This is a genomic window from Tenacibaculum agarivorans, assembly GCF_001936575.1.
GTDB lineage: Bacteria > Bacteroidota > Bacteroidia > Flavobacteriales > Flavobacteriaceae > Polaribacter > Polaribacter agarivorans.
In genome coordinates this window covers 57672-115342 of record NZ_MSMP01000015.1, presented here as the reverse complement: position 1 = coordinate 115342, position 57671 = coordinate 57672, and the positions used below count along the sequence as shown (strand labels likewise).

The window sequence follows — 57671 nt, the reverse complement described above, 5'->3', positions numbered from 1 at the left end:
TGTAATTGGGTATTCTATCTTGTGGGTTAAAATTTCTGATGTTAATTTCAATAACAATTTTCTTATACAATTAATTTTTTATGGATTGCCTATAGTTTTAGCGTTAAGTATAACTGCTTTTTTAGAGCTAAAAAAATTTGAATACTAACTTTCAATAATTTTTGAAAATATGAAAACTTTAAATAATCATACATTATTATACGATACCGATTGTCCGTTATGTAACTTTTATACGAGTGTTTTTGTAAACACTAAAATGTTAGATGAAAAAGGAAGGAAGTCTTTCAGTAAAATTACAGCAAAAGAGAGCAAATTCATAGATACCAAAAGAGCTGTGAATGAAATTGCTTTGGTAGATCGAGAAAAAGAAGAAGTTACTTACGGTATAGACAGTTTATTAAAAGTCATAGGAAATTCTTATCCAGTTGTGGAAAAAATTGGAAACGTTAAACTAGTTAAATACGGACTGTCAAAATTATATTCTTTAATTTCTTATAATAGAAAAGTCATTATTCCTTCAGAAAAAAAGGGAACAGGAGAATTAGAATGTGTTCCAGACTTTAATGTAAAATACAGATTATTATTTATTGTTTTAGGGACCTTAATAACCTCAATTACATTATTTCATTTTTCTGATTTAATTGATGTTTTACCTGAAGCAAATTTTACAAGAGAAATAGGCTTAGCACTAGGTTTAATTGCATCTCAAATTGCTTTTGTTTTCAAAAAAGATTTTAAAACTATCCTAAATTATGTTGGTAATATCATTACAGTTTCACTAATTGGTTGTATAGGTTTATACCAGCTGATCATTTTAAATAGCTTGATAAATTTACCCCAATGGCTCATTGTATTTGCTTTTTCAGGGATAGTAGGATTGATGTTTTTTGAACATAAAAGAAGGATACATCTTTTAACCTTACCAAGTTATTTGAGTTGGACATGGATTGGATATAGAATTGTCATTCTATTATTCATATTAAAAGGATAAAGCTATGGATTTAGCAACCTACATTACTTATATCATTATTTCAGGAGTTACCATTATTTATGTGGGGAATGAATGTTATCAAAATGGAAAAATCTACATCGAAAATTTTTTTCCGAACGATTTAAAATTTGCCAATGGAATTAATAATGTCTTAAGAACAGCCTATTATATTTTGAATTTGGGTATTGTAATTTTTACACTGAATTCCATCAATAACATAGAAAATTTACAGCAATTAATAGAAGAAATTACAAGCAGGTTGAGTTTCATAGTGTTACTCATTGCTTTTTTACACGGAATTAATTTAATCACAATTTATATATCACACACACATTTTAAAAATAAATAATTATGAGTATTACATTAGTATTAATAGCCTATGCTATTTATTTACCTGTGAGTACAGGTTTAACCACCTTTGTTTCACAACATTTGTTCAAGCATAGTAAAATTTTTATGCTAGATATTTTTAATCAGCAACAAGAAATTGCTATGGCAACTAATAAGTTATTTAAAATAGGTTTCTATTTAGTAAACATTGGTTTTGCATTAAAAATTATCAAAATATATGCTCTAACAGATTATAAAGATTTAATAGAAACGTTAAGTGCTAAAATAGGTGGCTTTTCAATTTATTTAGGTGTAGTTATGATTGCCTTCATTATCATCTTTTTAAAAGGAAGAAAGGCTAGTAAAAAGGAAAACTTACAAATGCAAAATCAAAGTTAGTCATGAAAATCGTTATCGCTGGAGGGACAGGATATTTGGGGAAGTTGCTTACAGAATACTACAGAAAAAAGAAGGAAAATCAAATTTACATTTTAACAAGAAATCATCGATTGAATTTTGAAAATGTAAATTATATACAATGGGATGGAAAAACAAAAGGGTATTGGAGTAATTGTTTAGAAAATACAGATGTTATAATCAACCTAACTGGTAAATCAGTGAATTGTAGATATACAACTAATAATAAAACTGAAATCTATAGAAGCAGGTTAGAAAGCACTGCTGTATTGTGCGAAGTAATCCAATCTTTAAAGTTTCCACCAAAAGTTTTTATTCAGTCTTCTTCAGCGACGATTTACAGGCATTCAGAAGGAGAATTAATGACAGAAGCCAAAGGAGAAATAGGAGTAGACTTTTCAATGGATGTTTGTAAGAAATGGGAACAAATTTTTAATGCTTTTGAATTGCCAAAAACCAAAAGAATAATCACAAGAACATCCATAGTTATAGGCAATAATGGGGGAGCTTTTCCAATTATGAAAAGAATGACTAAACTTGGATTAGGTGGGAAGCAAGGTAACGGAAATCAATATATAAGTTGGGTATCAGAAGAAGACTATGTAAACGCTATTGATTTTTTGATACATCAAGAATCTGGAGTGTATAACGTATGTGTTCCCAATCCAATAAGAAATAAAGATTTTCAAAAAGAATTACAACGAAAATTAAAAATACCATTTGGCTTGAGTTCACCAAAATGGATCTTAAAAATAGGAGCAAAATTGATTGGAACAGAAACAGAACTACTCTTAAAAAGTAGAAAAGTATACCCAGAAAAACTAATACACCTAGGATTTCGTTTTAAGAATAGAACATTTAGTGAATTTAATGTATTTGTCAATTAAATTCTTAAGAGAGATATAATGAGAATATTAATAAGCAATCCAAAGTAGAACTTTGAAATCTTTTTCGCAGTATAATAGATAATTTCGTTAGTAATCTCTAAGCCTTGGAGAGGTTATAGAAATTAGATATGGTTTTTAGCTTATGCTAAAAATACATTGAAAAAGTACCCTTTCTTTTAGCTTGGTTTATCCTGAACAAAGTTGAAGGGTTTTCTTTGGGTAAGCAAAGAAAATGAACAGTGAAACATAAAAACAAAGAATTATGCCAACAATCATGTTATTTACCAAAATAGAGGCACCAAAACAATTAGTGTTTGATTTATCAAGAAGCATTGAGCTACATAAAATTTCAACTCAAAAAACAAATGAGAAAGTAGTAGCTGGAAGAGCATCTGGATTAATTGAATTAGGAGAAACTGTTACATGGAGAGCCAAACACTTGGGGGTTTATCAAAATTTTACTTCTAAAATAACAGGCTGTATACCGTCAAAATATTTTGCAGACAAAATGATAAACGGAGCATTCAAAAGATTCAGACATGAACATTTTTTTTCACATCAAAATGATACTACATTATTAGTTGATGTTATGGAATATATTTCTCCTTTAGGAATACTTGGGAAGTTTGTAGATTTTCTGTTTTTAGAGAAGTATATGACTCAATTTTTAAAGGACAGGAATCATACGATTAAATTGTATGCAGAATCGGGAAAATGGAAAGAAATTATGTAATTATAAATGTTATAGTATGAGTTTTTTAAAAGCAGAATGGAGAAAGCTCCTCATGATTAATTATGAAATTGATCCTAAAATATTAGAGCCTTATGTTCCTAAAGGAACCAAACTCGATTTTTTCAATAATAAGTGCTATGTAAGTGTAGTTGGATTTATGTTTTTAAACACAAAATTGCTAGGTGTAAAAGTTCCTTTCCATGTTAATTTTGAAGAAATAAATCTTAGATTTTATGTGAAAAGAGAAGAAAATGAAGTGATAAAAAGAGGTGTAGTCTTTATTAAAGAAATTGTACCCAAACCAGCGATTACTTTTGTAGCAAATACCATATATAATGAACATTATGAAACTTTACCAATGGAACATCATTGGAATATTACAGATGAGTTTTTAGAAGTATCATATGAATGGAAAAAGTATAAAGAAAGGAATCAAATTGCTGCTAAGGCTAAAAATAGATTAGAAGAAATTCCTAAGGGTTCAGAAATTGAATTTATAGCTGAACACTATTGGGGATATTCTCAAAAGAACAAGCATGAAACTACAGCATATGAAGTGAAACATCCATCATGGAAATATTACCCAGTATATCAATCTGAAGTGAAAGTTAATTTTATAGCTAATTATGGTGAAGACTTTGGGTTTTTAACCATTCAAAAACCATCATCAGTATTTTTATTAGAAGGTTCAGAGGTATCAGTTGAAAATAAAACGATACTTAAATAACGGTATTTCTATATAAAATTATCTAAGTGTTCTTCCCAAGAATAAGGTTTAAATTTTATAGTATAATTTGAAATATCTTTATTCAATTGATTCTTATATATTTTTCTAATTCCTATAAAACTACCAAAGTCTTTTAAAAACCATTTGAACAACATAGTTACATGAACTTCTTTTTTATGATCAAAATAATCGGTTTCATTTTCTAAAAAGGATTGTGTGGCTAAGTCAAGTTGTTGGTTAATTTTTTCATGATGATAAAAAGCAATAGGAGGACAGCTTTTTGCACCACAATTTAAAGCAAAATGAATCCGATAATCAATAGTATTTACAGCCAATTGTTTGATCAATTTAGAAGTGAAAAAATTAGCTATAAATCCAAGTGAATATTTATAGCGATACTTTCTTAAAATTCCATGTTCTATATCATCTAAACTAAAATTTTCTCCTGCAATTTCAATTCGTTTTTCAGTATATATATGAGGTTTCTTTAGATGTAAATCCTTTCTTAAAATGAGAAAGTAGGCATTGTAAATATTAATCCAAAAAGCTTTCTTTTCAGCATCACTTTTCAAATTATCTACTAGTTTATTTGAGGTGCCTGAAGAAAGTTCTAATAAGAGAGCAGAAGTATCTTCACTTTGCTTTACAGCTAATAAAAGCCGTTCAGAAATAGCTACTAAAGATGAAACCATAATACATATATTTATGTATTTAGACTCTATTTTAAAGTATGTTTACAAATTTATAAAATAAGTTATTCACCAATACTACCCAATTCTACACCCTCTGAATAAGCAACTTGAATTTTATGATCACTAAATGCCTTTTTAACGGTTTCATGAGTATCAAAAGTAACTTGCCAAAAATGTTCAGGATGTACATAGGGGCGAATAGTTAGCTCTATGCTATGAGAATCAAAAGTCTCAATACCAATTTCAGTTTTAGGCTCTGGTAAAATATGTTGAACTTTGATTAAAGCATCTTCAATAATTTTCTTAACTCGAGGAAAGCTTTCAGCATAGGGCATGGTAACATTAATTTCCAATCTAACCATTCCCTTTCTAGAATAATTGGTAACTACTCCGTCAGTAATTTTAGAATTAGGAATAATTAGAGTTTTATGCCCTGGAGAAACAATTGTTGTACTAAATATTTCAATTTCTTCTACCTTTCCGAATTTTTCTTCAACTTGAATCCAATCTCCAGATTTATAGGGTTTTAATGTTAGAATTAAAATTCCAGATGCAAAATTCCCTAAACTTCCTTGTAATGCCATTCCAATAGCAAATCCAATAGCAGCTAATAACGCTACTAAACTTGATAGATTAACACCTAAAATAGAAGCAACTACAAGTAATAGCGCACCTTTTAAGATGAATCCGGTCATTGATATTAAAAATGGACGAATCGTATTATCAAAGCCAGCTTTTTCTAAAACTTTGCCTAAAAATGTCATTAGTCTATTCACTAATTTCATTCCTAACCATAAAATAAGTCCACCTAATAATAACTTAGGGACGTAAAGAATTGCTTTTTCTTGGATAAGTTGTAGAATAGTATTGAAATCGATATTGTCCATCGTTTGTGTTTTTCTAACAAATAATAATTATTTCCTTTAATCCATAAACTAAGTTGTAATTTGATAGACTAAAAGGAAGTTGATAGGAGGAAAATAATTAATTAACTTTAACCAATTCTACATCAAAAACAATAGAAGTATTTGGTGGTACAGTACCATTTGAAGAACCAAATTCTCTATAACCAAGTTTAGAAGGTAAAAGAAGTGTAGCTTTTCCACCTTCTTGTAATAAAAGTAATCCTTCTCTAAATCCTGTTATTACTTGTTGTAAATTAAAAGTAACATCGTTAGCTTGATCAAAAACTCTTCCATCTAAAAAATAAGCCTTGTAACTTACGGTAACATTAGATGTATTTGTAGGAGCGTCTCCAGTACCTCCATTCTCAATTATATAATATAGACCAGTACTACTTTTTTCTGCGGTAAGATTGTTTGCAGTTAAATATGACTGTATTTGTTCATCATTAATTAAATCATAATCTTTAGAATCATCAACAGTTGGTAGATCATTTTCATTACCTAAACAAGACATAAATAATATAGGTAAAATAAGTAGAAATAATTTTTTCATAAGGGTTATTAAATTTATAAAATTAAATGTACAAAAATAATCGCTCAATGCCTTTTGTAGTATAGATAATTTTAAGGTTAATTATGATATAATTAACACGCAAAATTGAATTAAACTACTATCTTTGTAGTGGCTATGAGTAACAAAGTCACTCCTATTTTATTGGTAAGAAATTTAAGTGATCATTATTATGTAATGATTTATTTATATACGAAGCTATGTTGATTTAAACTTTGGGGATCGTTTAAATCATTTGATTACTTAGCAATTTATAGCACCTTTTATTTTGGGGTTAAGTTAGGTGTTATATTCTTTAATTCAATTTTTACCGCAACCAACTAAATCTAACTACTTCTTGGTTGCGGTTCTTTTTATATTTAAGTCGTTTCTTTCGTAATTTTTATAAAGTTTTCGAGACTTAATTATCAAAACTTACTTATATGTCAATACTACGCAAACTTGATAGAAATACAATTGAAACTGGAGGGTTCCATGGAATAGTTCAGAAAAGATTGATTGTGAATTCAAAATATGGCCCAAGATTTGGGGTAAAACAAGGAACTTGGGAAGGAGTTGGAAATCTAGTTTATTTAGCTGACAGCTGGTTTGCAGAAGGTGTGGGAACAGGTTTACATACTCATCAATTTATTGATGTATTGACTTTTGTAGTAGAAGGTAGATTAGATCATGAAGGCTCTTTAGAACACGGAATAAGTTTGGAATCATTAGATTTTCAAGTTCAAAAATCAGGTAAGGAAGGTTTTAAACATAATGAAATAAATAAAGGGACTGAAACCACTCGAATGTTACAATTATGGGTAATTCCTGAACGTATTGAAAATAATGCAAGTTTTAGAGTTCATAAAGCTGAGAAAGGAAAAATTACAAATGTATATGGTATTCAGGATGGAAATAGAACACAAATAGAAGTAGGGCATTTATCAGAAGAAGAAACATATATTCCTAAGGTAACCAGTCTTATTTATGTGGTTAAAGGAAAAATAGCCATTGAAAATGAAATTATAAAAGAGGGAACTTTAATAGAAATTAAGAATCAAACTATACGTTCAAAAGAAGATAGTATTTTTATAATAGCTTATATAAAGTAATAAAAAAACCTCGCAATTTGCGAGGTTTCTGATTTCTATACTTCAGCTTCCATATAATCCTCAATTGGATTACATGAGCAAATTAAGTTTCTATCTCCGTAGGCATCATCAACTCTTCTCACAGATGGCCAAAATTTATTATCAGCTATATATGCTAAAGGAAAAGCAGCTTCTTTACGACTGTAAGGTAATTCCCAAACGTCAGAAGTTAACATTTCCAACGTATGTGGAGCATTTTTCAATACATTATTAGGTTCATCTTTGGTCGCTTTTTCTATTTCTTTTCGAATAGAAATTAAGGCATCACAAAAACGATCTAACTCAGCTATACTTTCACTTTCAGTTGGTTCAACCATAATAGTACCAGCTACAGGGAAAGATACAGTTGGGGCATGAAAACCGTAGTCCATTAAACGTTTAGCTATATCTACAACTTCAATTCCTTTTTGTTTAAATTCTCTACAATCCAATATCATTTCGTGAGCAGCACGTCCCATTTCTCCAGTATATAAAGTACTAAAATGTCCTTGTAGCCTTTCCTTCATATAATTGGCATTTAAAATGGCAACTTTAGTAGAATCAGTTAATCCTTCTGCACCTAACATAGTAATATAACCGTAAGATATTAAGCATGCTAAAGCAGAACCCCAAGGGGCTGCAGAAATAGCAGTTATAGGTTGCTCACCTCCTGTAGTAACTATTGGATTTGTAGGTAAAAATGGAACTAATTGAGGAGCAACACAAATAGGTCCAACTCCAGGTCCACCACCACCGTGAGGAATAGCAAATGTTTTATGTAAATTTAAGTGACAAACATCAGCTCCAATGGTTGCAGGATTTGTTAATCCTACCTGTGCATTCATATTAGCACCATCCATATAAACTTGTCCACCGTTATCGTGAATAATTTGAGTAATTTCTTTAATGGCTTTTTCAAAAACTCCATGAGTAGAAGGGTAGGTAACCATTAAAGCAGCTAAATTAGCTTTGTGTAAGTTAGCTTTTTCTCTTAAATCTTCAATATCAATATTTCCTTTTTCGTCTGTCTTTGTTACTACCACTTTCATACCAGCCATTACTGCAGATGCTGGGTTAGTTCCGTGTGCAGATGAAGGAATTAAACAGATATTCCTGTGCGAATCTCCATTAGCTAGGTGGTAGGCTCTAATAACCATTAAACCAGCAAACTCTCCTTGAGCACCTGAGTTAGGTTGTAATGAAGTAGCTGCAAAACCGGTAACGATATTCAGTTGGTGTTCTAGATTTTTTAATACTATTTGATAACCTTCGGCTTGATCTAATGGAACAAAGGGGTGAATATTCCCCCATTGCGGATTACTCAAAGGAAGCATTTCAGAAGCTGCATTTAACTTCATTGTACACGATCCTAAAGAAATCATAGAGTGATTTAAAGCTAGATCTTTTCTTTCTAGTTTTTTAATGTAACGCATCATGTCTGTTTCTGACTGATACGAGTTAAACACCTCATGTTCTAAGAAAGATGTGTTTCTTTTAAGGTTACTAGGAATACTATCTTCTGAAGTAAACTCAGTAATAGTAATATCTGTAATATTAAATGCTTGCTCGAAACAATCAACAATAGCGTTAATTTCTTTTAAATCTACAGTTTCATTTAAAGAAATGGATACGTGATTTTCATCTACATAATTAAAGTTGATTTGGTTAGCTTCAGCAGTTTTTATTAATTGATCTGCTTCAACTTCAATTAATAAAGTATCAAAATACGTGGTGTTTTTTTGTTTAAAACCTAAACGATTCAATGCTGCTGCTAATGTTTGCGCAGATTGCTGTACTTTGTTAGCTATAAATTGGATACCATCTTTTCCATGATATACAGCATACATACCAGCCATAACAGCTAATAATACTTGGGCTGTACATATGTTAGAGGTAGCTCTTTCCCTTTTAATATGTTGCTCACGTGTTTGTAAAGCCATACGTAAGGCTTGTTTACCATCAGTATCCTTAGTAACCCCAATAATTCTTCCAGGAATACTACGTTTATAAGCTTCTTTAGTTGCAAAAAAACCAGCATGAGGTCCACCGTAACCTAAAGGAATACCAAATCGTTGAGTAGTACCTACTACAACATCAACACCAAACTCACCAGGAGCTTTTAATAGAGCAAGAGATAAGATATCAGCAGCAACAGCCACTTTAATATTTACATCATTCGCTTTTTGAACAAAATCAGAATAATCGATTACTTGTCCATGTTTCCCTGGATATTGTAAAATAGCTCCAAAATAATCATCAGAAAATGTAAACTTTTCATGATCACCAATCACTAATTCTATTCCAATAGGTACAGCTCTTGTTTGTAAGACCGATAACGTTTGCGGTAATATTTCTGAAGAAACAAAGAATTTGTTAGCTCCAGCCTTTTTCTTTGCTCTTTCACGAACGTCAAATAGTAAAGCCATTGCCTCAGCAGCAGCAGTACCTTCATCTAATAAAGAAGCATTTGCTAATTCCATTCCAGTTAAATCACAAACCATAGTTTGATAATTTAATAAAGCTTCCAATCTTCCTTGGGCAATTTCAGCTTGGTATGGAGTATAGGCTGTATACCATCCTGGATTTTCAAGTATATTTCTTTGAATAACACTAGGCAGAATTGCTTCATGATATCCTAATCCAATATAACTTTTGTAAATTTTGTTTTTTGATCCTAACGCATTAATGTGTTGTAAGTATTCATATTCACTTAAAGCTTTAGGTAAATCTAATTCATTTTGTAAACGAATATCGTCAGGAATAGTTTCATAAATTAATTGGTCTAAACTATCAACACCGATAGCTTTCAACATAGACTCTTTTTCATTTTCTCTAGGACCAATATGTCGTAACTGAAACGAATTTGTGTTCATTGTATTGTGTTGTGTTATTTTAGTTTGCAAAAATAACTAAATCTTAAAGATTTTTTAAATGGACACGCACAAGTTGTTAACTATTAAGAATGATTATGAACAATTCAACTACCTTTGTTTTGTGAAGTTATTGAAAACAATTTTTGATTTTTACATCAACGCGAGTATTCATGTTGCATTGTCAGTGTATGCATTGGTGAGAATTACTGAACTATACTTTGGCTTACCCTATAATGAAGTTTTAGACTATTTTATTTTTTATGGAACTATAACTGGATATAATTTTGTCAAGTATGCAGGTATAGCTAAACTACATCATCGTAGTTTGACAAAGAACCTACGTGTAATTCAAATATTCTCTTTGTGTTGTTTTTTATTAATGGGTTTTTATATGTTTAAACTTAGCTTAGAAATTATTCTATATTTTACTCCACTAGCTTTATTAACTACGTTTTATGCAGTACCTATTTTTTCTGGACTAACTAAAAATATAAGAAATACAGCTTCTCTAAAAATTTTCATTATAGCATTGGTCTGGGCTGGTGTTACAGCATTTATGCCTGTAATTTTAAAGAGAGGATTTGACTTAAAAGTAGGGCTATACATTATCCAACGCGTGTTATTTGTAATAGCATTAACATTACCTTTTGATATTAGGGATTTGAGATACGATAAAAAATATTTACAAACCATACCTCAACTTATTGGTGTAGAAAGAACAAAAAAACTAGGTTTTATCATCTTGTTAATAACCTTAGTTATTGAGTTTTTTATAACTATTAATCAAAGTTCTAAGCTCATATACTTGATTGTATTTATGGTACTTTTATTTTTAATTCAACGTTCAACTACTAAACAAACCAAATATTATGCTTCTTTTTGGGTAGAAGCTATACCCTTTTTTTGGTGGTTGTTGTTAGTCATAAGTATTTGAAAATAAATACTAACCTAATTGTAATTGTGTGCCACTTTTTATATCAGCTATCTTAGAAAGATCTTTTACACTAATAGTACCGATTTTTATACCCGGACTAGAAGTTCTAGGTTTGGTTCCGTCTCCATAAGTGGTGTTTCCATACATAAACAAAATCCCAAATTTGTTAGTCTCAGTAGTAGAACGCCAATAGACAACATCTCCAACTTCAAAAACTTCTTTTTGTGTTCCATCAAATTGAATATCTAACTGATTTTGATAAAAGAAAACTTCACCAGGAATATTGTTAGCTATTCCCTGTAAATAATTTGCGTCTTTAATATTTTCTATAATAGTACAAGTAGTATCCCAATTAATATCTATAATTTCATTTTGAAAGGAAAGAAAGTTCTTCATGATTTAGTTTGAAATAGGACGAAATTATTAAATTAAAAATTAACGGTTTTATAATTTTTTAGACATATTAAAACCTATATGATAAACTATTACAGTATAAGAATTGATATAACTTATCCTCCCATGATTAAATGCTATGGATTACCTATTGAAAGTCCTTAAGATACTTTGTACTTTTACCACACAGATACTAAATTTATGAAGATCATAATATCACCAGCAAAATCTTTGGATTTTGAAACAAAGGCAAATACAGAACAATATACAACTCCAAATTTTTTAGAACAATCTGAAAAATTGAATAAAAAACTGAAGACTTTATCAAGAAAGAAACTATCTGAATTGATGAGAATTTCTGATGATTTAAGTGCTTTAAACTATGATAGAAATCAGAATTGGTCTAGACCATTTGATTTAGATAATGCGAAACAAGCAGTGTATAGTTTTACAGGGGAAGTATACAGAGGTATTGATATTACCACTTTAGATGAAGGAAAGTTACCTAGTTTGCAAGATAAACTACGTATATTATCAGGTTTATATGGTTTATTAAAACCTTTGGATTTAATACAGCCATATCGTTTAGAAATGGGAACTCGATTAAAGGTCGGGCGTACTGAAAATTTATATAAATTTTGGGGAGATACTTTAGCGAACTCTTTAAATGAAGAACTTCAAGATGATGAGTTACTAGTTAACTTAGCAAGTGCTGAATATTTTAAAGCATTACCAAAGAAAACGTTGAAAGTGGAAATGATTACTCCAGTATTTAAAGATTTTAAAAACGGTCAATACAAGACCATTATGACTTTTGCAAAAAAGGCTAGGGGACTTATGGTACGTTATATTATAGATAATGATGTAGAAACTATTGAACAACTTAAAGCTTTTAACACCGATGGTTATGGCTTTTCAGAAGAAATGTCTGAAGGTAATGAATTAGTATTCACTAGATAAATTTTAAGCATTACAAAATGATGTCTAAAAAAGACATCATTTTGTGGTCAATAATTATTACTAAGAGGTTTTAAAAATAAATAAAACCGCCTCTTCCATCACAAGCAGCTAAATATCCATCTTGAAAGCATCTAGTACCTCTTTTAGCTGTTTTACATAAATTTTTACAGGTATTCAATAGAATCATTCCTCCATTAATTGATTTTTGCTCTTCTTTGTTTAAGGGATTACCTAAGTTCAGGATTGAATTTTTCATACTATTTAGATTTTTATTGATTAATCTAAAACTAAAGAATATATAGTTTGAAAATAATATCCAATATATAATCGATAGCCTACAACCTATATTCGCGATTTTTTCTTAAGAAATTCAAACCATAAATGGCTAAAAAAATGTTAAATTTAAGTTGGTTTAATTATCATTAAATCAGTTTTTTATAGTGTTTTTGAGGTGTTAAGTAATAATCTCAAAAATAAACAAGAGTACTATCCTTTTTGATAGTTATTGTGAAGTGTATTTACCCCGACTACTTTTGCCATTGTAAAACATGAATATTATTTAAAATTATGAAAATAATGAAGTACCTATTAATTCTATTTTTCATGCTTTCTTGTACTGTTGAATCCAAGAAAAATGATGAAATAAAACAAGATAAAAAGAAGTCATTAAAAGTAATAGATAACCCTACTAATAAAGTAGTTCTCAGTTCTGAGATTGTATGGGAAAAGCTGAATCCTGCCAGAGGAGATAAAAGTCCACAAGCAGGGACGGTTTGGGGAGATAGAAAGGGAACAGTTCCTACAGGTTTTTTGGCAAAATTTGTTGATGGTTTTTCTTCACCACCGCACATACATAATGTTACATATAGAGCTGTAGTTATTAAAGGAATGATTCATAATGATGATGAAAATGCTGAAAATATGTGGATGAAGCCAGGGAGTTTTTGGACACAACCTAAAGAAAAGGCTCATATTACTTCAGCTAAAGGGGAAGAAAATATTGCTTATGTAGAAATAGATCATGGACCTTACTTAGTTAAACCTACAAGTGAAGCTGTAGAAAGTGATGAACAACCAATAAATGTAGATGTTTCTAATTTAGTTTGGTTGGATACAAATGAAACTAATTGGATTACATCTGATAAAAATGCCGAAATAAGTTTTCTATGGGAAAACAAAAAAGATAAGGGTATGAGAGGGCTTTTTGTTAAGTTAGCTAATAAGTTTAAAGGAGTAATAGAAAGTACAGGTAATGCTTTTCATTCTGTAGTAATAAGTGGAAAATTAAATTATATCTTGCCTCAAAATTCAGAAGTAAAAATACTTGATCCAGGTAGTTATTTTACTTCACAAGGTGATGCAAACCATGTTATCGAAACTAGTAAAGAAGCAGTTATTTATATTAGGACTAATGGTAATGTTATAGTTAACTGATAATAGATCATATAAAATAAAGCTGAAAGAGGCCGTCTGAAAAGTCGTCATTCCGAATGAAATGAAGGAATCTTTTAAATTTAAGTTACTGTTAACAAGATTACTTCAAAATTAAAATTTTTCGTAAAGACGTTTGAAAATACTTTTTAGACAGTCTCTTTTTTATACTATTCCAATTAGCTTCTAATTAACAATCGGCTAAACCAACAGTAATTGCTAATCCTCCTTCTGAAGTTTCTTTATAGTTTTTATTCATGTCTTTAGCTGTTTCCCACATAGTTTCAATTACTTTATCTAGTGGAACTAAGGCTTCGTCAGGGTTTGTTTCTAAGGCCAATTCAGCTGCATTTATCGCTTTTATAGCGCCCATTGCATTTCGTTCTATGCATGGAATTTGAACTAAACCTCCAATTGGATCACAAGTTAATCCTAAGTGATGTTCCATGGCAATTTCAGAAGCTTCTAAACATTGTGCAGGAGTACCTCCAAGCAACTCTGTTAATGCGGCAGCTGCCATTGCAGAAGAGACACCAATTTCAGCCTGACAACCACCCATTGCTGCAGAAATAGTAGCATTTTTTTTAAAAATACTTCCAATTTCACCAGCTACTAATAAGAATTTTCTTACATGTTCAATAGTAGCATTATGATTTTCAATAACCATGTAGTACATTAAAACAGCTGGAATAACACCAGCACTTCCGTTAGTAGGTGCAGTAACTACTCTACCTAAAGAAGCATTAACTTCGTTAACAGATAGTGCTAAACAACTCACCCATTTTAAAATTTCTCTAAATTTAACTTCGGTTCCTCTAATAGCCGTAATCCATTCTTCTTTATTCGTGTATTGCGATCCTTTAATAAGTTTTTCATGAGTCGCAAATGCCCTTCGTTTTACATTTAGTCCACCGGGAAGTATACCTTCAGTATGACAACCAATATACATACATTCAAGCATCGTATCCCAAATATTATCAAGTTGTTTATAAACTTCTTTTTCAGTTTTCAAAGTAGTTTCATTGGCTAAAACAATTTCTGAAATTAATTTATTTTCTTTTTTGCAATATGTATCTAAGTCTACCGCTTTATTAATTGGAAAAGGAAAATTCTTTTCTTCTTTGCTTGACGTATTTTTTTCTTGATCTTCCTGAACTACAAATCCCCCTCCAATAGAATAATAAGTCTCAAATGATATTTCCTTTCCTTTATCATCATATGCTTTAAATGTTAAACCATTAGAATGAAAAGGAAGAAACTCTCTATGAAATTCAATGTTTGTTTCTACGAAATCGATTTCTTTTTCAGAATTAAAAAAAAGAATATTGGTTTCTTTTATGTTTTGAATGATTGAATTTATAGAATCTACAGGTATAAATTCTGGATCTTCACCACTCAATCCTAAAAGAATAGCTAAATCTGTAGCGTGTCCTTTTCCTGTTAAGGACAATGAACCGTATAAATCAATTTTAATTTGAGAAACTGTAGGAAAAAGAGATTGTTCTTTAAGTTTTGTAATCCAAAGTTGAGCAGCTCTCCAGGGGCCTAATGTATGCGAGCTGGAGGGGCCGACCCCTACTTTTAGCATATCGAAAACACTGATAAATGTAGACATTAAGTAAAGTTGTTTGTTTGAATAAACAAAAATAAAAAACCTGTATTGGATTTCAATACAGGTAGATTAAATACTTTCACAAGAAAGTAATTATTTTTTATCCGTAAATAGATTCTTTACCGAATTTCTTAGCTAAAAGATAGTATACTACAGCACGGTATTTAGTTCTTTCAGATTTACCTATTTGCTCAATAACTTCAGCGATACCTTCATCTAATGCAGGACCATCTGCTAAACCTAATTTTTTGATTAAGAAGTTTTTCTTAACCGTTTCTAATTCTTTCGGATCCGTTCCTGATACAGTTTCAGCATCTCTTTTGTAGATTGAAGGGCCTAAACCTTTAGTAACGGCAGCTAATAAATCAGCATCAAAACTTAAACCTTTATCGGTCATGAATTTTTTGTACTGCTCTACTTTTTCGTCAAATTTGCTCATAATTTTTATTATTAGTTAATTTAGAATTTCAACATCCATTCAAATATAGAAAAATAATTAGGTAAATCAAATTGAATTAAAGATTGGAGACAACACTTCATTTTAATATTTCAGAACATCTTATTTGTTAATTATTTTGTTGAAAACTAAAACAACTTGTTGTTAAAAAAAACACTTCTTGTAGTAGATTTATATAGGAATTCTAAATTTAGAATGTATGTCTTTATCAAAATTTGAATCAATGTTGAAAACAAATGCAGTATATTTTTTTGATACTGCTGAGTTTGAAACAATTGTAGAACATTATTTAAATGTAGGAAAACATTCATTAGCAAAAAAAGCACTTCAGTTAGGGCTAGAACAACACCCAGAAGCCATAGCTTTAAAATTGCTCAGAGTTGAAATTTTTGTTTTTGATGGACATATTGAAGATGCAGTTAAGTTACTTACAGAAATAGAAGCTATAGAACCTCACAATGATGAGGTTTTTATACAAAAAGCAACTATTTTATCAAAACATAAAAAGCATAGAGAAGCCATTGGTATTCTACAAAAAGCACTAGAATTTGTTGAAGATCCAGTTGACATTTGGGCAATGATTGGAATGGAATATCTATATTTAGATGACTATGAAAATGCTAGATTAAATTTTGCCAAATGTATTGATGTAGATTTTGAAGACTATTCATCCTTATATAACATAGTATACTGTTTTGAAATGGAAGAAAGTTATGAAGAATCTATAACGTTTTTAAATACATATATTGATAAAAATCCCTACAGTGAAGTCGCTTGGCATCAATTAGGAAAACAATACTACGAACTAAATAATTTTGAACAAGCTTTAAAAGCATTTGAATATGCTGTGTTAATAGACGAAACTTTTATAGGTGGATATTTAGAAAAAGCAAAAACTTTAGAAAACTTAGGAAGGTATGATGAAGCAATTCAAAATTATTTATTAACCTTAGAATTAGATGATCCTACAGCATACGCTTATATAAGAATAGGTGAATGTTATGAAAAAATTGAAGCTAGAGGTACCGCAGTTGAGTATTATAAAAAAGCAGTTTATGAAGATCCTTTGTTAGATAGAGGTTGGCTTTTATTAACCAATGCTTATCATCAAGATGGAGATTATCATAAAGCTATTTATTATATCAATAAAGCCCTGCAAATAGACGATACAAATCCCATGTATTGGAGAAAGTATGCAGAAATAAATATAAAATTAAGTTTCTATGAAGAAGCAGTAAAAGCATTCAATAATTGTATAGATTTAGGAGATTTAGATATTGAAATTTATATTGCTTTAGCTGATGTATTATTGTTTTTAGGAGAGTTTAAAGATGGTTTAAAAGTCCTGTTGAAAGGAAGAAAAATGTATAAGGATTTTGCTGAAATTGAATACAGATTATGTGGGATGTTCATGATAAATAATAAGAATACATATGCATTAAATCATTTAGAAAATGGTTTAAACATTGACTTTGAATTCCATGATATACTAAAAGAACTATTCCCGTCAGTATATAAAACTGATGAAGTGCAAGCACTTATTTCTAACTATAAAGTAAAATTAAGTTAATTGCTTTATGTTTAATTGAGTAGTTTTTTTCTCCATAACCTCATAATTACTAATGTACTTACTATTGTAATAATTGTTAAGGTTAGTGCAGTTGTGATGTTACCATATATGAAATTACCAGTTGCAAATAGAAAACCATAAACCCCAATTACTCCACAAAAGAAAGCTATAATTTTATAGCCAATATTTTTAAACTTATTCTCATTTCCAAAGATTTTAGCATTAAAGTTTTCTAAAGTTTGGCTGTCAGAAGGTTGAGTTGTTAATGTGACGATAATCCATCCTAATGTAGTTATAACAACACCAATAATTAATTGCCAATATCCTTTAATTTCAAACAAAGGGTTTTCCATCTTTCCATTGATAAAAAATACAATAGCAATTAAAAAGGAAATGAGCATGGCTGCAATTTCACTGTAAGGATTAATACGATGCCAAAACCAGCGTAAAATAAATAGTAGACCAGTACCAGCTCCTATTTGAAGTAGAAGATCGAAAACATCTTTAGCAGATTGAAGATAAAAAGAAAATATTGCAGCAAAAAGCATTAATACAATTGTTGCTATTCTACCTACAAGTACTTTTTGTTTTTCTGTAGCTTCTTGGTTAATAAACCTACTGTAGAAATCATTAACAATGTATGAGCTTCCCCAATTTAACTGAGTAGAAATTGTACTCATAAATGCAGCAATTAAAGACGTAAGAACGATACCGAGTAGACCAGCAGGTAAATAGGTCATCATAGCGGCATAAGCAACATCATGTCCTTGCATTTCTTGAGATAAATTTGGAAAAGCAGTATTAATATTAGATACATCCGGAAAAATAACAATAGAAGCTAAACCAACTAAAATCCACGGCCAAGGTCTTATAGCATAATGAGCAAAATTAAAGAAAAGTGTTGCCCAAGTCGCATTTTTCTCATCTTTAGCAGCAAGCATTCTTTGTGCAATATACCCACCACCTCCAGGTTCAGCGCCAGGATACCAAGTGCTCCACCATTGAACAGCAAAAGGAATGATAAAAAGGGTAATAAGTGTTTCTTTATTTGAAAAATCAGGTAATAAATCTAATTTGGTTGTTACATCTGAGTGTTGTAATAAAGCATCTAATCCACCAATTTCTGGTAAATTAACAATATATATCGTTGCCCAAACAGAACCTACCATAGCAATAATAAACTGAACAAAATCTGTCAATAAAACACCTTTTAATCCTCCTAAAGAGGAATAAATAACAATGATTATTGAAGAATATAAAAGAGTTTCAGTCTGAGAAAGACCTAATAAGATATTTGCAATTTTAGCTCCTGCTAAACACACACCAGCCATAGTAACTACATTAAAGAAAAGACCAAGGTAAATAGCTCTAAAACCTCTTAATATACCAGCAATTTTTCCAGAATAACGTAATTCATAAAATTCCAAATCAGTGGTTATACCCGATTTACGCCATAATTTTGCATAAAAGAAAACAGTTAGCATACCTGTCAATAATAAAGCCCACCAAACCCAGTTTCCAGAAACACCATTTGTTCTAACTAATTCTGTAACTAAACCAGGAGTATCGGCAGCAAAAGTAGTTGCTACCATAGATATACCTAATAACCACCAAGGCATATTTCTACCAGATAGAAAAAATTCAGCACTATTTTTTTTAGCAGATTTAGAAGCTCTTATACCAATGTATAGTGAAACTAAAAAGAAAATTAAAATGATAGAATAATCAAGAAAAGTTAGTTGCATTAGATCAAGTTTATGCTAATGTAAATAATTATTTTAAAATGCCGGTTTTTTGGCCGAAAATCGAAAACGATTTCGCATTTTTATGGTTGAAAATAGTAAAATAGTAAGTAACTTTGATATCAATATATATGGGACAAAAAGTAAAAAAAATAGCCGTTATGACTTCTGGAGGAGACTCTCCAGGAATGAATGCAGCCATAAGATCTGTTGTAAGAGCTTGTGCGTATTATAGAACAGAATGTATAGGTATATACAGAGGATATCAGGGGATGATAGAAGGTGATTTTATACCAATGTCTGCAAGAAGCGTTAACAATATCATTAACAAAGGAGGAACCATATTAAAGTCGGCACGTTCCAAAGAATTTATGACTAAAGAAGGTCGACAAAAAGCCTACGAAAACTTAAAAGAACAAGAAGTAGATGGATTAGTAGTAATAGGAGGAGATGGATCATTTACTGGAGGAGTAGTTTTTAATAGCGAATATGATTTTCCTGTTATTGGTATACCAGGAACTATTGATAATGATATCTATGGTACATCGCATACTCTAGGGTATGATACAGCATTGAATACTGCCATGGATGCTATAGATAAAATTAGAGATACTGCTTCTTCTCACAACCGTTTATTCTTTGTGGAAGTAATGGGTAGAGATGCTGGTTTTATCGCCTTAAATGCTGGAGTAGGGGCAGGTGCTGAAGAAATTCTAATACCTGAAGAAGATTTAGGATTAGAGAGAATGTTAGAATCTTTAAAAAAGAGTAGGAGATCAGGTAAGTCATCAAGTATTGTTGTAGTGGCTGAAGGAGATAAATCAGGAAAGAATGTGTATGAACTTGCTGATTATGTTGAAGAGAACTTGCCAGAATATGAAGTTAGAGTATCAGTACTAGGACATATGCAACGCGGTGGAGCTCCAACTTGTTTTGATAGAGTATTAGCGTCTAGGTTAGGAGTTAGAGCTGTTGAGTTATTGATTGATGGAAAATCAAACTTAATGGTTGGGTTAAAAGATAATGAAGTTGTTTCTACTGATTTAGAAAAAGCAATAAAAGGACAAAATCCTATAAACAGAGAATTATTAAGGGTGTCAGATATTATGACGACATAAATCTAATTATATAAACAAACAATTGAAAATGATCAAAATAGGAATTAACGGTTTTGGTAGAATTGGAAGATTAGCATTTCGAGCTGCCATACAAAGAGATAATGTTCAAGTTGTAGCTATAAATGACTTGTTAGACGTTGACTATCTAGCTTATTTGTTAAGATATGATTCTGTTCATGGACGTTTTAATGGTACTGTAGAAGTTGAGAATGGAAATCTTGTAGTAAACGGAAAATCTATACGAATTACTGCTGATAGAAACCCAGAAAACTTAAAGTGGGATGAAGTAGGTGCTGATTATGTTATAGAGTCTACTGGTTTTTTCTTAACTAAAGAAAAAGCAGGATTACATATTAAAGGAGGAGCTAAAAAAGTAATTATTTCTGCACCATCTAAAGATGCTAATATGTACGTAATGGGAGTAAACCATAGTACATTAACTGCTGATGAGACTATTATTTCTAATGCGTCATGTACAACTAATTGTTTAGCTCCATTAGCAAAAGTAATTCATGAAAACTTTGGTTTAGAAGAAGGACTAATGACTACAATTCATGCTGCTACTTCTGGTCAAGATGCAGTTGATGGACCTAATAGTAAGTGGAGAAGAGGTCGTTCTGTATTAAGAAACATGATACCAACTTCTACAGGTGCTGCTGTAGCAGTGACTAAAGTAATACCATCTTTAGAAGGTAAATTAACAGGAATGGCGGTAAGAGTTCCTACTGCAGATGTTTCTTTAGTTGATTTAACATTCAGAACTGAAAAAGCTACTTCTTTAAAAGAAATATTAGCAAAGTTAGAAGAGGCTTCTAAAGGTGAATTAAAGAATATAATAGGGTATACTGAAGATCAAGTTGTTTCTCAAGATTTCGTATCGGATGTTAGAACATCAATTATTGATGCTGATGCAAGTATTGAGTTAAACGGAAACTTTTTTAAAGTAATCTCTTGGTACGATAATGAATTTGGTTATGCAACCAAAATTGTAGATTTACTGGAGCATGCTGCTTCTTTGTAAATGAGTTTGTTAATTTTAAATGTAAATAGAAACCACACCGTAAAAAGTGTGGTTTTTATTTTTTTTATATTTAGGTTGTATCAAATTACTTAATAGCAATCATACTAATTTCAACATTTACAAACTTTGGTAGGTTAGCCACTTCAACAGTCTCTCTTGCTGGGGCATTACTTTCATCAAAGTAAGTTCCATAAACTTCATTAATTTCGGAAAAATTGTTCATGTCAGAAATAAAAATAGAAGTTTTCACTACGTTTTCAAACGTCATTTCAGCTTCATGTAAAACAGCTTTCATGTTTTCAAGTACTTGTTTTGTTTCAGCTTTAATATTATCAAGAACTAATTCACCAGTTTCAGGGTTTATGGCTATTTGACCTGAAGTGTATAAAGTATTACCAGTTAAAACTGCTTGGTTGTAAGGACCAATTGGTGCTGGAGCGTTTTTAGTATTAATAATTTTTTTCATTTTATGATGTTTTTAGTTCTTATTTCTATTTATAAAAGTAAAATTTCTAATTCTTAGATATGTAAATCAAAAGAATAATAAATAATAAGTTTTCCAATTAGAATAATCTTCTATCTGGTGGACGTCTTTTATCCCATTGTAAGTCACTTAGCATTGATGATTTAACACCGATAAAGAAATAATAAGATGTAAAATCTCCAAAAGGAGTCCAGTTAAAATTGAATCTCCAGCTATCAAGATCCCTTGAGAAGTTAAGAGAAGTGAAAGAGAAAGCTCCATTTTTAATATCATATCCCGATCTAAACCCAACTTTCCATTTAGGAGTAAGTTCCACATTACCACTAAAACCAACTGTATGTGTCTGTATTCCTACGGTACTAAAACCATTATTGGAATAGTTAGCAGAGTAAATTAGACTCAAATTCCAAGGAATTTTAGAGTTATAGAGCTCTGCAGTTTGTTCTTTAGGCTCTTTACTTGCATTAGGTGTCTGGTTAGAGAAACGATTAGAGCTTGGATTTATATTAGTTCCAAAAACATCTGGAGGGTTATTAGGATCGTTGTTTTGATTGTTTTGATTTTTCTTATCGTCTGTTTTTTCAAAATCCTTACTAGATAAGCTATAATTAGCACTTAAAGTAGCTTGAGAAACTCTAAAAATAGAAGGATTGAATTTATTTATTCGAACACCTTCAGGGGTTACCTGATAAGGATCTAAACTACCATTTAAATTGATAGCCATTTTATTTTTAAAAAGACTTGTACCTGTAGAAAAACTAACATTACTCCAACGTAAACTATCTGCAGCAATATTATAGCTAGTAGAAAAATTTAAGTTATTTAATAACGTTATTTTTTTATCTTCATCACTATCATCGTCTTCTCTAGGTTTAACTTTCGCTTCAAAAACATTAGAAAGAGAAATTCCAATACTATTTTGTAGTCCTGAAGTAGGTCCCCCATATATTCCTGTATCAAAAGGAGTATATGTACTTATACTAGTTGCACTTGTTCTAACAAATTGTCGAAATGGTCTAGCAAAATCAGGTCTGTAATTCCAAGAAATAGAAGGTCTTATAGTATGTCTTATGGCTCTTATACGGCCTTTTTTAAAGTTAAAGTTACCATAAATATTAGTTCCTAAACTTAAACCAACATTATACTGATTAAATCGTGTAAAACCAGAGATAGTATCAGTAACTGCAGTTTCACTCGAAGGATTATATTTCCTTTTTATTTTTTCAAAGTACCAAGTATCACTATACGTTAAATTAGGCGATAACGTAAAATACTTTAGTAATTTTATATTAGTATTAGCTCTAACATTATGTCGAATACCAGATTGAGCACCATCAAACATTCTTGAAGTTAAAAAGTCTTCTTCATTGGTTCGTATTCTATTCTGTGCTTCCATATTATAAGTTACTCCAATTTTCTGTAAAGGATTTTTCTTGACTCCTCCTCTACCTTCAAAAGGGTAAATTTGAGTCATATTCAATTGGAAGTTTGGTAAGTTCATATTAATAATTTCATTACCTGAATTTTGACTATGAGTAAGGGTAACACTTGCGTTGAAAGGAGTTCCAACAAAGTTTTTGGAATAAGAAATAGAAGAACTAAAATCATTTCTTTGTAACTGTGTTTGATCTATTTCATTGAAAGAATTCCTAAAAAATTGACTAGTACTACTGATGTTTACATTCGCAGTTAAGTTAGAATTAGGACTAGATTTTCGATCTTGTCTATGACTCCAATTAATATTAAAGTTATTAGTTTTATTAAAATTACTGAAACCTCTTAATCCTGTAATATTATTTTGGAATCGAACTTGTAAACTTCCTGCAAACTTATATCTAACATTATAATTTGTTCTCGAATTGATAGCCCAGCTACCATTTGAGAAAATATCTCCTGTGACTTCTAAGTCAAAATAATCACTAACAGCAAAATAATATCCACCATTTTGTAAGAAAAAACCTTGTTGATTAGTTTCTCCCCAAGTTGGTATAATAAAACCAGAAGCTCTTTCTTGAGTTAATGGAAAGTAAGCAAAAGGTAAATATAATGGTGTAGGTACATCAGAAATAACTAAATTACTACCACCAACTATAATCTTTTTACCAGGGACTAGCTTAGCTTTATTTGTTGCAATATGATAATCTGGTTTCTTCTTTTTAGAAGTAGTAAAACGTAATCTACTCATGTATACTGTAGAGTCATTAACACGCTTTGTTTTTTCTCCGTAAGTAATCATTTCACCCTGTACAGTTTTTACACCATAAACTAAGGCCTTTTTAGTTTTAAAATTAAAAAGTATAGAATCTTGTTCTGATTCTTGACTTCCTTGTTTAAAAACAGGACGTTGAACATATCCAGTAGAATCTTTTATTCCAGTAGCGTATACTGTGTTGTTTTTATAACTGATGATTATTTTACCAGCTTTTAAATCTATATCTCCATATACTACTCTTGCCTCATTATATAAGGTTACGGTTTTATTTTTAGCATTTTGTATGGTATAGTCCTTTGCATCATGTGTAATGATAAAATCAATTACTTCTTTAGGTTTTTGTACTGAATCAGACGGTATAGAATCAGTTTGTATTGTAGGAATACTATCTTTAGCATTTAATCTTGCAATACTATCTCTTTTGAGTAAAAGTTTTGTGTTCTTAACTAAAGTCTTTACAGAGTCTCTTTTTATAATGGGCTGCGAAGGAACATTGCTCTTTTCAATTTCTTGAGCATTACCAACGAGAAAACAAAATAATGAGAAAATTAAAAGTATGTAGAATGAATTTGCTTTCAATTCGATAAATGCTATTTTTGTGTTTAGTAAAATTATGGCTCAATATTTGAAGCACCAAATAATGGAAGCCAAAATTAGTTAAATTTTATTGATGCAATTCTTAAAATTCCGTAAATATAATATTAAAACCACAACTTTAATTTTTTTAGCATTTTCAGTGTTTAGTTTTTCAATGCTAAATGCACAAAAGAAATATACTGTTGTATTGGATGCAGGGCACGGAGGAAAAGATCCAGGAAACTTAGGTAATGGATACAAAGAATCTAAAATTGCTTTACAAGTAGTCTTATTAATAGGTAAAGCATTAAAAGAAAATAATAAAGATATAAAGGTTATCTACACTAGGGATAAAGATATATTTGTGGAGTTGCACAACAGAGCTAAAATAGCTAATGATAGTAAAGCCGATTTATTTGTATCTATTCACTGTGACTCTTACAGAAGTGCTAAAGCATTCGGAGCAGGTACATTTGTGTTAGGGTTGAGTGGGAATAAACAGAATCTTGAAATTGCGAAGCGTGAAAATGCAGTTATTTTAATGGAGGATAATTATAAGCAGAATTACGATTACAATCCCAATTCTCCTGAATCAGTAATTAGTTTATCAATGCTACAAGAAGAAAATCTAGACGCAAGTTTAGCATTTGCTGGACTGGTACAAAATAATTTTTCAGCAGTAAAACGATATGATAGAAGTGTAAAACAAAATAACTTTTTAGTATTAAGGGAAACGGTAATGCCCAGCGTACTTATAGAATTAGGTTTTTTAACTAACAAGGCAGAAGGAAAATTTCTACACTCCAAAGCAGGGCAATTAAAAATGGCAAAAGCCATTTCTAAAGCAATAGAAAAATATATAAGCCGCTTGAAGTTAAATACAGTTGAAGGACAAAATAAAGGTGTAAGTAAAGAAAAGAGTACAAACACATCTGCAGGAATAGGAACTACTACTAAGAGAGACAAAGTAAACACAAAAACGTCGGTAAAGAAAAGTCCTAAAAAAATAACTTCAGAAATAGAAAAAGACACAGAAAAGGTGAAAATTGTAGTTTCAGCTAAAAAAAATAAGCCTAAAACGGTTGCTAAAGAACCTGTGAAGCAAGCAGTACAAACAAATGAAGTAAAAAAAGTAACAACCAATTTAGATAAGAGTAAAAAAGAAGAGAAAAAGATTGTAGCTGAAACTCCAAAAAAAGTTACAAAAAAAGAAGATCCCAAAAAGGATGTTTCTATAACTCAAAATAAGAATACTACATCAACAGAAAAAGAGAAAACTGAGCCTTCAGTAATTGAGTTTAAAGTTCAAATAGCTGCATCTAAAGAATACCTGACTGATGGTAATTTTAATTTCAGAGGATTAGAGGACGTACAAATCATTGTAATAGATGAATACTTTAAGTATTTTTATGGTAATACTGAAGATTATGGTGTAGCTAAAGAGAATCTTAAAGTAGCTAAAGAAGCAGGTCACGAGGGATGTTTTATTGTTGCTTTTGAAAATGGACAAAAGATTCCATTGTATAAAGCTCTTAAAAGAAAATGATAATTTAGAAAAAATCTAATCTATTCTACGAAAAATTATTAGTAATTTCGTTTCTGGTAATCTTTGCTTATGTCAAAAGAACTAAAAACAGGAATAACAGCGCTATTAATAATAGCCTTAGGTATTTGGGGATATAATTTTCTAAAAAGACAAGATATTTTTAGTGCCAGTACCCGTCATTTTTTTGTAGAATATAACAATATCAATGGATTAAATGAGGCAAGTGTTGTAACTATCAATGGACTTAAAGTTGGTAAAATAGATCAAATTACTTTTAATCCTGAGCCTCAAAAAAGAGGAACTTTGTTGGTGCGATTGTCAATAGAAAATGATTTTCAGTTTTCTAAAAAAAGTGTTGCTAAAATCTATTCAGCAGGACTTATGGGAGGGCAGAATCTAGCTATAATACCCAATTACGAAGGTGATAATGCCGTTTCTGGAGATTATTTACAAGGAGAAATAGAATCAGATTTATTCTCTTCAGTAGGTGAAAAATTAAACCCTATTCAGGCAAAACTAGAAAGTGTATTAGTGCACGTAGATTCTTTGGTTATAGGATTAAATCAAGTTTTGGATGATAAGGCCAGAAAGAGTATCAATAAAAGTATCATTGGAGTTGAAGGTATTATTAATAGTCTAAATAAGACAATGGCATCTGCAAATAAGTTGCTTGATGATAACAAACTTAAAATCGATGTCACTTTAGATAACACTAAAAAAATTACAGAAAATTTTTCTAAAGTTTCAGAGGATTTAGCAAAAGCAAAACTAGGAGAAACAGTTAAGAAGTTGGAAACAACGATAGATAATGTTAATGTATTAGTAGCTGGGATGAAAAATGGAAAGGGAACATTAGGTAAGTTAGTTTCAGATGAAAAACTGTATACCAATTTAGCTAATGCCACCAAAGAAATGGAAGAGTTACTAAGAGAAATGAAATTAAACCCCAAACGTTTTGTACATTTTTCATTATTTGGAAAAAAACCAAAGCCATACAACGAAGAGAATAATCAAAAGAATTTGAGTAATCAATAATGAGTTGGATAGAAGTAATTTCCTTTGATAAAGCAAAAGGTAAATTAAAGAGTTTGTATGAAAAAGTAACTGGTCCTAATAATAATGTAGATAATATTATGATGATACATAGTTTGCGTCCTCATACTATGGTTGGACACATGGCTATATACAAAAATGTATTACATAACAGTGCAAATAAACTACCGAAGTGGTATTTAGAAACACTAGGAGTTTATGTAAGTATGCTTAACAAATGTGATTACTGCATTGAACATCATTTTGAAGGATTAAAACGACTGCTAAATGATGATGAAAAATCTAAAGAAATAAGAAAAGAACTAGAAAATGATAGCTTTAAATCAATAGAAAAAGAGGGATATCAACAAGGTTTATTGTATGCAAAAAAACTGACGCTGTATCCAAATCAATTAGTAAAAAATGATATTGTTGATTTAAAAGAAAAAGGAATTACAGAAGGAGAGATACTAGAAATTAATCAAGTAGTTAGTTATTTTAACTACGCGAATAGAACCGTTTTAGGATTAGGAGTAACAACGAAAGGTGATATTTTAGGATTATCGCCAAGTAGTTCGGAAGATAATAATTGGAAACATCAATAAATATTATAGAATAACAAATGGAAAAATACGTACCAAACATCTTTTTTGCATTTCTTTTAATTGCAGGTATAGGATATTTCGTAATGAATGTTAGAAAGCTGATAAGAAATATCAAGTTAGGAAAAGATGTAGATAGAACAGATAGAAAGCCTGAACGTTGGAAAAATATGGCAAAAATAGCACTAGGACAATATAAAATGGTGCGTCGTCCATTATCAGGTATTCTGCATATAGTAGTTTATATAGGTTTTATACTTATTAATATAGAGTTACTCGAAATCGTTATCGATGGATTATTTGGAACGCATAGAGTTTTTGCTAATCCATTAGGTGGATTTTATAACTTTCTAATAGGAAACTTTGAAGTCCTTGCATTTTTAGTATTAGTTGCAGTTATAGTATTTTGGTTTAGAAGAAATATAGAGAAGGTAAAGCGCTTCTGGAATTCAGAAATGGAAGGTTGGCCGAAAAATGATGGTAATATTATTTTATATTTTGAGATCGTTTTAATGACACTATTTTTAGTTATGAACGGTGCTGATTATCAATTACAGCTATTAGAAACACCACATTATTATAACGAAGCAGGTACCATGGGATCTTTTCCAATCAGTAGTTGGCTTGTTGTACCATTTATAGAAAACTTATCACAAAGTGCATTAATAACATTAGAAAGAACAGCATGGTGGTTACATATTATAGGAATCGTAACATTCTTAAACTATTTATATTACTCTAAGCATTTACATATATTACTTGCTTTTCCAAATACCTTCTTTGCGAATTTAAAACCAAAAGGACAGTTCAATAATTTGGAATCAGTAACTAATGAGGTAAAAATGATGATGGATCCAGATGCAGATCCTTATGCAATGCCAGAAGATGGAGCTGAGGAAGAGGTGCCTGAGAAATTTGGAGCTTCTGATGTTACAGATTTAAACTGGGTGCAGTTAATGAACTCATATACCTGTACTGAATGTGGGCGTTGTACTTCTTCTTGCCCAGCAAACTTAACAGGGAAAAAATTATCACCTCGTAAGATTATGATGGACACTCGTGATCGTTTAGAGGAAGTAGGAAAAAATATTGATGCTAATAATGGAGAATTTAAACCTGACGGGAAACAATTATTAGACGACTATATTACCAGAGAAGAACTTTGGGCTTGTACAAGTTGTAATGCTTGTGTACAAGAATGTCCTGTAAATATTGATCCTTTATCTATTATTATGGATATGAGAAGATATCTAGTAATGGAAGAATCTGCAGCTCCTCAAGAATTGAATATGATGATGACGAATATTGAAAATAATGGAGCACCATGGCAGTATAGTCAAATGGATAGATTAAACTGGAAAGATGAGTAAACTCAGTATCTGTAAATACTGAACAAAAAATATAGTATTAATTTACAATTACGAGTATTGATCAAAGATCACAAATCGTAATTCAAAATTCTAAATTAATTATGAACGTACCAACAATGGCAGATATGATGGCTCAAGGAAAACAACCAGAAGTGTTGTTTTGGGTCGGAGCAGCAGGGAGTTATGACGATAGAGCAAAAAAGATCACAAAATCGTTTGTAAAAATATTACATCAAGCTAATGTAGACTTCGCAGTTTTAGGTACTGAAGAAAGTTCTACTGGAGATGCTGCAAAAAGATCAGGAAATGAATTTTTATTTCAAATGCAAGCAATGACTAACATTGAAATATTAAATGCTTATGAAGTAAAAACTATTGTTACTTGCGATCCACATTCGTTCAATACATTAAAAAACGAATATCCTAGTCTTGGTGGAAAGTATGAAGTATATCATCATACACAATACATCAATAAATTAATAGCAGACGGTAGATTAACAATTGAAGGAGAAAACTTAAAGGGTAAAAGATTAACATATCATGATCCATGTTATTTAGGTCGTGCAAATGACGTATATGAAACACCACGTGATTTAATTCGTAGGTTAGGTGTGAAATCTACAGAAATGAAGCGTCATAAATCAACGGCTTTATGTTGTGGAGCTGGTGGAGCACAAATGTTCAAAGAACCTGAAAAAGGGGATATGGATATCAATATTCTTAGGACTAAAGATGCCTTAGAGACTAATCCTGAAATTATAGCTACAGGTTGTCCATATTGTAATACAATGATGACGGATGGTGTAAAATTTCATCTAAAAGAAGATCAAATTGTAGTTAAAGACATTGCTGAGCTTATTGCTGAAGCAAATAACTTATAAAAAAGTATTAAATATATAACTCTCGACTCCGCTAGAGCAGACAAACTAATGTCACCTCGAGCGGAGTCGAGAAGTTTTAATTAAAATTTATAATGATAAAAAACTTTGTAAAAGCAGCCCGTTTACGAACCTTACCATTATCAATTTCTGGAATCATAGTTGGAGCATATTTAGGATCATATGATGCTTTTTCTCTTATGATTGATGAATATTCAAATACGACACTTAATATAGTTAGGAAACCACTATACCAATCGTTAATATTCTGGTTAGCAATATTGACTACCATCGGTTTTCAAGTGCTGTCTAACTTTGCTAACGATTATGGAGATGGTGTAAAAGGAACAGATGAAGATAGAGAAGGAGAAGCTAGAATGGTAGCGTCAGGAGCTATTACTCCCAAACAAATGAAAAAAGCTATGGTAATTACGGCAATACTAACCATTGTAGTTGCGATATTATTAATTTATATAGCTTTTGGAAAAGATAACTTTTTGTATTCACTATTATTTTTTGGTTTAGGAATTACTTCAATTGTTGCGGCTATAAAATACACGGTTGGTAAATCCGCATATGGATACAGTGGTTATGGAGATATCTTTGTATTTCTGTTTTTTGGTTTATTAGCAGTTGTAGGAACCTATTTTTTATATACAAAACAGATTAACTATTCTATTTTCTTACCCGCCTTTTCTGTAGGATTATTAAGTACCGCAGTGTTGAATTTAAACAATATGCGTGATCGAGTAAATGATGCAAAATCTGGTAAAAACACTATTGTGGTAAAAATAGGTGAAGAGTTTGCAAAGTATTATCATTATTATCTTATTATATCATCATTTTTATTCGCATTATTGTACGTTACTATCCATTACAGAAATCCATTGCAATTTTTATTTATCATAGCTTATATACCGTTAGCTATTCATTTAATTTTTGTATATAAAAATAAAGAAGAGAAGTTGTTAGATGGAGAACTGAAAAAAGTAGCATTAAGTACATTTCTATTTGCGATCCTTTTTGGATTAGGGAATGTCATTTTGTAAATTTACTACTCAATAAAGAATACACAATTATTAGTAATTAGATAAGAAGTATTTATTCCCAAAAATAGTGGTAAACTATACAGGCAGTAGATAAGTAGTATCTAATTATTGAGCACTGATAATAAAAAAACAACTAAAAATAATGAAACTTACTTTTTACGGACATGCTAGTTACGGAATAGAAATAGAAACCACCACTATTTTAATAGATCCTTTTATTACTGGAAACCCTAAGGCTTCAAACATAGATATCACCACATTAAAAGCAGATTATATATTACTAACCCATGCGCACCAAGATCATGTGTTAGATGTAGAAGCCATTGCTGAAAGAACTGGTGCAACTATTATTTCTAATTATGAAATTGTAATGTACTACGGAGCTAAAAACTTAAAAGGTCATCCAGTAAATCACGGAGGAACTTTTAAAACTAATGAGTTTTCAGCTAAGTACGTAAATGCTATTCATACTTCATCTTTTGCTGATGGAACGTATGGAGGTCAACCTGGTGGTTTTGTAATTACTGCTGGAGAAAAATCTATATATATAGCAGGAGATACCGCAGTAACGATGGATATGAAATTAATTCCTATGACAACAAAGCTTACGGCTTCAGTTTTACCTATAGGAGATAATTTTACAATGGGTGTTCAAGATGCAATAATTGCTAGTAATTTAGTAGAATGCCCTAAAGTAATTGGTTGTCATTTCAACACATTTCCACCGATTGAAATAAATACAGAAGAAGCGAAGCAACAATTTGCAGATGCAGATAAAGAATTGGTACTATTAGAAATAGGTGAAAGTATAGTATTATAACATGAAGACAGTAAAAATAATTTTAGGGATAATTATCGGATTAACGGTAATATTCTTTGCTACAGGACTAATTTTTAAAGAGACGGCTTACACAACACAAGTAACTGTTAATAAACCCTTAGAAGAAGTATTTTCTATGTTTAACGACAGTTCAAAAATTAAAAACTGGATTCCAGAGTTAAAATCTATAGAACCTTTGGATGTAAAACCAGAGAAAACAGGAAGTACCTATAAAATGGTTGTACAGAATAAAAATGGTGAAGAAATCACATTAAAAGAAAAAGTATTAGCCTATGTTCCTAATGAAAAAATTACCTTGTTTTTTAATGCAGATAATATGCTGAAAACTGATGATTATACCTTTAGTTTTGAAAATGGAGTAACTACAATCCAAAATAACTCTAGTTGTAAAAGCAATTCGTATATTTTAAGTTGTTTGTTTCCGTATTTTAAAGGAACCTTTAAAAAACAAGATCAAGGATATTTAGATAATTTCAAATCTTTTATAGAAAAAAGTTAAGCATATTGATAACAGCTACATTTCATAAATATACGTTACAATTTAAACGTCCAAGTGGTACCTCAAGAGGGATTCTAAAAACCAAAGGAACTTTTTTTATTATTCTATCTGATGGAGTCAAAGAAGGAATAGGAGAATGTGGAGTATTTAAAGGTTTAAGTGCTGATGATCGGCCAGATTATGAGGAAAAACTACAATGGACTTGCAAACATATTAATTTAGGTTTAGAAAAACTATTAGAAGAATTAATAGAGTTTCCATCTATACAAATAGGTCTAGAACAAGCTTTCTTATCGTTAAAAAGCGCTGATAGATTTGAATTATTTCCTTCTCAATTTTTAACCCATCAAGACCCTATAGATATCAATGGACTAATATGGATGGGGGATAAACAATTTATGAAATCTCAAATACAAGATAAAATAGAGAATGGTTTTACTTGTATTAAAATGAAAATTGGAGCTATAGATTTTGAAGAGGAATTACAATTACTAAAACACATTCGTAAAGAATTTTCACCAGCAGATATTGAATTAAGAGTAGATGCAAATGGCGCTTTTGCTCCTGAAAATGCTTTAGAAAAATTGAAACGACTTTCAGATTTCAATTTACATTCTATTGAACAACCTATAAAACAAGGACAGTTTGAAGCAATGGCCAAACTTTGTGAAACTACACCTTTAGCTATAGCTTTAGATGAAGAATTGATAGGTGTTTTTTCTAAAGTAGAAAAGGAAGAGTTGTTACAAAGAATTAATCCACAGTATATTATCCTAAAGCCAACACTAGTAGGTGGTTTTAAAGGAAGTGAAGAATGGATAACTTTCGCAGAAGAAAAAAATATAGGTTGGTGGATCACTTCAGCTTTAGAAAGCAATGTTGGCTTAAATGCGATAGCACAGTGGACATATACTTTACAAAGTAATATGCCGCAAGGTTTAGGAACAGGAAGTTTATTTACAAACAATTTTGATAGTCCGTTAGAAGTAAAAAATGGTAAATTACAATACAACTCTTCAAAAGCATGGGAGTTTAATCTAAAAAAATAGAGGATGAATTATATTCAGCAAGCATATAAAGGACAATTAGGTTTTTGGAAATACTTGATTATTCCAGGTTTATTTTTAGCACTAATGATTTTAAATTTCATAGCCATTGCAGTTCTAGATTTAGATCAAAATGAATTAATGAAAAAAGAGATTGAGAGTAAAGGAGAAAACCTTGTACTAATTGAAAATATGATACTCTTTGTTGTCTTTTTAACGTTACTATTCTTATGGGTAAAATTTGTACACAAACAATCATTAACTTCACTTACCACCTCAAGAAAAAAAATAGATTGGAAACGATTTTGGTTTTCTTTCACACTATGGGGGGCTATAACAGCAATTTTCGTTTTAATAGGTTATGTTTTAGAGCCAGAAAGTATGGAATGGAATTTTAAGCCTAATAAATTTTTAGGTTTGGTTCTAATAGGTATTATTATGATTCCAATTCAAACTAGTTTTGAAGAATACTTGTTTAGAGGGTATTTAATGCAAGGAATTGGAGCAAAATTTAAAAGTAGATTAATTCCATTAATTGTAACATCTTTAATTTTTGGATTATTGCATGGAGCGAATCCTGAAGTAGAAAAACTAGGGTATATTATAATGGTGTATTATATTGGTACAGGTTTATTTTTGGGTATGATAACCTTATTAGATGAGGGGTTAGAACTTGCTTTAGGCTTTCATGCAGCAAATAATTTAATTGGAGCACTTTTAGTAACCGCAGATTGGACAGCTTTCCAAACCAATTCATTATTTAAGAGTACGGCTGAACCCAATGTATTTTCTGATATTTTAATTCCTGTATTAATTTTCTTCCCAGTATTACTTTATATTTTTTCTAAAAAATACAAATGGGCTGATTGGAGAGAAAAGTTAACTGCTAGTGTAGAAGTTCCTGTAGATAATTCACCGATTGATTATATCACAGGAGATTCCAATACCAATACCAATAGCAATAATGAAGTGAATTTTTAATGCATAGTCATTTTAAACTTAACGGAAACTCTTTTGTAACTCCTAAAGAATTACTCAATTATTCAAAGTCTCTTTCTAAAAGTATACACAATTTCTTATCAAACTGGTTTGATGATACTGGTTTTGTTACCGTAAATACTTCGGGATCTACAGGAAAGCCGAAAGCAATTCAACTGAAGAAAGAATACATGAAAAATTCAGCTTTGGCTACGGGAGAGTTTTTCAATAGTAAAGAAGGTACTACAGCATTATTATGTTTGTCTGTCGATTATATAGCAGGAAAAATGATGCTAGTTAGAGCATTAACCTTAGGCTGGGATATAGATGTGGTTGATCCTGTAGTGAACCCTCTCTCAAATGCAGAAAAAAAATATGACTTTTCCGCAATGGTTCCTTTACAATTGCAGAATTCTTTAGAAGAAATTCATAGAATTAAAAAATTAATAGTTGGTGGAGGTGTTGTGTCCAATACCACGATAGATGAGTTACAAAATCATATCACTGAAGTCTTTGCTACTTACGGTATGACGGAAACTATTACACATATTGCTATCAAAAGATTAAATAATTTTAAAGGAAGTTTAGAGTTTTATAAAGTATTACCAGCGGTATCCATAGGAATAGATCAACGTAATTGTTTAGTGATTCAAGCACCAAAAATTTCTGATGAGCTAGTCATAACTAATGATGTAGTTCAACTAATTTCCGATTCCAGTTTTGAATGGTTAGGTCGTTATGATAATGTAATTAATTCTGGAGGTGTAAAATTACATCCTGAAAAAATAGAAGAAAAACTAGCTAAAATAATTTCAAATCGATTCTTTGTAATAGGAGTTCAAGATGAACAACTAGGCGAAAAATTAATTTTAATTGTTGAAGGAGAAGAGTACACTCTTAATCTGAAGGAACAACAGGCATTATCTAAATATGAAGTTCCAAAACAAATCTTTTTTGTTGAAAAATTTATTGAAACAGAAACTAAAAAAATACAGCGAAGTAAAACTTTAAAACTCATTGAAAATGAGCTTTAACTTTGTTAAAATAGTGTTTCACTAAATTTCACTTTGCATATAAATACTAAGATAGTAGCTTTAAGGAAAAATTAACAATATGAAATTAAAACTACTCATCACTCCATTATTCTTTTGCACATTAATGCAGTCTTTTTCGCAAAATATTCCTAAGATTACTTCAGGAGATAAAAACATTAGTGTAAAAAAAATAGCCATAAAATCTACTATTATAGGCGATATCGCATTTACAGAATACGATATGTATTTTTATAATCCTTATGATAGAGTTTTAGAAGGAGAATTTGCGTTTCCTTTGTCGCAAAATCAATCAGTGACTCGTTATGCTTTAGATGTTGGAGGCATATTAAGAAACGCTGTAGTTGTAGAAAAAGAAAAAGCTAGAGTGGCTTTCGAAAATACAGTAAGAAATAGAATAGATCCAGCACTTTTAGAACAAACTAAAGGCAATAATTATAAGTCGAGAATATATCCTATTCCTGCCAAAGGCTATAAACGTGTGTTGATAGAAGTACAACAGAAGTTAATACTAAATAAAGAATCATATTATTATGAATTACCATTTAAATTCAAAAATAAATTAGAGAATTATTCTTTAACTATTAATGTACTTAATCAAAAAAAGAAACCTCTTTTAGAAAAAGGACTGTTATCAGAGTTTACATACGATGTTAAAAGAGGTAGTTATACAGCTAGTTTTAAAGAGAAAAAAATTAAAGTCAGCCAACCATTAGTGTTGAAAATTCCATTAAATATTAACCAAGAAAAAATAATAGCAACAAATAACTATTTCTATTATGCTAAGAAGATAAATTATAAAACTCCAGAGATAAAATTACCCAATACCATTACTATTTTCTGGGATACATCACTATCACAAAAAAGAAAAAAGTTAGCAACAGAGTTAGGCCTATTGAATACCTATTTTGAAGAAGTTAAAAATTTAAATGTCAATTTAGTTACATTCAATACAGGAATTAAACAAATTAAAAAATTTACTATTGTCAATGGTTCATGGTCGAGTTTAAAAAATGAGTTACAAAATACTGTTTATGATGGAGGATCCTCATTTAATTTTTTACATAGATATGAAGACAACTCGACATTGAATTTCTTGTTCACCGATGGGCTGAATACTATGAGTGGAATTGATTTTCAACTCACAACAAAAACATTCATTGTAAATAGTGTAAAAAGTGCTAATTATATTAAGTTAAAGGCTATTGCTGAAGCATCTGGAGGAGGCTACATCAATCTGACTCAAGAATCTATAAAAAAAGCCTTTGATAAAATCAAACAAGAAAGATTACAATTTTTAGGAACAAATATATCAGAAGGTATTGCAGAAATTTATCCAGCAAAAGGAACACCAATCAATACTGATTTTTATATGACGAGTAAAGGAAGATTGTATGGTAAAGAAATAAAAGTGTATTTAGGTACTGAAAAAGATACTATAAAAACACTAAGTTTTACAATGCAAAGTACTAATAAAGGGAAAGATTATGTATCAAAAATTTGGGCACAGCAAAAATTAAATCATCTATTAATTGATAAAGAGAAAAATAAAGACGCCATTATTGAACTAAGTGAGAAATATCAAGTAATTAGTCCTTATACCTCTTTATTAGTACTGGATAGGCTTGAAGATTATGTGACTCATGAAATAGAACCACCTGTAGAGTTAAGAGAAGAATACAAGCGATTACTAGCTCAAAAGAGAGATAATAGGAAAGAGAACCTTGCCAGATTACAAAATAACTTACTTAGAAATTATAAAGAGTTTTTTAATTGGTATGGTATAGATTATCAAAAAACAGTAAGTACAAATCAACAGAAAAATATTACTGCACCTGTAAGAGTAGCTAACCAAGAATCAGAACAAAATATTCAAAATGAAAGAGAGTTTACTATTACTGGTATTGTTAACGATGAGAATGGAGATCCCTTACCAGGCGTTAGCGTTTTAATCAAAGGAACAACAATTGGAACAGAAACTGATTTTGATGGTAAATATACACTCAATGTGAACAGAGAAGATGTTATAGTATGTAGCTTTATTGGATATAGGCATATAGAAAAAGAAGTAACAAATGATAATGAAATAAATATAGAGATGAAGGAAGATGGAGCTGTTTTAGATGAAGTTGTAGTTGCTGGATATGTTGCGCCTCAGAGAAGAACATATACAGCTGCAGCTACGGTTATTTCAATAGAGGAAATTGAAACTGTAGAATACGAAGAAGTTTCAGATAATGTAGAGCAACTATCTGGAAGTGTAGCAGGAGTATCCATAGAAAAATCTTCAGTCAAAGAAGCTTCAGGAATTAGGGGAGTTAGTTCAATTGCCACAACTCAACCATTGTACGTGGTAAATGGAGAATTAATGAATAGTGTTCCCAGTATTGAGGCCAAAGATGTAGAGTCGATTTACATTTTAAAAGATGAAGAGAGTAGAGCAATTTATGGTGACAGAAGTAAGAATGGTATTGTGGTAATTATTACAAAAAATAAAAGTAAAGTAGATGAAGAAAGAATAGAGGAATTTGAAGCTATGGTTGAAGAAAAAATAGAGTTGAAAGGCTGGAATCCTGATACACCATATTTAAGAAGTCTAGCCAAGATTACAGATAGTAAGTTAGCTTATAACGAATATTTAATACTAAGAAAAAAATATCATAAATCACCATCTTTTTATATTGATATTGCCGATTTTTTTAAGAAAAGAAATAGCATAGAGTTAGCCAAACAAGTTTTATCGAATGTAGCTGAAATAGAATTAGATAATTATGAATTACTTCGATCATTAGCATACAAATTTGAAGAATATGAATTATATGACGCGGCAGTACACACATATGAAGAAATAATTGAATTACGACCAGAGGATATTCAATCATATAGGGATTTGGCTTTAGCTTATGAAAAAAACAAGAAATACCAGAAGTCTGTAGATCTATTATATAAAATTGTGAATGGTGAACTACTGGATAAGGACAATGATAGAAGATTTGATGGAGTAGAAATGATTGCTTTAGTGGAGTTAAATAGAATGGTACAGTTATATAAAAATGAAATTGAAATTCAGTATTTTGATTCAAAATATATTAAGAATATTACAGCAGATATTAGAGTGGTCATTGATTGGAACCATAACGATACTGATATTGATTTATGGGTGATAGATCCGAATAAGGAAGAGTGTTATTACAAACACAAAAAAACAAAAATAGGAGGGTTAATGTCTAATGATATGACTCAAGGTTTTGGACCAGAACAATTTATTTTAAAGGAAGCAATTAAGGGTGAATATAAAATTAAGGTCAAGTATTATGCAAGTAGCCAACAAAAAGTATCAGGTCCTACAGCATTAAAACTAACTATGATTAAAAATTATGGTAAACCTAATGAAACTAGAAAAATCAAAGTTGTACGATTAGAAAATGTGAATGAGAAGTTAGATTTAGGAAAGATTAATTTTTAGATCTAAAACATAATTTAATATTGATAAGTTGAGTATTAAAGATATTTTGCCAATAGGTTGAAATATCTTTAATACTATTTTGTATATAACTATTAACTTCTCCTTAAAAAGAATAATAAAAATTCGTGTCAGTACAGAAAAACTGGCTTACATTCTATTATCTACAAGCACTTTAGTTGATGTTAAGTTATTGTAAAATAAAATATTTAAATATCTGTCTTTCAATTGTTTAATCATGTTTTAGTTTTCCTTTTAAATTAAAATTATACATTTTTGTTTTTTTTTACTAGCTTTAGATAACCAAAAATCATACAATAAGAAATTTTGAAAATTTATATTGTAATTGATAACGGCGAAGCCATATTTAATTTTAAAACATCACTTAAACAGGGTATGTTTTAAGTGTTAATCCAAGAGAAAAATCTTTAAATTAAGAATTTTCTACTTTCCAGAATTTAACTTAAAACCATATATAAATCATTATTTTAATCCAAGTAATTTTCAATTACGTATTATAAGGTTACTTAATAACTGCAGTTGTTTATCTAAAGCTGAAAAGAAAAAGATAAAGCTTTAGATCTTATTTAACAGTAAAACAAAAACTCATCTCTATTATAGAATAATAATGTTTTAAAGTCTACTCATAATGAGATATTTAATGTTATTCTTATAATGGTTGTTGAAGAAAAAGAATAATAAAAGAAACTACAAAATAACCACCTATTTATTGAATTGAGAACTAGTATTTAAGTGTTTAGTTTTCAAGTTTACCTATTAAATAACATGAATTCAAAAAAGAAGCTACATTTAGCACAACAAGAAGTTTACTATGGGCAATTAATGAATCCTCAAAGTCCAATATACAATATAGGAGGATATGCTATTCTTACGGGGACTTTAGATACAGCACTCTTTAAAAGTATTGTTGCCAGTTTATCTTCAGTTTTTGATACTTATAATTTTCGATATGATTTTACTGGGGCTGAACCTTTATTTTATATATCGGATTGTAAGGAAGTTTATTTAAATGAGATTGATTTTTCAAACGAACAGTATCCAGAACGTAGAGCAAAAGAATGGATGCAAGTTGCTATAGATACTGTATTTGATTTAAACCAAGAAAAGCTATACAATTATTCTCTTATAAAGATAGCAGAGGATGTACATTGGTGGTACTGTTATAATCACCATTTAATTTATGATGGATATGGATTTGCTTTAATTGCCAGTTATGTTATAGAGGAATACGATAGAAGGTTACATAAGTTTGATAAGTTAGTAACCAAGAGATATCCTTCATATTTCAATATAATTCAAAAGAATAATGATTATTTAAAGTCAAAACAATATACTAAAGATGCATATTATTGGCAGGAGAAGTTTACCAGTATTCCAGATTCAGTAATTAATAGAAACAGAAAAGTAAGTAATATTGGAGGTCATCGATTTTCAATACACATCTCTAAATCTGACAAAACTTTATTTAGCCGTTTAACAGAAGAAACGAAAGCTAATCTATCTCAATTTACTATAGCGGCTTTATTGCTTTATTTTGGAAAAACAACGGGTAAAAAGGTTTTTAGTTTTGGAGTTCCTATTCATAATAGAATAAGTAGAGAAGAACGTTCTGTATTGGGTATGTTTTCAAGTGTTCTCCCTTTTAAGGGAGAATATAAACCAGATGATCTTTTATCGGATTTAATTACGGAAATTAAGAAAGTACAACGTAATGATTATAGACATCGGCAATATCCTATATCTCATTTAAATAGGTCTCTAAAATTATTGTCGAAAAATAGACAGCAAGTTTTTGATATTGTTGTCAATTACGAACCCTTTCCTTTTCCTAAATCATTATCTTCAGGTCTACATTTAGCAATAAAACATTTATCTACAATTGTAGATTTAGAAGATCCTTTATCTTTTCGTTGGTGTGATTATGGAGAAGACTCGTCACTAATTTTAAATGTAGACTTTCTCCAAGAGTATTTTGAAATAGAAGAAATAGAAATATTAACAGAAAGATTATTATTCATTTTAAGACAATTTGATGGAGGGTTGACAAAACCAGTAAAAGACATTTCAATTATGTCTGAGAAGGAAAAGTATCAACTATTATCAGGTTTTAACTCAAATATTTTAAAATTACCGCAGAATAAAACAATTTTAGATCTTTTTGAAAATCAAGTCGTACAGTATCCCAATAATATAGCAATAGTTTATGAAGATACTTCAATTACTTATCAAGATTTACATGATCGCTCTAATCAATTAGCACATTACATTAATCGAAACTATCAAATAGAAAACAATTTAATAGGAATTTGTGTTTCTAGAAATACTGATTTAATAGTAAGTGTTTTAGCTGTTTTAAAGCTAGGCAAAGCTTATGTTCCGATTGATAACAACTATCCATTAGATCGTATAACTTACATTGTAGAAGATTCAGGTTTGCATCTTTTGATTACTGATAATACAGCTAATGAGTTATTAGTTACTAATAGAAATATTCAAAAAATAGCACTAGATAGAGTAATAGGAGAAATAGAAAAAGAAGCTATAAAAAAGTTAAGTATTACAATTCATCCAGAAGATATAGCTTATGTTATGTATACTTCAGGAACTACAGGAAAGCCAAAAGGAGTAGTTGTAAAACACATAAGTGTATTGAATATTGCCTTAAGTTGGGAAGCATCATTTGAAGTGGATTCTAATACACGTTTACTACAGTTAGCAAGTTTTGCTTTTGATGTTTTTGTAGGAGATTTTTGTAAATCTTTATTGTTTGGCGGACAGATGGTTATTTGCCCTTCACATTTGCGGTTAGATATCGTTGCATTATACAATTTAATAACAAAACATCAAATAACGATTTTTGAAACAACACCGTCTCTAGGAGTTCCATTACTGGATTATATTTATGAGAACGGCTTAGATGTTTCATGTCTTAAACAAGTTATTCTAGGGTCAGATATCTTCCATATACACGATTACAAACGTTTATATGAACGATTTGGTAAAAGCATAAGATTAATTAATAGTTATGGAGTTACTGAAGCTACCATTGATAGTTCCTATTATGAAGTTGAAGATGTATCACTTTTATCAGAAGTATCCACAGTTCCTATTGGAAAACCATTGCATAATACGAGTTTCTATGTATTAGATGAGACTCAAAACTTAATACCAATAGGTAGTATAGGAGAATTACACATTGGTGGATTAGGATTAGCAAAAGAGTATCTGAATATGGAAGCACTTACGCAAGAGAAGTTTATAGTACATCCATTTGAAAAAGATACATTACTATATCGCACAGGTGATTTAGCACGCTGGTTACCATGTGGAAACTTGGATTTTATAGGAAGGGGAGATAGTCAGGTTAAAATTCGTGGATATCGTATTGAATTAGGAGAAATAGAGAAGGTGCTGTTTGAAATAGAATCAATTGAAAATTGTTGTGTATTAGCTAGACCAGATATTAGAGGTAATAAGGAACTGGTAGGATATGTAGTTGTAGAAGGCGTATTTGATAAAGAAGCTATTCAAACCAAATTAAATAAGAGTTTACCAGAGTATATGGTTCCTACTTTATGGGTTGAGTTAGAAGAGATGCCTTTAACAGCAAATGGGAAGCTAGATAAGAAATTATTGCCAGAACCAGATATTTCATCATTATCAACGGAAGCTTATGTAGCTCCTCGTAATCATGTAGAATCGACTTTAGCTACAATTTGGCAAAATTTATTAGGAATAGAAAGAGTAGGTATTCATGATAATTTCTTTGAATTAGGAGGTCACAGTTTATTAATTGTGCAGCTAATTTCCTTTCTACGGAAAAATGATTTACATATTGCGGTAAAAGATATTTTCTTAAACCCCACTATTGCAGGTATGGTAGAATGTTTGGTTTCATCTTCATCAATCTATCAAGTTCCAGAAAATGGTATCACAGAAGGTGTTACTCATATTAGTCCAGCAATGGTTCCTTTATTAGATTTTAATCAAGAAGATATTGATAGAGTTGTAGCTCATATTGAAGGAGGGGTTTCAAATATTCAAGATATATATCCTCTATCTCCTTTACAAGAAGGAATGTATTTTCACTATTTAATGAGTAATAAAAACGAAGGAGATCCTTATGTATCACAAAGCTTATTATCGTTTCCAAGTAAAGAAAAATGTACTTTTTTTATTGAAGCCTTACAATTTATAGTTAATCGTCATGATGTATTGCGTACATGTTTTATAAGTGAAGGTTTACCTCATGCAGTCCAAGTAGTACTTAGAGAAGCAAAATTGTCTTTAGAATATCTAAATATTGATACTTCTAAAGGTATACTAACAGAATTGGAATTATTAAAAACTACAGATAATTTATGGATGGATATTTCCAAAGCACCATTATTACAAGTTAAATTAGCTAATGATCTAAAGAAAGGAAGGTATTACGTATTACTGAATCAACATCATTTGGTACTGGATAATATTGGAATGAAAAAAGTGATTTCAGAGATTGAACAATATTTATTAGGTAATAGTGCCAACCTTCCAAAACCAGTTTTATATAGAAATTTCATCGGTCATATCTTACACCAATTATCAGTTAATGATAGTAAATCACACTTTAAAAAACTATTAGGAACTACTGACGAACCAACGTATCCTTTTGGTTTAGCAGATGTAAGAGATAATATTTCTGATATTAAAGAGTTGCAGATGGTTTTACCAGAAGATCTAAGCAATGAAATTCGAAAAGTTTGTTTAGAATTAGGTATTAGTCCGGCCGTTTTCTTCCATGCAGCTTATGGAATTTTAATAGCTAAATGTAGTAATATAGGTTCAAACTATGCTATTTTTGGATCTCTATTTTCAGGACGTTTACAAGGTGCATCTGGAGCGTCGGATTCCTTAGGCCTTTTTATCAATACATTACCATTTTTAATAACATTAGAAGGAAGTGTTTCTGAGTATATTAAAAAAGTAGACAATACATTAAGGGAGTTATTACCTTATGAACATACACCACTTTCAAGTATACAAAATTGGAGTAGTGTACCTAATGATATGCCATTATTTAGTGCTTTATTTAACTTCCGTCATTCTTCAGTTGAAACTGAAGTTGAAGGAAAAGAAGAAAGTATCGATTTAGGAGTTACAGTTATTAGCGATTATGAACGAACAAATTATCCATTTACAATGAGTGTGGATGATTATGGAGCTGATTTTGGATTAACAACTAAGGTGCATCATAGTATTGAACCAAGGAGAATTATTGAATATATGATAATAACCTTGGAAACATTACTAGAAAATGTAGCAACTGATAAAGAAGTATCGATTGCTAGTCTAAACATCATACCTGAGAGAGAAACTACGCAGTTACTAACAAATTTCAATACTACATTCCAAGAAGTACCAGAAAACAAAACATTGGTAGAACTGTTTTCAGAGCAAGTTCAGAAAAATCCTTTACAAACAGCGTTAATTTATGAAGGAGAGTCGATTACATACAAAGAGTTAGACGAAAAATCAAATCAATTAGCACATTATTTACATGTTCAAGGAGTTGTTCCGGATATGTTAGTAGGAATTTGTTTAGAGCGTGGCTTTGATATGATAGTAGGTATTTTAGGGATCCTAAAATCAGGAGGTGCTTATGTGCCAATAGATCCGACATTCCCACAGGCTCGTATTGATTATATTTTAGAAGATGCAGGGATTCATTTAGTAATAAGTACATCCGTTAGTAGTTATGCTTTAGAACATGTAAAAGAACTAAGTGTTGTATCGTTAGATAGTGATTGGAATACCATTACTGATTTCTTTACAGGTACATTAAGTCAAACAGTAACACCAAATCATTTAGCATATACTATCTATACTTCAGGAAGTACAGGAAAACCAAAAGGAGTACTTATAGAACATAGAAATGTGGTGAATTTAGTAACTGCTCAAATCAAAGCATTTGGAATCGATAAAGATGATAGTGTTTTACAATTAGCAAATTTTGTATTTGATGCTTCAGTAGAACAAATTTTTATCACATTATCAGCTGGAGCAAAATTAGTATTACTTAGCAGAGAAACTATTATAGATGCAGATAAGGTATTGGAGTTAATAGATAAGGAAAGAGTTACACATTTACACGCTACTCCAAGTTTACTGAGCATATTACCAACTAACGAAAAACTGCCATCTCTGAAAAGAGTAGTGTCAGGAGGAGAGCCTTGTAGCGAAGAATTAATGTTACGTTGGAGTAAAGATTGCCTATTCTATAATGAATACGGACCAACAGAAGCTACGGTTACCGCAACTATGAAAGCTTTTGAAAATAGTGATACTACACAACCAATGACTATTGGAACTCCTATTGGAAATACGCAAATCTATATTACAGATGCCTCTATGAATTTAGTTCCTGAAGGTATAGTAGGAGAATTATATATAGGAGGTAAAGGAGTCGCTAGAGGATATTTGAATAAAGAAGCACTAACCGCAGAAAAATTTGTTGTAAACCCATTCAAAGCAAATGATATCATTTACAAAACAGGAGATTTAGCACGTTGGTTACCAGATGGAACTATTGAATTTATAGGAAGAAGGGATAATCAAGTAAAAATCCGAGGATATCGTATTGAACTAGGCGAAATAGAAAATGTATTATCAGAAGTCAAAGGTATTAAGAATAGTTTTGTAATAGCTAAGGAAGATATAAATAGAAATAAACGATTAGTTGCTTACGTAGTTTTAGAAAATGTTATTGATAAGGAAAAGATTCAAGAGGTATTAATGGAAAAATTACCAGATTATATGATTCCTAGGACTTGGATTGAGTTAGATAAAATACCATTAACACCTAATGGAAAGTTAGATAAAAAATCATTACCAGACCCCAAATTTAGTTCAATAGATAATTATGTTGCTCCAACAACTCAATTAGAGAAAGAATTGTGCAAAGTTTGGGAGCGAGTTTTAGGACTCAAAAAGGTAGGTATTAAAGATGACTTTTTTAGTATTGGAGGGAATTCAATTCTTGCAATTCAAGTATCAAGTCAGATGAGTAAAATCTTAGGGATTAAAGTACAGATAAGTGATATTATTCGATATAAAACAATTGGAGTTTTAGCGGCTATCTATTCAAAATTGAATGCTTTCCAAAATCACGTGTCATTAGTTGAGCCTTACGAGCAAGCTTACAATAGTAATTTATCTGATATGATATTTGTACATTCTGCTTTAGGAGGAACAGACGCTTATCATTGCCTAACTAAATTGTTAAAAGACAAGTATAACTGTATTGGTATTGATAATCACAATATTTATGGAGAATTTAGAATTAATGATTTGCATCAGTTGGCAAATTTTTATTTAGAAGAATATATTAAAAAGTACCCGATTGAAAACCCGATCATTTTATTAGGATGGTCTTTAGGAGGGGCAATTGCTTTAGAAATAGCAGTTATTTTAGAAAGTAGAGGGTATTCAGATATACAAGTTATCTTACTGGATACTTATATTCCTCTACCAAACCAATCTCCAAATATTAATGATTTTGATAAAGAAGCTACTCATAATTTTATATCAAAAATGTTTGCTGGAGAATTTAGTGATTACGTCGAGAAATTAGTAGGTGCTTCAGAAGCAGAATATATGTTAGCTCAAACTCCTATAAGTAATCGTTTGTTTACAACAGAAATCATACTTTTTCAGGCACTGTATACCGAGAGCGATGATAATACTGATAACATGATACCAATAGAAAATCTGGGGTATAATAATCTTGAACATATAATAGATATAAATAAAATAACAATAATTCCTCTTCATTGTTATCATAGACAAATTCTGCCTTTTCAAGCACAGTTTATTGCTGAAAATTTATCAAAACTTCCTGAAAATTATTTATCAAAAGTTGAAGTAAGTAATAAAGCTTAAAGAAGCATAATACTTAAAAACAAAAAACTCTCCCATTATGGAAACTATAGCTGATCAAAAAAAAGAGAATCAGGTTATAACGCAAGCAACAATTCATAAAACATTACCAGAATTATTTAATTTACATGTAGATAAAAATCCTGGTAAAGTTGCAGTTCGCTATGGTAATTATACAATGACGTATGCAGAACTCAATGCTAAAGCAAATAAAATAGCCCATTATATACAACATAATTTTTCAAAGAAGTACAACAAAAAAATATCGAAAGGTATTTTCATAGCTATTTTAGGTAAAAAGAATCCGACTATGATTGCCAGTATTTTTGGGGTTTTAAAAGCTGGAGCTGCTTATGTAGCAATAAATCCCGGAGATCCTGAAGATAGAATAACGTATTTGTTGGAGAATAGTGGAGCTGCTTTTTTATTACAAATAGAAGAGAACAATACGAATAAAAAATTCCCTTGTGATTATTTACATATAACAGATGAAAATTTAGAAGAGTATTCCGATTATCCTCCTAATTTTGAAAATGATTCTCAGGAAACAGCCCAACTAATTTATACTTCAGGTTCTACAGGTACTCCAAAAGGAGTATTAATAACACATCAAAATATTAGTAATCGTTTAGTTAATCCAAATTTTGTTACAATTACTACTGAAGATAGTTTTTTACAGTTAGCAAATTACGCATTTGACGCATCTACTTTTGAGATATTTGGAACTTTATTGAATGGGGCTACTCTGGTTTTAATTAATCAAAAACTATTATTTGATTTTGAATCGCTAACCAATTATATCAAAGAATATGGAATAACAATTGCTTTTTTTACTACTTCTTTCTTTAACGCTATTGTAGATCAGCATATAAAACTATTAGAACCCATAAAGCAAATCCTTTTTGGAGGAGAAACAGCCTCAATAATTCATACTAAAAAAGCATTGGAATATTTAGGCCCAAAAAGATTAACAAATATATATGGACCTACTGAATGTACAGTATTATGTACCTTCTTTAAAATAGATGAGATATCCTCAACGCAAAAAAATATCCCAATTGGAATGCCTGTTGATGATGGTTCAATTTATATTTTGAATGAGGAATTAAATCCAGTAAACACTGGAGAAATTGGAGAAATTTGTGTCAAAAGCTTGAGTGTTGCCAAAGGATATTATAAAATGCCGGAGAAGACAGAAAAAGTATTTGCAAAAGGCATTGTTGGAGAAAATGAGATCATTTACAGAACAGGTGACTTAGGATGGATAAATCAAGATGGAATTATAGAATTTATAGGTAGGAATGATAATCAGGTAAAATTAAGAGGATATCGAATAGAACTTGATGAAATAGCATATCATATAATGACGCATCCTAAAGTGAGGTTTGCAGCTGTTAGGATAAAAAAAGATCGTAAAGAGTTAGGGTATATTGTTGCTTGGGTATTAATTAATGGTCAAATAGAAAAGAAAGAAATTAAGGATTTTCTATCCACAAAAGTAGCAGATTATATGCTGCCAAGACATATCGTATTTATAGATGAAATACCATTAACATCAAATGGTAAGTTAGATAAAAAGAAACTTCCTGATCCTATAGAGGTTGGTGTTTCCAAGGATTTTATACCTAAAAAAGATGGATCAAAAGAAGAAAAACTATTGTATGCTCTTAAAGAAATATTTGGAGAACAACTTATAGGTATTGACGATAATTTTTTTGCTTTAGGACTAGATTCCATTTCTGCACTACATTTTGTAGCTGAATCTAGAAAATTGAATCTCTATTTTTTAACCTCCGACATTTATAATTATCCTACAATAGGAGAATTGGCTCTGATAGCTAAAGAAAATGTAAAAAAAGTATCAAAAGATACTACACTTTCAGAAGAAATTAGGTTGACACCTATTCAAAAATGGTTTTTCAATTTAAATTTTTCCAATCCGAGTTATTTTCAACAAGCACAAATAGTAACAGCAAGATCAATAGACATTCAAAAATTACAAAATGCATTTCTAAATCTTGTAAAGTCTCACAATATTTTTAAAGTTAAGTTTTATAAAAAGAACGGAGCCTTTGTTCAAAATTATGACAATGATGTCGATGATACGTTTCTAAGTTTTCATAGTATAAAAGGGGTAACAAATGAAAATAGAGGAGTTGATCAGATAAAAAAAGAAATAGAACAACAGATTAATCTAGAAAAAAATGAGCTATACAAAGTTGCTGTTATTGAAGGGAATGATGATAAATTTTATATTCTTATTATTCTACATCATTTAATTGTTGATGGTGTTTCTTGGCGAATTCTAGTAGAAGACTTAATACAGCTATATCAAGGAAAAACAATTTCAAAAACAGATAACTTTCAATATTGGTACCAGCAGTTAAAAGCCTATGCTCAAAATGAAAGAACACAGCAAGCACTTCCTTTTTGGAAAAGGGTTTCGGAACAAGTAGAAATGTTTGAATTGCCAAAAGATCAATGTGTTATTACTTCAAAATATTCGTATAATTCTGTTCAGGATTGTCTTTCAAGGCAGGAAACAATTGCTTTATCTAAAGATTGCTTTAACGTTTATAACACTAATATAGAAACATTACTCCTTACAGCATATGTAAAAAGTTTAGCTAACTGGATGCAACAGTATAAAGTTACTTTCATGTTAGAAAGTCATGGACGAGAAAAATGTATTGAAGAGGTAGATGTTTCTCGAACAATTGGATGGTTCACATCTGCTTATCCAATGGTGATTACACTACCTGAAGATAAAGATATTGAGGCCAGTATTATAGCAATTAAAGAACAACTGAGTAATGTTCCAGATAAGGGACTTTCTTATGGAGCGCTCAAATATATGAATGATGATACTGAGGTTAACAACGGTATAAAAGATACTTATCCGGAAGCTTGGTTTAATTATTTAGGAATTTTTGATGATGAGCAATACGATTTACCAAAAGAATGGAATTTATTTGATGAAAAGAGTGGGCATGATATTGTAGGAATAGAGAATCAACGTTGGAGTTCTTTAGAGTTTAACTGTTCTATTGTGAAAGGAGAGTTTCGCTTTGAAATAACTTATGATACCAATAAATTTAATACAAAAATGGCAGAAAAAATTGCAGCTGATTTTAAAGCGAATTTGAAAAATATTATTACGCATTGTAGTACAAAAAAAGAGATTCGTTACACACCTTCGGATTTTGAATTAGGCCATTTGAATCAGTTTACATTCGATCGGCTATTTGAAAAACTAAATAAACGGGGAACTATTAAATCGATTACTCCAGTAACTGGTTTACAACGAGGAATGTTATTTCATTATTTAAAAAATAAAGAATCAGATCAATATTATGTACAAGTTAAAATTACAATCTCTGGAAATCTTCAAAAAGAACAATTGCAAAGAAAATTACAACAATTAATTAAAGAGAATGAGATTTTTAGAACTGTTTTTGCTTGGGAAGGTCTAAAAGAGCCTTTACAATGTTCATATGAGTATTATGAAGATGCTGATATGATGAGTTGGAATGAAGTCTCTTTAATAGGTAAAGATCAGGATATAATAGATGAAGAAATTGATCATATACTCTCAAATGACAGAAAAACTAAATTTAACCTTAGTCAAGAGTTTCCATTACGTTTTTTACTTATAAAGCAAGATAATAATTCGTATGCGCTGGTATGGACAATTCACCATATTTTAATTGATGGATGGAGTATTTATCATATTATAAATGATTTAGTAAACTCTTTTCAAAATGCTGATATTGGAAATAATTTTCACCAATTAAAATCATTACAATTTCATCATTTAACACGTTGGCTAAATTCGCAAAGTAAAGTTCCAGCTTTAAAATTTTGGAAAGAACAATTAGCCAATATAGAAGATTTTACTCCTTTTCCATATACTAAAACCAATCATCAACCAAGTCCAGATAAACCAATTGAAAATCAACAAGAGTATATTTTGAAATTTTCAAAACAAGCGACTGAAGAGATTAAAAGCCTGGCTAAAAAATATGAAGTTACACTCAATTCACTATTCCATTTTGCATGGGCAAAAATGCTTCATTTACATCATAATAATGATCATATTGTCTTTGGTGTAACGGTTAGTGGACGAAATCATGATTTTCAAGGTATAGACCGAATTGTTGGTCCGGTCATTAATACCTTACCTGTAGTAACAAATTGGTCAGTACAACATACAATTCAAGAACAAGTTCAATCAATTCATAGAACATTTCAGCAAATAAACCAGTATAGCTATGTTGATTTAAATGAGTTATTAAAAATGACAGCATTAAAAACGCCTCATTTATTCAATCATATTCTGGTGTTTGAAAATCATAAAGTCATAGCGAAATACCAACAGAATACTAGCGATATTCAAATTGAAAATATAGAGGAAATAGAAAAAACGAATTATCCAATTACGGTTATAGGTGCGGTCGAAAATGAATGTTTCCAAATAAAAGTAGTATATGATGCTGATTGTTTTGAAGAACAAATGATTGATAAAATGCTGCGAGTATCACGAGAAATTTTAATGTACACTACCAATAACCCAAAAAGTGATACAAACAGTATTCCTGTAGAATTATCGGTACCTGTTTATAACTTTCTTGCAATAAAAGACTTAAAAGATAGAACAGATTCTAATAATGTTATTCTAGATAATAATGAAATCAATAGATCTTTTGAGGATAATCAAAAAAGTCAATTATTCATTGAGCTATGGGAAAAAGTACTCGATCAGAAAAATATCTCTGAAAAAGATGATTTTTTTTATTTAGGCGGTCACTCATTAAACGCATTAGAATTATCGAATGAATTAAAAAGAAGAGGAGAGGTAGTATCTGTAAATGATATTTATAAATATAGAACCATTGAACATTTAGTATTATTTGTTTCAAATAGACAGAATAAGGATGAAATCGATCATAAATTAACGCCTCTTAGTGTTAAAAATGAAGATAAGATTTTTCCTTTATCGCCCTTACAACAGCGATTTGTCACCAGAAAATTAATCAATAGAAATCGCTTTAATGTGCCTTTTTTAACTAAGATTAAGTATAAGGTTAGTTTAGAGGTTATTAATAATGCGGTTACAAAAATTGTTGATATTCATAAATCATTACAATTAAGGTTTCTTAAAGAGAATGGTGAGTTTAAGCAATATTATGATCAACACACATTAAATAATTTTTGTGATTATGAAAACCTAGCTTTAATTGATCCAGTAGATCAAAATCAGTTCATAAGTGAAAAATGTGCAGAAGCACAATCAAAATTTGATTTGTTGGATGGAAACAAATTATTTAACGTGTTGGTTTTTGATAACTATTTGGATACAAATGCGCCAGTGATATTTTTCTTGTTCCATCATCTGGTATTCGACGGAGTATCACTCCAAATTTTTATCAATGACTTTTTTAAATTATTAGTTTCTAACACTGATAAAGAACAAGCTAAGCAAATAGAATTATCCAGCTCTATATCATATAAAGATTGGGTATTAACGATACAAAAATACATTGCAAATAAAACTTTTGCAACAGAGCATACTTATTGGAAAGAAATACTAAAAGAAGGAGGAGATATTCCAACAGATTTCAATCCAAAAGCAAGAGCAACACATAGAGAAATGAAAGCTGTAGAGAATGTTCTTTTATATAGTAGCTTACAAATAGAAAAGTTTTCAAAATCGATGCAAAAGCATCAGTTAATGCCATCAAATTTTCTAGTTTCCGTATTATATAGTTTGTGTTATGATTTTTTTGGGTCAAATGATCTTTTAATAGATATAATGAGTCAACAACGAGAATCTTTTTTCCCAAATGTAGAAATCGAAAGAACTACTGGTTTCTTTGCAGGGGCCTATCCAGTACGACTATCCTTTAGTAAGGAAATAAATGAAGAGCAGCTAATGCAACAAATTAATCAAACAGTATTGGATGTTCCTAAAAATGGGCTTGACTATTTTATTTTAAAGTATGCAACTCCAAAAAATACAACTGATGAACTTTCATTACCGAAACATAAAGCAACTGTACTATTTCATTATTTAAAAACCGAAAATATTTTTCCAGAAACCTCATATTACGAACAATTAGATATACCAACTGGTTTCACAAATTCTAAGGACAATGAATCTAATTACGTATTAAATATTACTGTTATGGAGAGCGCAAATGAATTGAAAATAAGATTTTATTACTCCACAATACATTTTAAAGAAACCACAATTACCAATTTAATTAATCAATATAAGAGAAAAATGTATCATTTATTGAATTGGAATCTCAGAGAATAAATTAAAAAATAATTAACTATAAACTATTTAAAATCATGAAAGTATTTGAATTTTGCCCGTTTTTTAATGAGAACAAGGTAGCAGAAATTAAAATAAAAGAAAATGCTAATTGGGTAGATCAACTTTACATTTTTGAAGCGAATAAAACTTTTACAGGTAAAGAAAAGCCTTATAATTTCAATACATCTTTGCTAACAGATAAAGTACATTACGAAAAAGTTGATGCCAATAGTAAGTTTCGAGAAATAGAAGAAAATAAAGATTATTATAACCCAGAAACATGTCAAGCAAACCAATTTGATAAATGGTATTGGGGACTTTTGAGTAATAACTATGCTTTTTTTAATGAATCTGTTCAAAGAAATATGTGTAGTGTACTTAAAGACACTATTAGTGATGATGACATTATCATTTTGTCAGATTTAGATGAAATAATAGATAGTCGCTATGCAGATAGAATTATAGAAGAGGTAAAGAAACATCAAATTCTTACAGTGAAATTACATTATACTTCTTTCTATCTTAATTTATTTCTTGAATCTAATCATGGTGCTCCAGATTGTAGTTACAGACTTTTTGTAATGACTGGAAGGTATTTTAAATCTATGCCATTTACATCAGATTTTCTTAGAAAAAAAGGTATAGCAGAAGCGTTGTATGATGTTTTACCGTGTTTAGATTTCTTTGCAGGTTTTCATCATTCATGGGTAGATCATTTAAACAATGGATTGCCAAAATTAAAGGCTTTTGATGCTAACGTAAAGGATAAAACAATTTTAACTGAAGAGTATTTAGAAAAATGTATAAAAGATAAAAGACTATATTATTTAGATGCTAATTTATACATGGATAATACTAAAGAATTTCTTACCTCATTGGAAGAGGTAAATACAACTAAACTTTGGTTGCAAGAAACAGAAATCTAATGTAATAATATGTAGTATGTTTTTGAGTTATAAGGCTAAAGTAATCTTGAATTTAAAATTGATTTTCTGAAAATATTGAACTTTTAATTCACTGTATCACAATAAAAAATACCGTTCAATCTGAACGGTATTTTTTTGTTGCTGAAAGCATTATTTATAAACTATTAATAAAAAAATAAAGTCTTAATTTTTAATTATTTTTTGAAGTACAACTTCTCCTGATGATTTTGTTAGGTTTATAAAGTATAATCCTTTATTCAAGTTTGTTAATTTAGAATCGAAATGATTATTTATTCTTTGTTTTACTATAAGTTTACCCACAGTATTATATATTTCTATGGTTTCAAAATCCTTATAATTTATTATAGTTTTATCCTTAGATCTTAATGGAGAAGATCTTTGAGATAATGTTTTTCCAAGCATAAAAGGAACTATACCATAAGTAAAAGAACCATCATTATCTATTAATCGAAACCAACCTCTATCATCCCAAATAGTAAAAGCCATATCATTAGCTAATGTAGTATCTGCTATTACTTTATAAAATTCTCTAACAACATCTGAATTTCTCTCAGCTTGATTATTTCTACGTCCAACACCAAATTCTCCATAATGTAATGGAACGTCTAATGTTTTTGCATGATTAAATACTTCTAGAATAGAATTTTCAATACTATTTTTCCCAGGATAATTACTGTTATTACCATCTTGACCACAAAATTGCCAAGGATCATACGTATGAACTTGGATGGCCAAATATTCATCATTCCCATTACCAGGAAGCGCATTTTTATTAGGATATACATCATCAATTAAGGTATGATTCCCTTGTCCATTAGTAGCAATCATAATAAGTCTTTCAGTATTGTTTCCACCGGTAGATCGAATAGCGTTGTAACCTACTCTCATTATTTGACGAGTATAGGCTAATTGTTGTGCATTTCTAGGATCAGGAGCGCCACCCGGTCCATCAAATTGCCCCATATTTCCTTCGGGTTCATTTAACACTTCAAAAATTAACTTATTTGAATATCCTTCAAAATAATTGGCGATATTTTTCCAAAGATTTGTGAAGCGGTTATTAAGACTGTCTGATCCATCATAATGTTCTTTTAACCATTTTTCATGATGCGTGTTTAATACAACATACAAGCCTAAGTTTAAACAATAATCTATGGTAGTAACTAATTCTTTAAATCTAGGATGATTTGTTTTTAAATCACCATTAGGTTCAGCAATAGCATCTCCATTCACATGCTCTATCCAAGAAGTAGGAATTCTAATATGTTTCATTCCTTCGTTAGCATAAGCATCTATCAAGAATTTAAATGATGAAAAGTTAGAAGAGTTAATACCTAAGTCAAATACATTTCCTAGGTTGAAACCAGAACCCATATCACGAACTATAAATTTAGCTGCTGGAGCATTACTAGTAGCAACTTTATGTACCGCAAACCAATTAATATCTACACCAGATTGTAACACTAATACTCTAAGTGTTTGTTTACCTTTATTTAATTCAGTTTGTAACTTTACATTTTGAAAACTTTCCCAATTACCAGTTTGTGGAATGGTAATATTACCAAGAATAGTGGTATCACTCAATAATTGAATTTGACCGTCTCTAGATAATCCATTAGAAATCCTAAATTCGAATTCATAATTCGAGTTTTCAGGTACATTTATTTTATATTCATACCAATCACCCGAATCATTATACCCAACTTTTAATCCGCTATTTCCATCGCTAGTAGGAACTCTCATTAAATTAATTTGATCATTTTTAAAGTTTGTATAATCTTCAGCTTCTATAGTATTGGGAATTTCAACTACAGGAATATCTGGAATAGTTGAAATTCTTTCAGTATCTATCCAGTTAATATCTACACCAGATGAAATGACTGCTATTCTAATTGTTTGTTGACCATTAGGTAAGTCAACTTCAGTAGAAATTGTTGTAAAACTTTCCCAGCCACCTGTTTGTGGAATAGTTATAGTTTCAAGAGCGTTATTATTACTTGAAATTTGTAATAGCCCATTTTTAGATAAGCCATTAGAAACTCTAAGATGGAACTTAAACTTACCAGAGGTATTTACATTTACTAAATATTCATACCAGTCACCGGTATCATTATAGCCCATTTTAATACCGCTATTCCCATCACTTGTAGGAACTCGCATTTGGTTGGTTTGAGCATTATTGAAATTAACATAATTTTCAGCTTCAAATAGAAAGGGGAGATTTATTCTATTTGCTTCACTTTGTTGTGACTGTAATGTGTAGAATACTAGAAAAAAAAGTACGCTAAATTTAAAAGCCACGTACAAGCTTTTGTTGTTAAAAGATTTCATTTTTAGATTTTTTTAGAAGGATTATTTTTTAGTTCTATAAAGTTAAATGGATTTGTTTTCAATCAATTCAAATAAAATATCAAAAGAATATATTATTTGTATGATAACGAATTTTGATAACGATTGAATTTTTATGAAATTATAAATTAAGATACTTCAGAGGTGAAAATCCGTAAATATGAATAGATTAAAAAGTAGCGAAAATATTTCCCTCAATAAAAAATCAACTTCACTCATTAAATTGTATCGTTTACTCGATGTGTGTTTTGTAACAGCTAAAGTGTATGTACTTTTATAACAGATAAAAAGTAAAAAATGTTTGAAAAAGGTTTTGGGGTTATCTTAATCATTATCATTTATCTACCTTTTGGTTGTTAAAAGTAAAAAAAGAGCTAATGAAAATCGAGGGTTTAGTTAAGGAAAAAAAAAGGTAATAATATAATGATTTAGGAGTAAGCTTTGTGAAAATTGGTTTTACTTACCATGCCAATTTAGCAAGAAAAAACACCGCTAATGCGGTGTTTTTTTTATAATTATACAATAGCATATTTTTCTCCATCATTTCCTATTTTATATTTGACTAGTTCACCTACTTTACCGTCTTGACTTCTAAAATTCGAAGCAAAACTAGAGGCAACATAACCATTTTGAGTTTCATAAAGCATACCTTTAGCAGCACCCTGTCCTTTTGGTAAAATAATTTTAGCTGTTACTTCACTTGTTTGAGGTGCTATAGCTTGTTCAGCTCTTTTAGTTCCTATAATATTGTTTAATTTATTATATAAGTTTGATTGTGCTTTTGTGGTATGTTGGGTAATAACTTTTTGTTTATATCTGTTTAAACCAAATACAATAGGTTTTGAATAATGGTCTTGTAAAGCACAAGTATAAACACTTTTTACAGAGGGGATTGCAAAAGGATCAGTCATTAATATACAGTAATTATAAGATCTTGCAAACTGGTACATAGCTCTTAGCTCCTGTTGTTGTAACCATAAGTAATGAGATCGCATTTGTCTTAACATTCGCCTATAT

At 30.2% G+C, this 57671-nt stretch carries 42 protein-coding genes (2 of these 42 cut by a window edge); 29 read left to right on the top strand and 13 right to left on the bottom strand.

Features of this window, described 5'->3' with window-relative positions:
• The 7 genes from BVC87_RS13130 to BVC87_RS13100 form a co-directional block, all read left to right on the top strand.
• Nucleotides 1-148, top strand: partial view of a hypothetical protein gene (locus BVC87_RS13130; RefSeq protein WP_143569781.1) — the final stretch only. It extends 203 nt beyond the left edge of the window; 148 of the gene's 351 nt are visible here — the last part of the coding sequence; the start codon falls outside the window, past its left edge; its stop codon occupies nt 146-148.
• Nucleotides 149-169: 21 nt separating this feature from the next.
• Nucleotides 170-991, top strand: a complete 822-nt coding sequence (locus BVC87_RS13125; RefSeq protein WP_075342842.1) for a hypothetical protein — start codon at nt 170-172, stop codon at nt 989-991.
• A 4-nt stretch (nt 992-995) separates the two neighbouring features.
• Complete coding sequence (locus BVC87_RS13120) at nt 996-1340, top strand: hypothetical protein (protein WP_083629452.1); 345 nt, start codon at nt 996-998, stop codon at nt 1338-1340.
• Nucleotides 1341-1342: 2 nt separating this feature from the next.
• The gene (locus tag BVC87_RS13115; RefSeq protein WP_075342841.1) at nt 1343-1720 is read left to right on the top strand and encodes a hypothetical protein; all 378 of its coding nucleotides are present in this window, start codon (nt 1343-1345) and stop codon (nt 1718-1720) included.
• Between the two features lie 2 nt (nt 1721-1722).
• Nucleotides 1723-2625, top strand: a complete 903-nt coding sequence (locus BVC87_RS13110) for a TIGR01777 family oxidoreductase (RefSeq protein WP_075342840.1) — start codon at nt 1723-1725, stop codon at nt 2623-2625.
• 262 nt (nt 2626-2887) lie between these two features.
• Nucleotides 2888-3358: an SRPBCC family protein gene (locus tag BVC87_RS13105; RefSeq protein ID WP_075342839.1), complete on the top strand. Its 471-nt coding sequence runs from the start codon at nt 2888-2890 to the stop codon at nt 3356-3358.
• Between the two features lie 16 nt (nt 3359-3374).
• Nucleotides 3375-4085 (top strand): YqjF family protein, encoded by a 711-nt coding sequence (locus BVC87_RS13100; RefSeq protein WP_075342838.1) that lies wholly within the window; start codon nt 3375-3377, stop codon nt 4083-4085.
• 8 nt (nt 4086-4093) lie between these two features.
• Here the strand turns inward: BVC87_RS13100 and BVC87_RS13095 are convergent, their stop codons facing one another.
• The 3 genes from BVC87_RS13095 to BVC87_RS13085 form a co-directional block, all read right to left on the bottom strand.
• Nucleotides 4094-4777: a DUF547 domain-containing protein gene (locus BVC87_RS13095; RefSeq protein WP_075342837.1), complete on the bottom strand. Its 684-nt coding sequence runs from the start codon at nt 4775-4777 to the stop codon at nt 4094-4096.
• 62 nt (nt 4778-4839) lie between these two features.
• Nucleotides 4840-5664: a mechanosensitive ion channel family protein gene (locus tag BVC87_RS13090; protein WP_075342836.1), complete on the bottom strand. Its 825-nt coding sequence runs from the start codon at nt 5662-5664 to the stop codon at nt 4840-4842.
• Nucleotides 5665-5761: 97 nt separating this feature from the next.
• Complete coding sequence (locus BVC87_RS13085; RefSeq protein ID WP_075342835.1) at nt 5762-6235, bottom strand: FKBP-type peptidyl-prolyl cis-trans isomerase; 474 nt, start codon at nt 6233-6235, stop codon at nt 5762-5764.
• Nucleotides 6236-6675: 440 nt separating this feature from the next.
• Between BVC87_RS13085 and BVC87_RS13080 the strand changes: the two genes are divergently transcribed.
• Nucleotides 6676-7344, top strand: a complete 669-nt coding sequence (locus tag BVC87_RS13080) for a pirin family protein (RefSeq protein WP_075342834.1) — start codon at nt 6676-6678, stop codon at nt 7342-7344.
• A gap of 35 nt (nt 7345-7379) precedes the next feature.
• Here BVC87_RS13080 and gcvP read toward each other — a convergent pair whose 3' ends face one another.
• The gene (gene gcvP / locus BVC87_RS13075) at nt 7380-10235 is read right to left on the bottom strand and encodes an aminomethyl-transferring glycine dehydrogenase (protein WP_075342833.1); all 2856 of its coding nucleotides are present in this window, start codon (nt 10233-10235) and stop codon (nt 7380-7382) included.
• Between the two features lie 58 nt (nt 10236-10293).
• Here gcvP and BVC87_RS13070 point away from each other — a divergent pair, with 58 nt between their 5' ends.
• Complete coding sequence (locus BVC87_RS13070) at nt 10294-11169, top strand: UbiA prenyltransferase family protein (RefSeq protein ID WP_234974668.1); 876 nt, start codon at nt 10294-10296, stop codon at nt 11167-11169.
• Nucleotides 11170-11178: 9 nt separating this feature from the next.
• Here BVC87_RS13070 and BVC87_RS13065 read toward each other — a convergent pair whose 3' ends face one another.
• Nucleotides 11179-11565 (bottom strand): cyclophilin-like family protein, encoded by a 387-nt coding sequence (locus BVC87_RS13065; protein ID WP_075342832.1) that lies wholly within the window; start codon nt 11563-11565, stop codon nt 11179-11181.
• Nucleotides 11566-11763: 198 nt separating this feature from the next.
• Here BVC87_RS13065 and yaaA point away from each other — a divergent pair, with 198 nt between their 5' ends.
• Nucleotides 11764-12522, top strand: coding sequence for a peroxide stress protein YaaA (yaaA, locus tag BVC87_RS13060; protein WP_075342831.1), 759 nt, complete (start codon nt 11764-11766; stop codon nt 12520-12522).
• 70 nt (nt 12523-12592) lie between these two features.
• Here the strand turns inward: yaaA and BVC87_RS13055 are convergent, their stop codons facing one another.
• On the bottom strand, nt 12593-12778 hold the full coding sequence (locus BVC87_RS13055) for a hypothetical protein (RefSeq protein ID WP_075342830.1): 186 nt from the start codon (nt 12776-12778) through the stop codon (nt 12593-12595).
• Between the two features lie 320 nt (nt 12779-13098).
• On the opposite strand from BVC87_RS13055, the gene BVC87_RS13050 reads away from it, so the two are divergent.
• Nucleotides 13099-13956 carry a DUF4437 domain-containing protein gene (locus tag BVC87_RS13050; RefSeq protein ID WP_234974667.1) on the top strand — a complete coding sequence of 286 codons (858 nt, stop codon included), beginning with the start codon at nt 13099-13101 and terminating at the stop codon, nt 13954-13956.
• A gap of 187 nt (nt 13957-14143) precedes the next feature.
• Here the strand turns inward: BVC87_RS13050 and BVC87_RS13045 are convergent, their stop codons facing one another.
• Complete coding sequence (locus BVC87_RS13045) at nt 14144-15568, bottom strand: L-serine ammonia-lyase (RefSeq protein ID WP_075342828.1); 1425 nt, start codon at nt 15566-15568, stop codon at nt 14144-14146.
• A gap of 97 nt (nt 15569-15665) precedes the next feature.
• Nucleotides 15666-16004, bottom strand: a complete 339-nt coding sequence (locus tag BVC87_RS13040; protein WP_075342827.1) for a DUF2853 family protein — start codon at nt 16002-16004, stop codon at nt 15666-15668.
• 217 nt (nt 16005-16221) lie between these two features.
• Between BVC87_RS13040 and BVC87_RS13035 the strand changes: the two genes are divergently transcribed.
• Nucleotides 16222-17592 carry a tetratricopeptide repeat protein gene (locus BVC87_RS13035; protein ID WP_075342826.1) on the top strand — a complete coding sequence of 457 codons (1371 nt, stop codon included), beginning with the start codon at nt 16222-16224 and terminating at the stop codon, nt 17590-17592.
• A gap of 11 nt (nt 17593-17603) precedes the next feature.
• On the opposite strand, the gene BVC87_RS13030 is transcribed toward BVC87_RS13035, so the two are convergent.
• Entirely contained in the window at nt 17604-19337 is a 1734-nt protein-coding gene (locus tag BVC87_RS13030) for a sodium:solute symporter family protein (RefSeq protein WP_075342825.1), read from the bottom strand.
• A gap of 128 nt (nt 19338-19465) precedes the next feature.
• Between BVC87_RS13030 and pfkA the strand changes: the two genes are divergently transcribed.
• A complete protein-coding gene (gene pfkA / locus BVC87_RS13025; protein WP_075342824.1) occupies nt 19466-20452 on the top strand; it encodes a 6-phosphofructokinase in 987 nt (328 codons plus the stop codon).
• Nucleotides 20453-20480: 28 nt separating this feature from the next.
• Nucleotides 20481-21473 (top strand): type I glyceraldehyde-3-phosphate dehydrogenase, encoded by a 993-nt coding sequence (gene gap / locus BVC87_RS13020; RefSeq protein WP_075342823.1) that lies wholly within the window; start codon nt 20481-20483, stop codon nt 21471-21473.
• A gap of 85 nt (nt 21474-21558) precedes the next feature.
• On the opposite strand, the gene BVC87_RS13015 is transcribed toward gap, so the two are convergent.
• Both BVC87_RS13015 and BVC87_RS13010 read right to left on the bottom strand, forming a co-directional pair.
• Nucleotides 21559-21939, bottom strand: coding sequence for a RidA family protein (locus BVC87_RS13015; RefSeq protein WP_075342822.1), 381 nt, complete (start codon nt 21937-21939; stop codon nt 21559-21561).
• 97 nt (nt 21940-22036) lie between these two features.
• Complete coding sequence (locus BVC87_RS13010; protein ID WP_099098854.1) at nt 22037-24748, bottom strand: putative LPS assembly protein LptD; 2712 nt, start codon at nt 24746-24748, stop codon at nt 22037-22039.
• A gap of 91 nt (nt 24749-24839) precedes the next feature.
• Here BVC87_RS13010 and BVC87_RS13005 point away from each other — a divergent pair, with 91 nt between their 5' ends.
• The 15 genes from BVC87_RS13005 to BVC87_RS12935 all read left to right on the top strand — a co-directional run bounded on the left by BVC87_RS13005 (nt 24840) and on the right by BVC87_RS12935 (nt 54284).
• Nucleotides 24840-26291, top strand: coding sequence for an N-acetylmuramoyl-L-alanine amidase (locus tag BVC87_RS13005; RefSeq protein ID WP_075342821.1), 1452 nt, complete (start codon nt 24840-24842; stop codon nt 26289-26291).
• A gap of 69 nt (nt 26292-26360) precedes the next feature.
• Nucleotides 26361-27326, top strand: coding sequence for an MlaD family protein (locus BVC87_RS13000; protein WP_075342820.1), 966 nt, complete (start codon nt 26361-26363; stop codon nt 27324-27326).
• The gene (locus BVC87_RS12995; protein WP_075342819.1) at nt 27326-27928 is read left to right on the top strand and encodes a carboxymuconolactone decarboxylase family protein; all 603 of its coding nucleotides are present in this window, start codon (nt 27326-27328) and stop codon (nt 27926-27928) included. The genes BVC87_RS13000 and BVC87_RS12995 overlap by 1 nt, the downstream gene beginning before the upstream one ends.
• Nucleotides 27929-27945: 17 nt before the next feature.
• Nucleotides 27946-29295, top strand: a complete 1350-nt coding sequence (locus BVC87_RS12990; protein ID WP_075342818.1) for a 4Fe-4S dicluster domain-containing protein — start codon at nt 27946-27948, stop codon at nt 29293-29295.
• 101 nt (nt 29296-29396) lie between these two features.
• Entirely contained in the window at nt 29397-30176 is a 780-nt protein-coding gene (locus tag BVC87_RS12985; protein WP_075342817.1) for a (Fe-S)-binding protein, read from the top strand.
• Nucleotides 30177-30268: 92 nt separating this feature from the next.
• A complete protein-coding gene (menA, locus tag BVC87_RS12980) occupies nt 30269-31222 on the top strand; it encodes a 1,4-dihydroxy-2-naphthoate octaprenyltransferase (protein WP_200799192.1) in 954 nt (317 codons plus the stop codon).
• A 142-nt stretch (nt 31223-31364) separates the two neighbouring features.
• A complete protein-coding gene (locus tag BVC87_RS12975) occupies nt 31365-32042 on the top strand; it encodes a metal-dependent hydrolase (RefSeq protein WP_075342815.1) in 678 nt (225 codons plus the stop codon).
• A 1-nt stretch (nt 32043) separates the two neighbouring features.
• Nucleotides 32044-32562, top strand: a complete 519-nt coding sequence (locus BVC87_RS12970; RefSeq protein ID WP_075342814.1) for an SRPBCC family protein — start codon at nt 32044-32046, stop codon at nt 32560-32562.
• A gap of 8 nt (nt 32563-32570) precedes the next feature.
• Nucleotides 32571-33611, top strand: coding sequence for an o-succinylbenzoate synthase (locus BVC87_RS12965; RefSeq protein WP_200799193.1), 1041 nt, complete (start codon nt 32571-32573; stop codon nt 33609-33611).
• A 3-nt stretch (nt 33612-33614) separates the two neighbouring features.
• Entirely contained in the window at nt 33615-34589 is a 975-nt protein-coding gene (locus BVC87_RS12960; protein WP_075342812.1) for a CPBP family intramembrane glutamic endopeptidase, read from the top strand.
• Entirely contained in the window at nt 34589-35620 is a 1032-nt protein-coding gene (locus tag BVC87_RS12955) for an AMP-binding protein (protein WP_075342811.1), read from the top strand. The genes BVC87_RS12960 and BVC87_RS12955 overlap by 1 nt, the downstream gene beginning before the upstream one ends.
• A gap of 79 nt (nt 35621-35699) precedes the next feature.
• On the top strand, nt 35700-39104 hold the full coding sequence (locus tag BVC87_RS12950) for a VIT domain-containing protein (RefSeq protein WP_083629450.1): 3405 nt from the start codon (nt 35700-35702) through the stop codon (nt 39102-39104).
• 783 nt (nt 39105-39887) lie between these two features.
• A complete protein-coding gene (locus BVC87_RS12945; RefSeq protein WP_075342809.1) occupies nt 39888-47042 on the top strand; it encodes a non-ribosomal peptide synthetase in 7155 nt (2384 codons plus the stop codon).
• A gap of 37 nt (nt 47043-47079) precedes the next feature.
• A complete protein-coding gene (locus tag BVC87_RS12940) occupies nt 47080-53358 on the top strand; it encodes a non-ribosomal peptide synthetase (RefSeq protein WP_075342808.1) in 6279 nt (2092 codons plus the stop codon).
• Between the two features lie 35 nt (nt 53359-53393).
• Nucleotides 53394-54284 (top strand): hypothetical protein, encoded by an 891-nt coding sequence (locus BVC87_RS12935; protein ID WP_075342807.1) that lies wholly within the window; start codon nt 53394-53396, stop codon nt 54282-54284.
• Between the two features lie 183 nt (nt 54285-54467).
• Here the strand turns inward: BVC87_RS12935 and BVC87_RS12930 are convergent, their stop codons facing one another.
• Nucleotides 54468-56636: a cellulase family glycosylhydrolase gene (locus tag BVC87_RS12930; protein ID WP_075342806.1), complete on the bottom strand. Its 2169-nt coding sequence runs from the start codon at nt 56634-56636 to the stop codon at nt 54468-54470.
• Between the two features lie 533 nt (nt 56637-57169).
• Nucleotides 57170-57671: the 3' portion of a hypothetical protein gene (locus tag BVC87_RS12925; RefSeq protein ID WP_075342805.1), read on the bottom strand. The gene runs 242 nt beyond the window's last position; the window shows 502 of its 744 coding nt (coding positions 243-744); its start codon lies off the right edge, out of view; it ends in the stop codon at nt 57170-57172.

Coding starts and splice junctions, on each gene's coding strand:
- BVC87_RS13030 (WP_075342825.1), bottom strand. CDS start 19,337: ATGCAACTAACTTTTCTTGATTATTCTATCATTTTAATTTTCTTTTTA.
- BVC87_RS13055 (WP_075342830.1), bottom strand. CDS start 12,778: ATGAAAAATTCAATCCTGAACTTAGGTAATCCCTTAAACAAAGAAGAG.
- BVC87_RS13015 (WP_075342822.1), bottom strand. CDS start 21,939: ATGAAAAAAATTATTAATACTAAAAACGCTCCAGCACCAATTGGTCCT.
- BVC87_RS13050 (WP_234974667.1), top strand. CDS start 13,099: ATGAAGTACCTATTAATTCTATTTTTCATGCTTTCTTGTACTGTTGAA.
- BVC87_RS13095 (WP_075342837.1), bottom strand. CDS start 4,777: ATGGTTTCATCTTTAGTAGCTATTTCTGAACGGCTTTTATTAGCTGTA.
- BVC87_RS13040 (WP_075342827.1), bottom strand. CDS start 16,004: ATGAGCAAATTTGACGAAAAAGTAGAGCAGTACAAAAAATTCATGACC.
- BVC87_RS13105 (WP_075342839.1), top strand. CDS start 2,888: ATGCCAACAATCATGTTATTTACCAAAATAGAGGCACCAAAACAATTA.
- BVC87_RS13005 (WP_075342821.1), top strand. CDS start 24,840: ATGCAATTCTTAAAATTCCGTAAATATAATATTAAAACCACAACTTTA.
- yaaA (WP_075342831.1), top strand. CDS start 11,764: ATGAAGATCATAATATCACCAGCAAAATCTTTGGATTTTGAAACAAAG.
- BVC87_RS13080 (WP_075342834.1), top strand. CDS start 6,676: ATGTCAATACTACGCAAACTTGATAGAAATACAATTGAAACTGGAGGG.
- BVC87_RS13090 (WP_075342836.1), bottom strand. CDS start 5,664: ATGGACAATATCGATTTCAATACTATTCTACAACTTATCCAAGAAAAA.
- BVC87_RS13035 (WP_075342826.1), top strand. CDS start 16,222: ATGTCTTTATCAAAATTTGAATCAATGTTGAAAACAAATGCAGTATAT.
- BVC87_RS12940 (WP_075342808.1), top strand. CDS start 47,080: ATGGAAACTATAGCTGATCAAAAAAAAGAGAATCAGGTTATAACGCAA.
- menA (WP_200799192.1), top strand. CDS start 30,269: ATGATAAAAAACTTTGTAAAAGCAGCCCGTTTACGAACCTTACCATTA.
- BVC87_RS12955 (WP_075342811.1), top strand. CDS start 34,589: ATGCATAGTCATTTTAAACTTAACGGAAACTCTTTTGTAACTCCTAAA.
- BVC87_RS12960 (WP_075342812.1), top strand. CDS start 33,615: ATGAATTATATTCAGCAAGCATATAAAGGACAATTAGGTTTTTGGAAA.
- BVC87_RS12975 (WP_075342815.1), top strand. CDS start 31,365: ATGAAACTTACTTTTTACGGACATGCTAGTTACGGAATAGAAATAGAA.
- BVC87_RS13120 (WP_083629452.1), top strand. CDS start 996: ATGGATTTAGCAACCTACATTACTTATATCATTATTTCAGGAGTTACC.
- BVC87_RS13045 (WP_075342828.1), bottom strand. CDS start 15,568: ATGTCTACATTTATCAGTGTTTTCGATATGCTAAAAGTAGGGGTCGGC.
- BVC87_RS13085 (WP_075342835.1), bottom strand. CDS start 6,235: ATGAAAAAATTATTTCTACTTATTTTACCTATATTATTTATGTCTTGT.
- pfkA (WP_075342824.1), top strand. CDS start 19,466: ATGGGACAAAAAGTAAAAAAAATAGCCGTTATGACTTCTGGAGGAGAC.
- BVC87_RS13100 (WP_075342838.1), top strand. CDS start 3,375: ATGAGTTTTTTAAAAGCAGAATGGAGAAAGCTCCTCATGATTAATTAT.
- gap (WP_075342823.1), top strand. CDS start 20,481: ATGATCAAAATAGGAATTAACGGTTTTGGTAGAATTGGAAGATTAGCA.
- BVC87_RS13065 (WP_075342832.1), bottom strand. CDS start 11,565: ATGAAGAACTTTCTTTCCTTTCAAAATGAAATTATAGATATTAATTGG.
- BVC87_RS12950 (WP_083629450.1), top strand. CDS start 35,700: ATGAAATTAAAACTACTCATCACTCCATTATTCTTTTGCACATTAATG.
- BVC87_RS13110 (WP_075342840.1), top strand. CDS start 1,723: ATGAAAATCGTTATCGCTGGAGGGACAGGATATTTGGGGAAGTTGCTT.
- BVC87_RS13125 (WP_075342842.1), top strand. CDS start 170: ATGAAAACTTTAAATAATCATACATTATTATACGATACCGATTGTCCG.
- BVC87_RS12945 (WP_075342809.1), top strand. CDS start 39,888: ATGAATTCAAAAAAGAAGCTACATTTAGCACAACAAGAAGTTTACTAT.
- BVC87_RS13115 (WP_075342841.1), top strand. CDS start 1,343: ATGAGTATTACATTAGTATTAATAGCCTATGCTATTTATTTACCTGTG.
- BVC87_RS12990 (WP_075342818.1), top strand. CDS start 27,946: ATGGAAAAATACGTACCAAACATCTTTTTTGCATTTCTTTTAATTGCA.
- BVC87_RS13070 (WP_234974668.1), top strand. CDS start 10,294: ATGGACACGCACAAGTTGTTAACTATTAAGAATGATTATGAACAATTC.
- BVC87_RS13000 (WP_075342820.1), top strand. CDS start 26,361: ATGTCAAAAGAACTAAAAACAGGAATAACAGCGCTATTAATAATAGCC.
- BVC87_RS12930 (WP_075342806.1), bottom strand. CDS start 56,636: ATGAAATCTTTTAACAACAAAAGCTTGTACGTGGCTTTTAAATTTAGC.
- gcvP (WP_075342833.1), bottom strand. CDS start 10,235: ATGAACACAAATTCGTTTCAGTTACGACATATTGGTCCTAGAGAAAAT.
- BVC87_RS12995 (WP_075342819.1), top strand. CDS start 27,326: ATGAGTTGGATAGAAGTAATTTCCTTTGATAAAGCAAAAGGTAAATTA.
- BVC87_RS12970 (WP_075342814.1), top strand. CDS start 32,044: ATGAAGACAGTAAAAATAATTTTAGGGATAATTATCGGATTAACGGTA.
- BVC87_RS12935 (WP_075342807.1), top strand. CDS start 53,394: ATGAAAGTATTTGAATTTTGCCCGTTTTTTAATGAGAACAAGGTAGCA.
- BVC87_RS12985 (WP_075342817.1), top strand. CDS start 29,397: ATGAACGTACCAACAATGGCAGATATGATGGCTCAAGGAAAACAACCA.